A 49,083-nucleotide genomic window follows, 5' to 3' on the forward strand; every position below is an offset into this window, starting at 1 on the left:
AAGCACCCATCCCCGAATAGCTGCCCAGATCATGAACCTGGAATCTATAGTCCGGTATCTAATCATCCCAGTATCGGCCGAGATATATCGATTGTCACTGGGATAGATACTGATTTACGAAATACCTACGAAAAGATTGTTACACAATTACTCTTGTTCACCCTTACTTGCGCCTCCCATCGCCAACAGCGCCGTTCCGTAAGCTGCTTCTGTGTACACTGATGCTACTACAGGAACCTGCAAATTACGCGCCCTAATTGCAGTCCAAGTATCATTCGCCGCGCCACCACCAGCAGTATAAACATGGCTCAATTTGTCTGCACCCATTTGTTGTAATAATTCATACCCTCGCGCTTCTATGCGGGCAATGCTTTCTAATAACCCATGCAAAAATTCCACTGGATTATCTGGACGTGGTTCCAAACGCGGCGGTAGATTGGGATCGTTAATCGGAAAGCGATCGCCTACCTTCAACAACGGGTAATAATCTAACTTACTGGCTTTTGATGCATCAATCTCCCGGCTAAGGCTTTCTAACTCAGCGTTTATGAAAAATTGCTTTAGTACTGCACCTCCAGTATTAGAAGCACCCCCAGTCAGCCACAAATCCCCCAAGCGATGGCTGTAAATCCCATATCTGGCATCTTCTACACGGGTACGACTTAACAACTTTAGTACCAACGTTGAACCAAGGGAAGTTACGGCTTCACCAGGTAATTTTGCGCCACTGGCGAGAAAAGCGGCAATACTATCAGTTGTACCTGCACACACCAGACAATCACAGCAAAAACCGAACTTATCGGCAATTTCAGGACGTAATTGGGCAATCAGAGTCCCAGGAGGTAAAACTTTGGGTAGCTGAATCGATATTTGCAAATTTTCTAGCCATTCTGGGTATTTCAACTCTTCTACGTCATAACCCAGCTTTAAAGCATTATGGTAATCGCTAATACCCAACTGTCCATGCAGTAGAAACGCCAGCCAATCTGCTTGATGCAGGAAATATCTAGCTTCACTAAAAGACGGTAATTGTCTCATCCACAAAAGTTTGGCTAGGCTGGAGGTGGCACTCAACACGGTATGATTGGGTGGTGCGATACTCCTCAAATGCTCTAGCACAGATGATCCCCGCGCATCGTTATACAGTAATGGTGCATCTACAGGGTTGCCAGCAGCATCGACCAGTAAGACGGTGGAAGAAGTCCCATTGATGGCGATCGCTTTAATTTCTCGCCGTAATTGGTCAGGTATTTGTTCCAGCAACGCAAACAAAGCCTCCTGCCAAATTTTTGGCGTAACGGCATTTGGTGAGTCATGGAAGGGATATCGCATTTCTGATTGAATACAAGAGGCTTCCTCGTCAATCACCACACCGCGTCCGCCAGATGTGCCGAAGTCGATACCCAGATATAAATTCATAATTTTTATAAATTTTTTTAATGGAGAATAAATAAGGACTACTGACTAATAACTGCTTTTGTTGCATCTTGTAACAACATATTCCCCAATTCTCGCAAAACAAGGAAAAGTAGTAAACGAACTGTTCAAAATCTATTCAGATTAGGAGGTTTTCAGGCATGCCTATTTTAGATACTCTGTACATCGCTCAGTTGTCTTCCATCTCAGATACTCAAGTCTACATCGCTCTAGTTGTAGCCTTGATCCCAGGAGTTCTAGCTTGGCGATTAGCCACAGAACTTTACAAATAACGCTCCGATGTGACACAGTTAAAAAGCTAATAATCCTGGCATTACGGAGTGCAATTTCCAGACTTTATGACTTTATGTCATAAGTACCTAGAAACCTTGCACTTACGTAAGCCAGGTTATTTTTTAACTAGTGCGACACTTGTAGCTATTTCGAAAAAATGAAGTAATATGACAGCTAAATCAAGCATTCAGGAGTGCTGAGTGCTAATTCAGCTCCGAGTATCGAGTGCTGAGTGCTGAGTTGGAAATTTCACTCAGCACTCATAACTCAGCACTCTTGATAGTGCTTCCCTTCACTAAGCGAGGTTATCTTTTAGCATCATGAACGCGATTCAACCCTCTAGAGCACCGTTACAACCTATACAAAAACGCCGGGTCATTTCTCGACCAAAGCGGCATCTTCGTCAACGTTCTTACCAGGTGATGGCACTGGAAAGCACAGCCAAAATAGCGGTCAATCTTGTGATTACAGCCGTTGCAACATCTGCTTTAACACAACTCTTGCCTTATCATTGGTTACAGCAAGAAAAATTGCGAGAAATGAGTACCGAAGTCAAGCTGATGGAAGGACATGTCAATGGTTTACAGGCGGAATTTAGCCGTAACTTTGATCCGCAAGAAGCTAAAATTATTAGACAACGACAAGGATACCGATTTGATCCCAGCCAGCGTCAGATCGTGTTGATGAATCAAGATCGCCGAGAAGATGAGCAAACAGACTCATTACCTTAAGACAAATGGCGAATTTGGGATTATTGAGGTTTATTGTGATTCAGGCTACGTATAAACCCGGTGTTAATTTATATTATTGCTAATAAATAATGGTTAATAGCTAATTTTTGAATAGCTATGTAGTTATCATCTATTAGTCATTAACGATACAGCGTCGCTTTGCTCCAATTAAAAATTCCAAATTAAAAATTCAAAATGAAGAATTTACTTTTTGAATCTTGAATTTGCAAAAAGGACTAATCTACCAATTAGGACGCTGATTGAGATAGTAGCTCGTCTAGCCGATTTTCGAGTTGTAAACGCAAGCGACAACTAGTAATATCCTTATTGTTGTCAAGAGAGGGTAGTTTAGTAAGGGCACGACGATAATCAGCGATCGCACAATTCCAGTCGCCCCAAAGATGGTAAGTTCTGCCGCGTTCAGCCCAGATATGACCTTCTAGTTGACCGAAAAGCAGTGCTAGCTCAAAATTCTCAATTGCCACCTCGTATTGCCCCAAATCACGCCAGGTAATGCCTCGGTTAATCCACGCCCGAAGATAGTGAGGTTTCAAATCAATCGCTCGATCGTAGTCGGCAAGTGCTACTGCTAACTCTCCACGAGCCGCGTAGTAATTTGCTCGATTGTTATAAGCACTAGCCAAATAGGGATTAAGTTTAAGGGCAGCGTTGTAGTCGTCAAGCGCTTTTTGCCTTTCGCCACTTTGAAAATAAATTAGCCCCCGGTTGTTGTAATCAACGGCATTGTGGGGGTGGCGGCAGATTAGTTGGGTTAAAAGTGCGCTCGCTTCAGTAAAATCTCCTTGTTGAGCTAACTTTAAAGCAAAAGAGCGTAAGTAGCTATCCTCGAAAGTAGATTCGCTGCGATCGTTTTTCCTCTGCTCTTGAAGTTTATTTGTAGTATTTAGAACATACTTGTATTGGTTACTTTGCTGGTCATCGTCAGCTAAAAATGAGTGAATATTCATCTTTCCCTGCTTGAAATCCCTGCTTTTTTAAATAAAAGTCTAGTTTTTTAAGGCTGGTGGTTTTACCACTGTGTCTATTCTCAAGGTAGTTATGGTTACTTTAAAGCCGTCTTCAGACTGAGATTTAAACTACTCACACCAGTAGTAATCTACCCCTTAATAAACAATTGCTCCTCAAACCTAATCATAGATACTTGATCTTGAAGATGAATTCCCGAAATAGCAGACGTTAATCTCAAAAACTAGTCAAGTAGTGAGAGCAGCAAATTGGTAGAATGCCAACAAGCCGTTCGTTAAACAGGGGATGAGCAAGCAGGGGAAGCAAGGGAAGAGTAATTAATACCCCAATGCCCCATACTTCGGCTTACCTCGGCTTCGCTCGGCACAAGTCGCTCAGTACAAGTGCCTCATTCCCTAAATTCAATTTTTAAGTTTTGAGAAATTTTCCGATGACAACTGCAATTTCCTATCCCAATGCCCCTGATTTAGTAACCGATGATTACATTGTGATCGGCTTGGCAACCTGCTTCGTCAAAGAAGATGGAGAGGTTTATCAAATCGAAGTTATAGAACCGATTCCCTCTGCGGCTTTGGAAGCGCTTTTAAAGGGCATTCCTACCTCTTATAAGCTGGCTCATGCCACAACTTTGGGATCTGTGCTGGATGGCGATTCACAACTGCTGCCAGATGGCTTCCCAGAGTCGGCTCAGTTTGGAGAGGAATTTGTACCACGGGCATTTGCAGCAGCGCGTACCTACAAGCGTCGTGAATCTGCAAAATCTCTAATTCCATTAGGTACAAACTACACTGAATTTAAATATTCCATTGAGCGGAAACGGGTGTTAAACGCCGCCAGAGTTGTCACCAAAGAAGACAATATTAAACAGCATTCTCACACTCACAAAGTGCTTTAAGTAATTATGCTAAAACTTTACGGTAGCGCTCGTAGTCGAGCGTCAATTGTCCACTGGTATTTAGAGGAATTAGGAATTCCCTACGAATTTGTCAAGCTTGATATGCAGGTGGGTGAACATCTCCAGCCTGCATATTTGGCAATTAACCCATTTGGTAAAGTCCCAGCAATTGTTGATGGGGATTTTCAGCTTTGGGAATCTGGGGCAATTTTGCTGTATCTTGCCGATAAGTACAGTAAAACTCCACTTTCACCAGAGGAACGTGCTGTATTTTCCCAATGGGTGTTGTTTGCTAATGCTACCCTTGGTCCAGGGATTTTTGGAGAGGAGAATCGAGAACGGGAAATGCCCCGCTTGTTGACTCCATTAAATGAAATTTTCAGTAAGCAATCTTTTTTACATGGTAATAAGTTCACTATTGCTGATGTGGCAGTAGGGTCTATTCTGAATTATATTCCCATGATACTAAAGCTAGACCTCGGCCCCTATCCAGCGGTGTTGAACTATATGAAGCAGTTATCTGAGCGTCCGGCATTTCAAAGAAGTATTGGCGGACGGACTTAAAATAATTCGTAATTCGTAATTCGTAATTGAATTTTTAACTACGAATTACGAATTTGTTAACGATAATTTGTAAATTGCAAAGCAACTGGGTAGTCTTCTTGTTTTAGCCGCTGCATGACAACTTGCAAATCATCTTTAGATTTGGCAGAAACCCTCACAGCATCCCCTTGAATTGAAGCTTGTACTTTTTTGAATTCGTCCCGAATCAATTTGGAAATTTGTTTGGCGATTTCCTGACTGATGCCTTTTTTGAGTTTGATTTCTTGACGCACGCGATTACCACTGGCTGATTCAACCTTGCCAAAATCAAAGATTTTTTGGGAGAGGTTACGCTTGGCGGCTTTTTCTCGCAGAATGGTGTGTACAGAATCTAAGGTAAACTCGCTGTCAGTACTAACGTTAATGCTTTCTTCAATTAACTCGACAGTAGTTTGAGTGTCTTTGAGGTCATAACGACCTTTGATGTCTCGTATAACTTGATCGACAGCGTTAACCAACTCTTGTCGGTCAAAGTCGCTCACAATATCAAAGGAAAAAGTAGAAGCCATAAAACATTTTGGATTTTAGATTTTGGACTTCGACTTCGCTCAGTCGAACGATTTTGGATTGGGTATTGGGAAAACTCTTCCCCAGTTCCCATGCCCCAATTAACTAGTCGCTTGGATGATGCTCAAGAAAAAGAGAGTGGCACAGCCAAGGATGCCAATAGCAAACATGAGCGATCGCAAAAGGGGTATATTCAAAATATAAAAAATTGAGTATAGGAAACGAGCCACAACAAAGGCGATCGCAGCCACTTGGGCTGTAAAAGAATTTACACCAGTTACATAAGCCATCAATGCGGCTGCGGCAAATATCATAAAGGCTTCAAAGGTGTTCTGATGTGCCCAAGTAGCCCGTTGGGCATAAGGTGGCAGTTTATCAAACATGGCGCGAGGAGTAGAAAACATTTCATATCCAATACGCGCACGGGCATAAGCTACTAGCAAAAATGGCACATAAATCAGAACGGCAGCAGCAGCGATCGAGTACAAAAAAATTATCATTACTTATTAGTCGTAGGTTATTAGTCATCAGTCATCAGTCATCAGTCATTAGTCAAATACAAATGACAAAAGACAAATGACAAATGACTAATCAAAGTAGAAAAGCGTCACCACTTTTCTTTGTTCTTCTGCATCCTGACAAGTTTGCAACAGAGTGCGACTGTCGTGAAACGCAAAGCAGATTAGTTGCTGGCAACGGGAGACAATTTCCTTGTTGCACAAGTAACTAGCTTCCGCCAGAGATAAATTATCATTACTGGGATTTTCGACTAGATGCATTACCTGTTCTAGTTGCTGGCGCGATTCTAAAGGCTGGCGTTCCAGGCTTTGGGGTAAAATCACCGTCAACAAATTTGCATCAGCCCGGGTTGCTCCCTTAATAGCAGCTGAATTTGTACCTATAGCACCAGAAGTGATGATTCGATTACCCGATAAAACTAGGGCATAAGTCATCATTTCAATAAGATTCTGATGCGTAATCGGGACGTGACGAGAACCCAGCAAGGCAATTCTTTTAGAACCCGTTTGCTGGATTGTCGCTAGTTCTTGGGCTAATGTATCGAGGTTAATAAGGTCTGTTGATTGGCTCAAAGATGGAGATAATCAGACTAAACGACCCAGATATTTTACCAAACAGCGTGTAGATGCGAGGAAAACTTAAGTTAGACATTACGACTAATTTTCGATTCTTTGGTTCAGTAACTCTATTACTTGGTTACACCAAGCTAGCCAATGTGTTTCATAACTAATGCCATTTAGAAGAGTTAAATACTGAAATTTGCCTGGTTCTGGCAGTTCTTGCGGATTTTGAAAATAACGCTGTTCTAACTCTTTATACGTAGACAATTTTTTTTCATGGGCTTTTTGGTGATGTTCTAGCTCTGCCAAGATAATTTGCTTAGAAACAATATGACCAGCAAAAATTTTAACTAGTAAATCATCTTTAATCGGTGTGGGTTCACAGGGTTGAGCAATCCACTCTTTGAGGTGCTGTCCTCCCAAGTCTGTAACGCTGTAGAGCCTTTTATCTGGCCGTCCGGCTTGAAGAATCGACTCGGAACTGATCCATCCTTGATCTTCTAGCTTCGACAACTCCCGATAAATCTGCTGGTGACTTGCTGACCAGAAAAAGCCTACAGAGCCATCAAACCTTTTTGCTAAATCATATCCACTACAGGATGCCTCAACCAGAGCCGCTAATATTGCGTGCGCTAATGCCATAATTTTTAATTCACTACTTGACTTATGCAACTAATTGCATAAGGATAATTAACATGCAATTAGTTGCATATTAATTTAACCAACAAGGAGTGAGAGATGCCTCAAGTAATACCAGGACGATTTACAGCCGAGATTGATGAACCTTTTGTTGTGTTTCTGATTGGGATGCGAATTAATAAATTATTCGCTTTTTCCAAATGGATTCCCACAGCCAGGGCAATGTCACCTATGCTACAAAGCCTTAATCAGAATCCTGAAAAAGGGTTTTTAGGGGGAGAAACTTTTGTTTACTGGCGAGGAGTGGGACTGATTCAGTATTGGCGATCGTTCGAGGATTTGGAGCGTTTTGCTAGAAATCCAGCCGATGCACATTTAAAAGCTTGGCAAAGGTTTAATCAAGCCATTGGTGCTGATGGCAGTGTCGGCATTTGGCATGAAACCTATTTAATTGAACTGGGAAGATATGAGGCGGTTTACGGAAATATGCCTGTCTTTGGATTAGCTGCTGCAACGAAGCATGTCCCGGCTATGGGGCACAAGGAAACAGCACGCCGTCGCCTGGGAGGTGACGGCGAACCAGCTGTACCATCACCAGCAATACAGCCTCCTAACTGATACCTGAGCATTGATGCTCTTAATAGTTTGAGTTGATAAATCTAAGACAATGCCGCTGTGGGAGTTAAATCTAATTTGGATAACAAGCGGTCAATGTCAAAATGCTGGGACATCAACTGGCGAATATACAGAACCTTAATCGGCTCGTGGACACGGACTTGACCAAAAGTGCGGTCAACAATTTCTACAGTGGTGAGAGTGTCTAAGTCAACAGACAAAATGGGGATTTCTAGTTCTTCAGCGCGACTGAGAATGAACGGTGGGGGTGGTAGTTGCCCAGTGAGAATTAAACATTGGGTAGAAGTTTCCAAAGCCGCTTGCTGAATTTCCACCCGATCACCTCCTGTCACCACTGCCATATTCTGGCGTTTGCGGAAATATTTCACAGCTGAATTGACATTCATCGCTCCAATTGCCAGACTTTCTACTAACAAATCCATGCGATCGTTGCGACAGAGAACATCAGCCTTTAACTGCTTGACTAGTTCGCCAACACTGACGCTGCGGAGCAAATCGCTATTCGGCAGCATTGCTAGCACTGGAATCTCCTGCTGTTCCAAAAATGGGCGCAACAGAGTGTCAACTGCTTCTAGTTGGGTGACAGGAATATCATTGATGACAACTCCAATCAAGCGATCGCCCACACGCTGTTTTGCAGCCAATAGCGCCTCAACCGAAAGCAACGATTTATAGCGGGCTACTAACAGCACACCAGCATCCAATACTTCAGCCATTTGCAGTAAAGACAAGTCAAACAAATTGCCTTCAGACAAATCACCAGGCCCCTCCAATAACACCAAATCTCCTTGAGACTTATGTAAATATTGCTGTATTAGAGACTGCTGATAATCGGTTTTGTCTTCCCCCTGCAAGCGCTTTTGCACATTTGGTTCATCCAAAGCCAGCATTGTAGGTGCAACACGGTTTTCCGGCAAATTGAGGCTAAGAGCGATGAACTGGACATCTTCCTCAATTACAGTTCCACTAGACGAATTGAAAGACGTACCGAGTGGTTTACCGTAGGTAATATCCAGACCTTTTTGCTGTAACTGATGAGACAAACCCAGAACAGTTGCAGATTTACCGCTGTAATTCTCGGTTGATCCAATCAGCAAATATTTAGGGGATTTTGGCACACATGCACTCCTAATTTCAAAAGTCAGAAGAACCCAGCTAGGTGTTTCCTAATTCTAGTTCCTTCTGGCAAAAGCCTCTTGCTCTCACAAATTAAGGTTTCCCAGAATGACCTTCTGATTGAACAAGCAGGGGAGAGATAGAGTGTATTGCATACAAACGAGCGACGCCGATAGCGAATGCGAGTACGTCTCCAAGAGTTGCGTAAAGCCTTCTCTTCGAGAGGCTTCACCAACGGCATGGCTTCGCTTAGAGCGAGTCTTGCCGAAGGCACGCTGCGCGAACGAGTGTCATAGCCCGTTGTAGACATCGCTATATGGAACTTGAGGCTTAAGTTTCAGGCTCATAGCCTAAGTCCGTTCAAACTGATAGATATCTTGCAGCATTCTTGATTAGGACGATCGCCCACCCAGAAATAAATTTCTCTTTCTTGTAGCTCAATTCTACTAAGCATGGAATCAAGCCCTTGTTCGGTCTTTTTTAGAAGACTTGAGCTATTGGCCTCGGAATTCATTCTAAGGCAGTTGTTGGGACTGGTGCAAGAATCAGTTCAAACAGACTCAATTGAGTGAGTTTGAGTCCGTTTTTATTAACTTATCTTACACTGCGATCTATGTTGTCCGTATTTTTAGCGTAAAATTGCGTTTCTAGATATAAATTTTAAGTAAATATAAACTTATCAATATAATATTGAGTAATTTTTTAATTTATGACTAATATTGTTGACTTATATTATTTTATCATGGCATTATAAGCACATAAGTATTCCGACTTAGTATTTTATAAACTTTACAGGTTATAAATAAAATTTAGCGAGTTTAAAGGATTATATTATCCGCGAATTTGAAATCTACTGATGGCACTTCATTACTAAGAGGTGCTGGAATAGAGGAATTTTTAAAATCCTATATTTATGTTTAGATCAATGCCTGAAATATTTTTGCTTGAGATTGTAAGATTGTTTTGATTTATGTGCTTTATAAATATTGAAGTTAAGCAATTTTTTTGTAAATAAATAACAATTTAATAAAAGGTCAAAATGGAAATGAATACTATAGAAATCAATTCTATAAAAAATGAATTTGTAATTAATCTTTTTCAAGAACTCCAAGATAGTTTAGTTCAAGGTTGGCAAAATTTTAATACAAGTGAAAACCTCAATATATTTAGTGGTTTTTTTGAATTTATTTTCAGAGCTGGATTCGATGAAAGCCAGTATAGGAGAGTAATACCTAACCCTGCCTATGACAATGCTGCTAGATTGATTGGCAAGCCTTTTTTGGAAGCTGCCAGGAAATTTGAAATTCATTTCGATGAAATTTTTCCTGGAAGCTTTTCTGAATCACAAGAAGCAGAAAAGGAAGGTTTTGAAGTTCGCATATTTAAGCTAAAAGCTTTTTATCAAAATAAACCTTTATGCCTATTCTTACTCAAGTTTCCTCATTATCATGAAAAATTTGGCTTTCCACTCTCACCAGAATTAGAAATTTTAGAGTTGTATTGATTGCAGGGCAGACCTAGCGTCAAGGAAGATAACAAAGGGATAGGAGGATGATTCGCTTTATCTCCCCCTCCTCTTGTTCTATAATTCTGAATTTGAGCCAACTAAAAGTCTTCATAGCTTTCCTCAAAAACCTAACACCTGCATTGATTTTTCAAGTACTTCTTTGGGGCGAAATGGTTTAGTTAAATATAAGTCTGCACCAACTTCAATTCCTTTTTGTTTATCAAATTCCTGTCCTTTAGCTGTTAATATCACAATATAGATATCAGTCATTTGCAGGTCGTGTTTAACAATGTGGCAGACTTGCAGACCATTCATTTTAGGCATCATCACATCAAGAAAAACTAGATTTGGTTTTTCAGTTTTAATAGTTTCGAGAGCTTCTTCTCCATTTCTAGCAGTTAGAAGTTCAACACCCTCATCTTCTAATGCTTCTAAGGCTTGTTCCATCAAAATCAAGATATTAGGTTCATCGTCAACAATTAGAATTTTCTGGGTCATAGGGATTGGAGATTGGTCATTGGACATTGGGCACTTGTACTGAGCGACTTGTGCCGAGCGAAGCCGAGGTAAGCTGAAGTATTGGGCATTGAAAATTAAAGATTGAGGATTAGAATAATTCCTTCCCAGTCCCCAGTCTCCAATCCCCATTCCCTAGCAATTACTATTCAGACAGCATAATAAAAAATACATTTTCCAACTCCTTCTCAAAGCGTAGGGTTTTCACCAAATCGGCTTCTTGAGAGAAGATAGAATCGATGATGATCATGTCAGGTTTGGCTGACAGGGCTTTATAAATGCATTCTTGGGGATCGGAGGCTTCAATCACGCTGTATCCCTGAGTTTGCAGTACATCTGATAGGGTTTTTAAAGCTGATGCATTTTTATCTACAACCAATACCTTTTTACTAGAAGTGCCTTGGTAAAGGAGTGAGCCAATTTCGTTGAGGAGTTTTTCTGTGTCAATGGGCTTGGTAAGATAGCGATCAATGCCAATATGGTAGCCTCGTTCTTTGTTTTCAATAATTGACAGAATAATAATTGGAATATCTGCGGTTTGAGGATCGTTTTTGAGAACAGCTGCCACATCGAAGCCGTTGATTTGGGGCATCATCACGTCCAAGAGAATCAGATCGGGACGGGCTGTTTTGATTTGATGAATTGCATCCATGCCGTCCTTTGCTTCGCGAACGTTGTAGCCTTCGTTTTCCAGTTGTTGACGGAGCAATTCCCGAATGTTAGCGTCATCATCTACAACCAAAATGGTTTTACGGTTTTGGTTCAGCACAGCATTTTTGGTGATGACGTGTTCTTTGAGTTGTTTGACTAGCGTATCCAAATTCAGATTAGCAGTATTTTTTTGATCGCTGGCGTAGGTGGGAATGATAAACGAGAATATGCTGCCGTTACCTGGTTCACTCTCAACCCAGATTCTACCGCCATGATGATCGACGATTTGTTTACAAATGGGCAGTCCTAACCCTGTGCCTTTGGGTTTGTCGGTGAGGGTGTCGCCAACTTGGCGGAATTTCTCGAATACTTTCGGCTGGTCTTCAGGCGCAATCCCAATGCCTGTATCAATGACGCTGATGCAAACACCGTCGTTTTCTTGTTTGACGCGGCAGGTGACACAACCAGATTCGGTAAACTTAACAGCATTGGAAATCAGGTTGATTAAAACTTGCAGCAAACGATTGCGATCGCCTACTATCTGAGGCAGTCCAGGTTCCATCTCGCTGACCAACTGCAAGCCATTGGTTTCAAATAACCCAGCGGTAGAATTGGTTGCCCAATCCAGTAATTCGCTGGGATCAATCGGCTGCATCTGCCATTCCACTTTACCTGCTTCCATCTTAGCGATATCCAGGACATCGTTAATCAAAGATGTAAGCCGTTCTGCTTCTGACACAATAATGTTGAGATTGTCAGCCACCCGCTTAATCGTTTTCTGAAGTTTGCGGTCTTCGGTAGAAATCATTGGGAACACATCGGTTTCCAGCTTTTCTTGAATGATGGACGCAAAACCAAGGACAGAAGTCAGTGGCGTTCGCAGCTCATGAGAAACTGTTGAGATGAAATCGGTCTTCATCTGGTCGATTTCCTTTTCTGCTGTCACATCCCGAATCAGCAATGCTGAACCGAAGCAGGCAGAGGGTTCTGAATTTGCCGTCTTTTTGAAAATGGCGGTTGCCACTGCTTGACCAATGCGTTCTTTGGTCAATGCAACTTCGGCAGAGAATACCTCACCGGGATGGGACTGAGTTCGTGCAACCAGGTCTGCTAAACCAGATATCGGCAGTTCTCGGTAGTGACCGTTGAGGGCGTTAGCTGTCAATTCATACATAGCTAGAAAGGCAGAATTGAAGTGGGTGATTTGTCCTGTGGTGTCTGCCACTAACAAACCATCAGCTAAGTTATCTAAAATGGCATTTAATCCCTGCGCTTCTGCTAAGGTATTTTGCAAAGCAGCCGTCCGCTCGACAACTCTGGCTTCTAGTTCTTGATTCAGTTGCCGCAGAGCGATTTCTGCTTGTTTGCGGGCAGTGATATCAGTATTAATTTCCAGCACCGCGCAAGGCTGACGGTCGATGTCCCGTTGCAACGTCCATCGGCTCTGGACGGTAATCAGTTTGCCATCATGGGTAAGGTGTTGCACTTCTCCTTCCCAATTACCTTGCTCTAATAACTCTGCTACAATTTCTTCCTTTGGTTTTGGAAAGGTTTTTTTGATAAAAGCCTGAATGCATTGGCCTTTCACTTCTTCACGCGTCCAACCGTAGAGTCTTTCGGCACCCTGATTCCAGTGAGAGATTTTGTCGCTCATGTTGCGGACGATGATGGCATCGCTGGAATGATTCAACATATCCAATAAACGTTGATTTTCAGCTTCTGCCTGCTTGCGATCGTGAATATCAGCACACGTGCCAATCCATTCCCGAATGCTGCCGTCTTCTTCCAAGACCGGGGCACCACAGACAGAGAAGTAGCGGTATTTGCCGTCCTTGCCACGCAGCCGATATTCGGTTTGGTAGATACCTCGGTTTGCCACAGCAGCATTCCAAGCTTCTGTGGAGCTAGCATGGTCATCGGGGTGAATTGGATCAATCCAACCCCAACCCTCAACTTCAGCTTCACTCTGCCCCGTATAGGCCATCCAGGTAAGCATTTCACTGCTTATTCCCAGTCCTTCTGGGGTAGCTCCCCAGATGATCTGTGAAGTAGCAGTTACTAACGAGCGATATCGTTCTTTAAGACGCTGATTTTCGGCTTCTGCCAGCTTGCGATCATGAATATCAGTGCAGGTGCCAATCCACTCTCGGACGCTACCATCATCTTCGATGACGGGGGCACCCCAGACCCAAAAGTAGCGATAATTGCCATCCTTGCCACGAATCCGGTATTCAATTTGATACATACTCAGATTTGTCACGGCAGCACTCCAGACTTCTCCGGTGTAGGCGCGATCGTCAGGATGAACGGCATCAATCCAGCCCCCATTTTCTGCTTCAGCTAGACTTTGACCTGTATAAGCTATCCAGCTTGCCAGTTCAAAGCAAATTCCCTCTGGTGTGCTTACCCAGACAATTTGTGTATTAGCAGTTACCAAAGAGCGGTATCGGGCTTCGCTCTGTTTCAGGATTTGTTCATGATGTTGGCGTTCCTGCTGAACGCGTCGAAGGTCGCTGATCTCCTCCACACTAGACCAGATTAATTGCTCCCCATCCTTCTCAATCATCAGTCCAGATAACCTTACTGGAACCAGATGCCCGCCTTTGTGAATGTACTCCTTCTCATAAGGCCCATAGCGACCAGTTCGTTCCAAGTCTTCTAGGCTAGATTGCTCTGTAGCAGCATATTTTTCTGGGGTAATCTGCCAGTAGGTGAGATTTAGGGTTTCTGGAACAGTACGCCCCAAAATGGCAGCATAGGCGGGGTTGATGTTAATTAGTGTTCCATCTGTTCGGCATAGTGCTAGCCCAACAGGACATAGTTCAAATAGCTGACTATTGTATTCATCAAGTTGGTTAAACATGGTTGAGGTTTCTTTAGTGGCGTATTTGAGTAGGGTTAGAACAACAGAACCAAGACAACAAAGTGGCGTAAAGCTTTAACGAAATAGGGTGGCGTTGGAACATCTGGTAAATTTGAGCGGGTGATGCAACTTCCACATCTGGATTGTGTTGTGAAAGTCGGTGGATCAGTTGAGTGTGGCGGATCAGCAAATCCGTCGGTTTGAGCATTGGAACTGTTGATGGAATGAAGCCGTCTGCATCGTGAGTGGGGGATAATTCGGTTGTGGGAGTTGGTGAGGCAGAGGTGCTATTTTGTTCTTCAGCAGCGGCTGTCAATGCACAATTGACTGGAATCTGAATCCAGAATTCTGTGCCTTCACCTGGTTGAGAACGACACTTGAGCATTCCCCCATGTTTGTCTACAATAATTTGGTAGCTGATTGCCATGCCTAGCCCGGTTCCCTTACCAACATCTTTCGTGGTGAAGAAGGGATCGTAAATGCGGCGAATTACTTCCTCCTTCATGCCAGGGCCGTTGTCGGCAATGCGAATTACAACCCACTGGTGGTCAATGGCTATGGTACGAATAGTGATTTGGGGATTGGGGGTTGGGGATTGAGGATTATTTTTGAGTCTCCAATTTTCCATGCTTTCTTCCAAAGCATCAATGGCATTTGCCAGGATGTTCATAAACACCTGATTCAATTGTCCGGGATAGCATTCAATTAGAGGAAGTTTTGCATAGTCTTTAACAATTTCAATTGCCGGACGATGAACATCTGCTTTCAGACGATGATGAAGAATCATTAGTGTTCCATCAATGCCATCGTGGATGTTCACGGCTTTCATTTCAGCTTCATCATGGCGGGAAAAGTTTTTCAGGGATTGGACAATTTCGACGATGCGACCTGTGCCCAGTTTCATCGAATCTAGCAGTTTGGGGAAATCCTCCATGATAAATTCCAGGTCTATATTGTCTAACTCTGATTCCAGTTCTGGAGGAGCAACAGGTAGAAATTTCTGATACTTTTCCAACAGGTGTAACAAGTCTTGGGCGTATTCAGCAACATACTTTAAATTGCCGCAAATAAAGTTAACCGGGTTATTGATTTCGTGGGCAACTCCGGCAATAAGTTGCCCGAGACTGGACATTTTTTCGCTTTGGATTAACTGAGTTTGGGCTAATTGCAACTCATGGAGAGCTTGCTGAAGCTTCTGTGTTTGGGCTTTTGCCTGGAGGGCTGCTTGAGTGCTTTGCTCGTAAAGCACAGCTTTGTCAATAGCGATCGCTGTTTGAGAGGCAAAGATACTCACCAGTTTCAGGTGTTCAGCCTTGTATGAGTCAGTTTTGGGCGTTCCAATAGCGATCGCTCCTAGTACCCGCTCTTTGGCTCGTAACGGTACACAAATCATTGCACTAACGTTTTTTTGCCCCTCTAATCGCGGATCGGCTTGCACATCATTGACAAGTTCGGCCCGGTTGGATTGCACAATGTTGCCGATAATTCCCTTACCCGGTTCTGGCTGATTGTGGTCAAAAAACACTCCAAATTCGGCAATGATTTCAAACGCAGTTGCATCTGGACTTAAAAGCAGAATCATCCCCGCAGATGATTCAATTAATTGACTCAATTCTTGAAGCACAAGTTGGGCAATCTGTCGCGTATCTAAACTTGTTGTCAGTTGAGTCGAGATATCGTCAAACAAATCAATTTCCTGATATCGCTCTAGCAATTCTTTGGCGAGTACTTTCTTCTCAGCTTCCTGCTTTGCCAGAAATGAGAGCAAATTTGCAAGTATAGTTGCCTGTTCTTCTCCAACAACCCAACCGATGATTTCTCCTGAAACCTCGATTGGATAACGGTTTTCTACAGTTTGCTCCCCAATGCTAATCAGCTTCGTGCCGTCTACCAGTTCAACATCAATCGCGATATTGAACTGGTAGACTAATTTATGAATAAGAGATGGCAACTCTTTTTTGTTGAGCATCTTTCTGAGGCTAACTGCGGGCATGAAACACCTCATCTAGAGCAGGTTGCAAATTTTTAGCAATCAGTGTTGATTCGTTGGCGTAGTGTCTCAAAGAGAAACCTACACTGTATTGCAACCTCGTGCCACCTTCACCGTAGCTATCTGTACCCCTTTGTATAAGCAAGCTACGCCTAGCATCTCCCGAAAAGAGAGGAATTGTCATAAAAATCTAGGGATATAATAATTTACTAATTAAGACTAGTTTTCCCAAAAACCTTAGCTATATAACAGCGAAGTCGAGCAGTAGCAAATACCTTTAAACTCTGTACCAGAGGCATTCTTCCGTCCTTGTAACTCGCTTACTGTTTGATCGCTTAGAATAACTATAAGTAAAATAAAAATAATTAGATAAAACCATAGATTTAAATCTATGGTACATTCATGTCTTTTATTACTACTCATCATAAATTAGGAATTAGCTTTTTGAGTATATAAATGAGCGCATTTCGGAGAGTATAATAATCGCCTTGAGTGTACCAAAAGAAGCTGCGATCGCAGCTTCTTTTGGTAATTTTAAAAAGTATTTAGGTAAGCGCTAGTTTTAGTTAGATCCGAGAGTCACGAAAACGAAGTCTGAGTAATCGCAGCCAGCGCAACCACATTTGTGCAGGTTGTTCAAAGAAGGTGAAAATATCGCCGAAACCTAAATTAGTTTTGTGATGATGTAACCAGTGTCTCTCAGGAGTGGTGATAAATAGAATTTGACATAAGATATTTACAGGCTTTGGAGTTTGCCAACCCAGTACACTTATGTGTCTCCACCATACATGAAACTGACCAAGCAGTAATCCAGAGATAACGCCAATGGGAGAGAAAGACCACAATACTACTGCTACAAGTACATAAGGTAAAGCTCCCAAGATACCATCTAAAAGAACCTGGGGATTAAAAGTCAAAATAGCATAGTGGCGGAAATCCTTTTTCCAGGAGTGGTGCGTTTTTAAATGAAGGCTACCAAAAACATGATCGGGTATGTGGTAAAAGAATGTAGATAAAAAATCGCCAAAAAACAGTAATAACCAAGCAACTGCGATAGCCTCAAGCATTTGTACTCCTCAAGAATAGTTAAGAAAACTCCACAGAAAATATGCAAATGTCATGCTGTGGGCGTAGACACCTAGTTTTCCGCTATTCAAGCAGCATCTGTGCGTCTCATGTGTCTACGCTCTAGCTAATTTGGCTTAGAGTATATCTAATTGGGTCAGTTGCAGTTTCATGAATCTCTGATCCTTAATCGAGTAAATAGCAACTCGTAAGAACCTCCAATTTGACTTTTAGCTCTGGATTAATGGTAGCAATACATCTAAAATCCGATTGGGATACAGTATTTTACTATAGTTACTACACAATCTTCTTACTAAGGCATACAGTGTAAGCAAAGGTTGAGTTAAAGTTAGTACAAATTTAGGTTAAGGCTTTCTGCAATATTGTTAATTATAAATTTATTGCAATTAAGCTTCAATTATGAATTCGATTAGAATGATATAAATAGATATTCTGCCAATATTAATTGAGTTACTGAGGTGAATAAAGCAGGCTTATAGTTTAATTGAAAGGCTGTAAAATTTGGATTATCTAGAATTAACTAGATGCCATAGATATTTTCTATCAATCGAGTAATAATATAGCTCTCAACCTGCACCTTCAATAATGAATGAACATTGAAAAGACAGGGATACTTTGAGAATTGATCTTTATTTTGCAAGTGCGTTTGAATTCGCTTACTCTAGATCATTCGTTCGCTCTTGTTATAAACACTAGCGACTTTATCTGTCACCTTTGTCCTGTGGTTACTGCTGTGCATAGCAAGCTATGCACAGCGAACGTTAAGCATGAGACTACAGCCTAAGCTAAAAAGGCTAAAAAATTAAATGATAGAGTACAAAATATTGATTCTTCCTTTATCATTTATAGACAAGTTAGTAAATCAGTAAAGCGCACCTGCAATATTTATTTACAACGTGTCCTATTGAAAGGGTATCTCAGTACATCCAAAATTTAGGTTACTTTCCAGTTGGAAGGTAAAATCAGAATTTGAAGTTATAATTACACGATTTATCTGTTTCAGTATGAACAAAAAATGGGCGGCCAAGCGAATCACTATAAACCTGGCATCAAATGAAGCCAAAAACCTTGAAAAATATTGTGAACAGACAGGCAGACCAGCAACAGATGTCATTAGAGAACTTATTCGAGCCTTGCCACTGACGAAATAAAAGTAGATTTGTAAACCATTTCACCTTGGTTCATTTTCAATATATAAGCATTAAAATTTGGTTTAATTGGAGGTGTTAAATTAAGAGGTAGTAATTGTTTGTGATGATTGAGAGGGACGTAAAAATTTAGTTTTTGGCGTGCTGCGCTCATTTACGGCGGGCGCAACGCGCCGAAAAGAAGATGACATGATCCCTATTATTGAGTTGCACAATCAAGAGTGAGAGAATATTTTTTTGGTTCGGTGACTATCCTTAGTCTGTCGTCATCTTCGTCAGAAAATAATCTCTAACCCATATTGTTTAAAATTTTCGCAACAAACAACAGCATTGAGGTAGCAAATATACAGCCGTCAGAATCTAATCTATGATTACTGTTTTTGCAATTACTCACGTCAGAATAAAATTTGAAACCTTTGTCCAAATCTGCAATACCTTCTACTTGAGCTATAACTCTTGTAGATTGGCGCTTTTCAGACTTGGCGTCAATGTTCAGCTGCTCAAGGCAAAGCTTGAATGAGTTCTCGAATCACGTCTATTGCTATTCTGCCTGTCTGTTCACAATACTTTTCAAGGTTTTGGGCTTCATCTAATGTCAAGTTTATAGTGATTCGCTTAAGCGCTCTTTTTTTACTGGAGGTTGTGAAACGGGGAAATTTAAGTGCAGCAGTTTTATTCATTGATTGATAAGCTAGATATATACAAACTTTCCTTTTTAAGATTGCCAATTCTGAGCTGTCTTTACCAGTGAAAATCGAGATTTTGAGATTGAACTTAAGCTTTACGCCCCAAAAATATTACGGAGAATACGAGGTATTAAATAACTAATACATACGTAACAAGTCTGCCATCACCAAATGTAAGAAGCTTTCGGCTGAAGAGATGATGTCAGCAATGCCCTACAGTTTAGATTGTCTGTTGAGTAAGCGGTGTTGAATTACTGAGATAAGTGGATGCCAAAGGTGGTTTTTATGAGTGAATATTTTGGTAATATACCTGTTTTAAATCCTCTGCAACATGAGATTATTCGTTTGTTATGGCTATTACCCCATATCTATAGCAACCTAGTAGATAATTCCTTTTAATAAAAAGTAATTAAACGAACAGTGAGTTAATACATGACTTTACAGAATTGGAGACGTAAGCGTGGCGTTGCACTTACTACCAAGGGTTTACAAAAAATTAAAGAAGCAAAGCATCAGTCAGAAGCAAAAGAAAATTTTGGAAATCGGTATACTCTTGAAGAAATGAGTGTACATTCTGGTTTATATTCCGCCACCATCTCGAAAGTATTGAATCGAGAAGGAGGAGTTGACAAACAGACTATTGAGAAGCTTTTTTCAGTTTTTAACTTAAAAATAGATAAAAGTGACTATACAAGCTCAAATAATCGTCTAGATTGGGGAGAGGCTATCTTTAACTCAGCTTTTTATGGGCGTATAGAAGAACTTATTACACTAGAGCAATGGATTCTCAATGAACACTGCCAATTGGTTGCACTATTGGGAATAGGAGGTATTGGAAAAACAGCACTGTCTGTAAAGTTTGCTCAAAAAATTCAGGACAACTTTGAGTATGTGATCTGGCGATCGCTACGAGAAGCACCGCCTGTTAAAATTATTCTAGGTAACTTAATCCAATTTTTATCTGACGAACAGGAAACAGAAAGTAACTTACCAGAAAGCTTTAGCGATCGCGTATCGCGACTACTCTATTATTTACAAAATTATCGCTGTTTAGTGATCCTTGATAATGCAGAATCAATTCTTCGCACTGGTAGCCGCGCCGGACTTTATCGAGAAGGATATGAGGAATATGGTGAGCTTTTAAGACGGGTAGGAGAAGCAACTCACCAAAGCTGCTTGGTGCTGACTAGCCGTGAAAAACCCAGAGAAATAGCATTTTTGGAAGGACAAGTACTACCTGTTCGCTCATTGCCACTGAGTGGATTAAAGGTGGCGGAAGGGCAAGAAATTTTAAAACTCAAGGGACTATCGGCGGCAGAGGATGAATGGAAAGTAATGATTGAACGTTACGCAGGCAATCCATTGGCCTTAAAGATAGTTGCCACGACCATTCAAGATATCTTTGATGGTAATATGACTGACTTTTTGCAACAAGACACGGCTGTTTTTGGAGACATTCGTGATATCTTAGAGCAGCAGTTTGAGCGCTTGTCAGATTTAGAAAAGGAAATAATGTATTGGCTAGCGATTAATCAGGAGTCGATCGCACTATCAGAATTGCGAGATGACATTATATTACCAGTACCACAAGCAAAATTACTTGAAGCTCTGGAATCTTTAGGAAGGCGATCGCTAATCGAGAAGGCTAGGTCTACGCTCATTGAAAAAACTGGATCATTCTTTACGCTCCAGCCTGTAGTTATGGAGTATGTGACTAGTAGCTTGATAGAACTCGTCTGTGAAGAGATTGTCACTCAGAATATTGATTTATTCAGATGTCATGCTCTGATGAAGGCGATGGGTAAAGACTATGTTAAAGATACTCAAGTTCGTCTCATCATTAAACCAGTTATAGATGGGTTGCTTAATATCTTAAGAAGTAAAAGAAAAATTGAAAATCAGTTAATTCAAATTCTCACCAGACTAAAAGAAGAATCTCCTTTAGAACCAGGGTATACATCTGGCAACATTCTGAATCTGCTTTATCATCTAGAAACTGATCTGAGTGGCTATGATTTTTCTCACCTGACTGTTTGGCAAGCAGACCTACGCAACGTAAATTTGCACAATGTAAATTTCACTTACGCCGATCTAGCCAAGTCTGTTTTTGCTGAAACCTTGGGAGGCATTCACTCAGTGGCATTCAGCCCTGATGGAAAATTCTTGGCTACGGGGGATACTAGTGGTGAGATTCGCCTGTATCAGGTTGCGGATGGAAAACAATTACTTACCGTTAATGGGCACACAGGTTTTATCTGGCCAGTGGCTTTTAGTCCAGATGGTCATATTTTTGCTAGTGGCGGTGATGACCAAAAGGTCAAGCTATGGAATACTAATACGGGGCAATGCCTTGCAAATTTGCAAGGTCATAGTGGTGGAATCTGGTCAATTGCTTTCAGTCCAGACGGTCAACTGCTTGCAAGTAGCAGTGAAGACCGTACGGTGAAGTTGTGGGATACTAGTAGCAATCAATGCCTTAAAACTCTGCGGGGACATAGTAATCGTGTTACATCAGTTGCCTTTAGTACTCAAGGTACTACGCTTGCCAGTGGCAGTGATGATCAAACCGTGAAGTTGTGGGATACTAAGACCTGGCAATGCCTCAAAACTATGGAGGTTGAGAATAGTGGGAGTAAATCAGTTGCTTTTAGCCCGGATTGTCAAACTCTGGCCAGTGGCTATCATAACCAAATTGTGAGGCTATTTGATGTTAGTACAGGTAAATGCCTTCAGACTTTGCATGGGCATACTGATTGCGTAAATTCTGTTGCTTTCAGTTATGATGGTCAGACGCTGGCAAGTAGCAGTGATGACCAAACGGTGAAACTCTGGGATATAAGTACTGGTCGCTGCCTTACCACTCTACACGGACATAATAGCAGGGTTTGGTCAGTTGCGTTTAGTCCAGAAGGTAAGACGCTGGTAAGTGGCAGCGATGACCAAACAGTAAGGTTATGGGATGTCAGTATTGGTCAATGCCTTAAAATTTTTCAGGGTTATTGTAATGGTATCTGGTCAGTTACCTTCAGTCCTCAAGGTACTACACTAGCTAGTGGCAATAATGACCAAACGGTAAGGTTATGGGATGCTAATACTGGTCAGTGCTTCAAAACTTTGCGAGGACATAGTAATCGGGTCACATCAGTAGCCTTCAGTCCTCAAGGTACTATACTTGCTAGTGGCAGTGAAGACCAAACAGTAAAGTTGTGGGATACTACCAGCGGTCAATGCCTCAAAATTTTGTTGGGACATAGTAATCGGGTTACATCAGTTGCATTCAGTCCCCAAGGTAGTGTGCTTGCTAGTAGCAGTGAAGACCAAACAGTGAAGTTGTGGGATACTAAGACCTGGCAATGCCTCAAAACCTTACAAGGTCACACTCATTGGGTATGGGCAGTCGCTTTTAGCCAGGACAGTGAGACGCTGGTCAGTGTTAGTAATGACCAAACAGTAAGGCTGTGGGATGTCAGCACTGGTCGTTGTCTTCAAACTATGTACGGTCATACTGACTGGATTTGGTCAGTCGCCTTAAGTCCTGATGGTAATACAGTAGCGAGTGGCAGCTTTGACCAAACAGTGAAACTTTGGGATGTCAGCACAGGTAAATGTATTGGAACTTTGTATGGGCATACTAGTGGCGTATACACAGTTGCCTTTCTGGATAATTGCACGCTGGCAAGTGGCAGTGGCGATCAAATGGTCAAGCTATGGGATCTGAAGACAAGCAGTTGCGTAACAACTTTGTTAGCACATACCAAGTTAGTCTGGTCAGTAGCCTTTAGTCCCGATGGTCAAACCCTAGTTAGTGGTAGTCAAGATGATACGATTAAGCTTTGGAATGTCAAGACAGGTGAGTGCCTGAAAACTTTGAAAAGCTATAGACCTTACGAAGACATGAATATCACTAAAGTGACAGGTTTAACTGAGGCTCAAAAAATTACTTTGAAAGATTTAGGGGCGCTTGAGAAACAGGAGTAGACCACACTTACTGCGCGGTATATCCCCCATCAATTATCATATTATGCCCTGTAACAAAGGAAGCTACGTCCGAACACAACCATAACACAGCTTCTGCAACCTCCTCTGGCTTGCCAATACGTCCTACAGGATGCCCAGCTGCAACTTGAGCGAGTAGGTCTGTGGGCACAGTTTCTAACATATCGGTTTGAATGCTGCCGGGACTTATAATATTAAGTCGGATGCCAGATTTAGCATATTCTATTGCCGCTGCTCGGGTTAAGGCAATAACTCCACCTTTAGTGGCACTATAGGCGGCAGTACCTGCGGCACCTATCACACCACCAACTGAAGCAACGTTTACAATTGCACCGCCCTCTTGTTTGAGCATTGTGCTAATCTCGTATTTGAGGCAGAACCACATTCCTTTGAGATTTACGTCGAACATTTGGTTCCATTCTTCTTCTGGCATTTCAATGAGTGGTTTGAAAATTGCGCGTCCGGCATTATTACAAGCGCAGTCCAAACGGCCATAAGTATCTACTGTCTTGTTAACCAACGCTTCCACTTCAGCTGCCCTTGATACATCGGTTTTAACGAAAATAGCCTCTCCTCCTGCCTCTTGTATGCAGCGCACAGTCTCCTCCCCCTCGGCAATTCGACGGCTAGCAGCTACAACCTTTGCTCCAACACGTGCAAATGCGATCGCTGTCGCCCGACCAATGCCTGATGAAGCCCCAGTAACTAATGCTACTTTTCCATCAAATTGACCTGTCATGGATGTAACTTTCCCTCTAAATTGCTTTGTTCTGCATTAACTGAATAATGGCGTTGCAGTGCCGAAACTGCACCAAAAGCACTAAAAGCCAACACCCCTAACACATTAAAAGGTTCAGGGACAGACACTGGCTTCAGTACTGAAAATGCAGATTCTCCAATAAGCCGATGAGCTGCGGTTGTAGGATGAACTGGGTCCCAAAATAAAAATTCGTCTGGATTACAGGCGACTGGTTGGGTGGGCAAATTTAAGGGCACTACTGATAAGTCTTGTATGCAATAGTTGGTAGCATTTGTCAGACCGAATTCTTTTGGTTCGGCAATTATCCGACTAAATAAGTTATTAACATTGAAAGGAATGATGTTGATATCAGGGTCTAGTTGCTGGTTCAAAAAGTTGATGGTCGCGTTTAAGCCAGAATTATGTGCATTGGTCAATGTGCTGAATAAGCTGGGTATTTGACTATTGAAGTTTGCAACTGGAAACTTTCCCAAATCTGGCTGATTAACTACTATAATATCTTGAGCGCCTATGGCCACAAGCGATGTGACTGCTGCCGATATATTTGCAACTGCCTGGTTGGGGTTCGTAACACCCCCTGCAAAGTAACTGAAGTAATCATTAGCACCAGCCCATACAATATAGAGGGCGTTGGGATTAGCAGACGGATTTTTTGCTGTAAAGCTAGCGATTTGCTGTTGCAATCCGGGGAACTCAGGAACGCTAATGTTATCGACTCCGGTGGTAGCCCCTCCAAAGGCAAAGTTGCTGCGAGGATTGAAGGATAATCCCAAGTCTTGTGCCAGATATTCTACCCAAACTGGACCATTGGAAAAATGTCCATTAAAGTATGCCGGACTTGGGGGAAAGGTTTTATTTGTGGCATTGAATGCATTTCCTGTATCAGAAAAGCTGTCACCAAAGACATAAATATCCTGATAATTCTGTGCAGCTAGAATTTTAAGCGGAAACATAAAAGACAACAAGAAAAATCCTGTTGTCAGAATTGTTTTTTTCATTTAACTTCTGACTACGGGTTAAATCCTGCTGGACATCTTAGCAAGGAATGATACTTCCAGTTTCGGAATTTTTCACTGTCGAATCAGTTTCATTGACCGGAACAGGACCTAGCACCACATCGCCCCAGCGGATCACGCTTGCAGAGGCAGAACTGGCTGCACCAAAGGCATAGATCAAAACCAAGTCATTTTCGTGAATTTTGCCCAATTGAGCAGCGTGGTACAAATTGCCTACGGTTAGTGCTGGCCCAATGTTTGCATAAAGAGGGTAGACATTGATTGTGCGCTCTGGATCAATGCCTAATACACGGGTACAGAAGCTTGCAAACCAAGCAGAGGCTGTATTGAAAATAAAAAAATCAATTTCCTCCAAGGTTATACCCGCAGCAGAAATAGCGCCTTCGCAACAAGTATGCAGAAGACTTGCGGCTGTTTCGCTGATCGCCTTGTTTATACCCTTGGTCACATGCATACGGAGCCGCTGCTTGCCCTGTTCATCTTCCATAAGTTTAAAAAAGAATTGATCGCACAAAATGCTGGTGTTAATAGTCTTTGTGCCTAGAATACCCTGATTCGGCTTGAGCGAACTAACTACAAAAGCTCCGGCACCATCGCTAAAAAACCATGAGAGAGTATCATCTTCATCGAAAAAGCGAGAGTACGTACATGATATTACCACTAGCGCATTGCGGTACCCTCCAGCTTGTACCAAGGCACAGGCAGTTTGAAGGGAAACTGGGGTACTGGCACACGTTGCATCGAGATTCCATGCGCCACACTGTAATCCCAGTTCACGAGCAAGGAAGGCAGCATTGCCAAATCCAATTTGTTCAGGTAAGAACGAGGCGACGAGCAAGATATCTACGTCGTCCGTAGAAAGCTTTGCCGCATCGAGAGCATCCTTTGCTGCACGATACTCCAGCGTCAGCGACGACTCACCTGGACTTAGCACCCGCCTCTCAACAGTGCCACGAAAGGGGTCTGACAGATAGGGCATCATCTCTAATTCAAACTCGTTGCTGGGTATGTCTCCTACGAGCGAGAACATCTTTGCTAAACTTTTTTGTTCAGCCTGAGTGACTAGCTCAGGGTATTTTTCTATGTAATAATCATTTCTACGTATAACCCTTGGAAAGCTCACGGCGAGTGAGCGAATACCTACTGGGGGATGCACCATATCCAATCACCTAGTTAATTATAGTCTTAGCGCCTTGCGAAATTAGACTCTGATTGCGACTCTCGGAGGGTGGTATATGAGTAGGGTCTATGAGTACGTCAACCACGAATGGACTGCTCGCTGCCATCGCTTTTTCCAGTGCAACTTGGATGTCGGACTCCTTTTCAACGCGTATTCCATCAGCTCCCATAGCTTGGGCAATCTCGACAAAATTCGTCGGCGTAATCTTCGCATCCACTCCCTTAAAATTTAGTAGCGTCAATCCTTGGTCACACATGTTATAGCGCGAGTCATTAAGTACAATCCAGACAGCAGAAATCTGGTGTTGCACTGCTGTACTGATCTCGTTATTCATGAGCATAGCACCATCCCCGACAATAGCAACAGCCTTACTATTCCTTGCCAGTGCCGCACCTACAATGCCCGTAACGAAATGCCCCATAGACCCAAAGCCAGTGCTAACCCGAAAACGGCCTGGTTGAGTAAATCGTAGATGGTGAATTGCCCAGGCAAACGAGTTACCCGATTCAGCCATTACTACTGCATCACTTCCTTCAACAATCACCTGTTGAATTACATCCATAAGTACTTTGGGTCGCACTAAACTGTCTGTACATGGCTTGATTAAATCAAGTTCAGGTCGAGGCAGCGTTACCGCTGTTGGGTGACTATTACTTACAGAAAAATGCTTCAACAGCTCCTTCATGAACACTTTTACGTCAGACTGGATAGCAAACGTCTTGGCATCTGGATACGCTGCTCCTGGCACATCTGGGTCGATGTCAATATGCAAAAATCCTCGCTGGGGGATCATGGTAGGGTTCCAGAACGATGTAAACTCACCAAGGCGCGTTCCCAGAACCAAAGTATGCAAAGGATAATACTTCTGCATATATGTCAAAACAGACTTGTGTCCAGCAAAACCTGTAACTCCTACAAATTGTGGATGATCTTCAGGAAAAATCCCTTTGCCACGCGGCGAACACATTACTGCTGCGCCTGTTCTCTCAGCAAGTTGGCGAATATCTTCGGCAGCATCGCGCGCACCGAAGCCAACCCAGATGGCAAATGGCCCTTCAGTCAGTAACCGGGCACATTCTGTAATTGTTTCCTCACTTGCTGTTGCCACAGCATGAGACAGAGTTACTTGTGGCAACGAAGTTGTTAGTGAACTTGTCTGGATATTTGTAGGGATACTTAGATATGCGACGAATCCTCCTGGTTGTACCAGTCCAAGAGCAAGCTTTCGAGAAATCTCTGTAAGTTCATCGCTACGTTCAAGATTAGTCGCGTAATGAAATATTTGCCCTAAATTAAAAATACTTGTGCTGGGCATAGTGTATGCGCTGGTTTCCTGGAAAGCCCAACGTCCCCGCTGCGGTGCTGAGGTCGAAGCTGCTACCAGAATCACCTTAGCGCCCTCGCAACGGGCAGCTAATAATCCTGTTAACGCGTTGGTGATCCCCGGTCCTACAGTCGTAAATATCACAACTGGGCGATCGCTAGCAAAATATGCCTCAATGGCTGCAAAAGCTGCTCCGGCTTCATGGCGAAAGTGCAGCACCTGGATGGAACTTTGGTGTAGCGCAGCCCACACTGGGGCGATTGCACCTCCCGATACACCAAAGGCATACTGCACTCCCATATCTTCCAGGATTTTTACCACTGCCTCTGCTACCGAAAAAGTTTTGGATGTCTTGCTATAAGCTGGCTGTTTACTTGAGTTTAATTGTTTAGTGGTATTGGCTTGTGTATCCTGAAATTTAACATCCATACAAACTATACTTAGGAATAATTTCCTTTCTGGAACAACTATTATCCCATACCCTAAACTTAGTAACAGTGTAATATCAATGTAATATCAATTTATTTGGATAACGCCCATACAACTTCGGTTAGCACTGCTCTCTAAGGCAGGTATAACGGTAAAACTACCTTTGTGGTTCACTGTGTCAATCTTTGAGCAACCTATAGGTTCCGCGTTGCCCTGATATATAAAAAATGTTCAGAGACTTCAAGAACAGTGGATGTGGCGATGCCTGGGGCGGGCTGCGCCAACGCAGATGGGTTCACCCGTCTTTTGATTTGTGAAAACTGAACACTATTAATCAACCTCTGGAGTATAAAAAGGTGATTAACTTAAATCAGTATAAGGCTTTAACTTTCGATTGTTACGGAACCCTAATTGATTGGGAGAATGGCATCTTAGGGGTGCTAAAGCCACTTCTGGTGGCACACAAAACTAATTTGGATGACGAGCAAATTCTTAATATTTTTGCTGAATTTGGAGCAGAACTGGAAAAAGAAGAATATATCAAATATCGAGAGGTTTTGAAAAGAGTAGTCCAGAAATTTGGCGAACGATTTGGCTTTGAGCCAACTGCTGACGAACTAAATTCACTTGCCGATTCGATTCAGCATTGGCTGCCTTTCCCCGATACAATTGAGGCACTTAGAACTTTAAAGCAAAAGTTTAAGCTGGTAATTATCTCAAATGTAGATGACGATCTCTTTGCTTTCTCGGCAAAGCACTTGGAGGTGGAATTTGACCCGATAATCACAGCAGAACAGGCAAAAAGCTACAAACCCTCCTTCAACAACTTCAGATTGGCTATTGAGAGAATTGATTTGCCGCTAGAGCAGATATTACACGTTGCTGCTAGTGTATATCATGATATTGTGACAGCCAAATCTTTGGGATTATCAACAGTCTGGGTAAATCGTCGAGCAGAGCAAGGGGTTAGTGCGAATTTACCAGCAGTCACTCAACCTGATTTAGAAGTGCCTGATTTGAAGACTCTTGCTACTTTAAGTTTACAGTAATTTGCTGATTTGAATTTAACCACGAGAGGAACAAAAAGTAAATCGCATTATTGACCGAAAATAGTAGAAAATTGCAGGGAGATAGAGAGATGCCAAAGAAAGAATTTGTTGTTAAAAAACTAAACAGGGATTGCAACATAGATTGATTCTGTCTTACTCTAGAAAAACTACTACGCCAGTTTAATGTTCTTAAACTTTGGGAACCACAGTACATAACTGGCTTTCCAGGATCAGCGCCCTGCCGATAACCTTGTTCAACAAAACACTTTGATAGCCTAAAACGATGAAAGCATCTGCTAATTTTGACTTTGAAGACGAGAAATTCAATGCACCGCCTTCTCAAGTCCTTCCCTGGTGTCAGATGATTAATCCTCGGTATGGCACAGATGGTATACAATCTCACGGTTTGGCGATTAAGCTAGATAATGCTAATGCTGTTGGCTTTGTGCCAGATGATAATTGGCAGCAAGTAGAGCATGAATTTAGCTCTGGAGTAGAAACAGTCTTTATTAGTGCTACTCCACGCTTGGTTATAGTGCGTCGGGGGCCATTGTCTGTTAAAGACCGGGAAAGTGGTCTAAAACTGGGTACGCTCAAAGATAATTATGATGCTTTTTTAGCCGACAAACTTAAATTTAAAACCTTTACTCGCTATCTAATTTTTATCGTGGGTGAGAATAAAAAGTTTTTACATGAATCACCACTACAACTAACTCTCAATGGTGCAGCCGGAGCGAGTTTCAGCAAAACCTACTGCGAATATCAACAAGGCAAAGTAGTTAGTGGATTCGTTGCTGAACTAGAAAAAGCTTATGCTATTTACCGCAAGCAACCTTTGACACCAAAAGGGCCTTTGTTCCACGCTCACGGGATTTTTTCTCCTATCATTGAATGTGAAGAAAGAGGTATTGAACCAAATACAGTTTTGGTAGCTTCAACTGTGGACTATAAACATCCCACTGTAGGGACTTTAACGGAATATTTAATTGCTTCTGATGCTCTTGAGTCTGCAATGATTTGTAAGACTTTTGAAGAATACAAAGATTTTGGCAAGGAACCTGTAAAATCAGAAACCCCTAAATTGGCAATGGCAGGAGTTTCTAACTCTTATGTTTATGCTGATGAAGATGATTTTGCTTATCCACCGTATTAAAGAGAGTGATGAGTGAGGAGTGAGGAGTGATGAGTTTTGAATTAATAACTCCTAACTCCTAACTTTATTCTTTGAGCAGCAAATAATATAGTGAGCCATTACCGCCTGTGACACCGGCGCGATCGCCTGCTAGTTTACCAGATCCCATGAAATAATCCACCCGGCCCGGGCCTTTAATGGCGCTTCCTGTATCTTGGTCAAGCACAAACCGACTGACAGTACGCCTCTCTAGTTTGCCACCACTGGCAGGATAGGGAAATGAATTGTAAATCAGCGCTAACGCTCCCGGAGGCATGAGAGACTTATCAGTAGCAATGGAACGTTCTGCTGTTACTGGCACATGAATACTACCAGTAGCAGCTCTACCACTTGTTTCTTGGAAGAAAATAAATCGTTGCCAGCGGGGCAGATAATTGCTCAACTCCTGGGGCTTTTGTCGGAAATAACTAATCATACGTGGCATTGTCAATCCTGCCAGTGGAAGTTTGCCATCTTTTGCCAGTTCTTTACCGATACTAGTCCAAGGGTAATCAGTTCCACCTGCATAGCCAACTGACGTTGTTTTGCCATTAGTTAACTTAATTTGGGCAGAACCTTGGATATGTACCATGTATGCGTCAAAGCGATCGCGAAACCAAAGCAATTCTAAACCATGTAATTTACTCTTATTCCCTTTTAAACCATCCTTCCCTTCCAAATCAATTCGTTTTGGATGAGGTTTAGGCCATTGGCTGAAATTAGGTGGTAGCCGATAAAGAGGATACTTATATATTGCAGTTCTGACACGGCTAGCGGTGTAAACAGGTTCGTAGTAAGCAGTGAACTTAACAGTACCCTTGCCATCGTTACCCACAGATTGGTAGAAGACAAACTCACGACTGACAGCAGCTTGTAGTTGCGCTGCTGAGTTAGAACTGACAACTAGTTGGCGGAAACGTAGCAAACTCCGGCGGACGCGATCGAGGGTAATTTCCCGAACTGGATAATTTTGATATGCTGCGATCGCATCACCCTTTGTTAGGTAAAGCAGACTGTTATCAATGGAAGCCAACAGCGCTTTGCGATCGCCTCCGGTGGGCGAAGCGCCAACGCCTGTTTTGCCTCTTTGACTCCAAATTTGCTCATCCCAACCCAAGCAAGTCGGCCGGACTGTACAATCGCTTCCGATAGTGATTGGTTTTAGCGGCGGCGTTAATTCAGGAGTAGTTGGTACTGGCAGAGGTGGAAGATCAGGAGTAGTCGGTAGTGGCAACGGCAGTAAGTTAGGAACCTGAGCAACAGCCGACCAAAGAGGGTTTACGAGGGCAATTCCTAGACTCAAGGAAAGCAAAGCAAGGGTTTTTCTCATCATTTAGTTGAATCTTTCAACACTGGAACTAAAAATGGGTTCTACCCGGATTGCTACAATCCGAGAAGGGCGTACTACCATATATTCCCCTTGAATATTTTTGATTGGCACGCTAATAAAGTCATTAGAAGCAGATTTTGGCACAAGTTCGCCGCTATACCATTTCTGAAACTCTTGAATAGTAGGAAAACGTACTTCTTCTCGGTGGCCGCTTTCCAGTAGTAGGTATACGGCATATTCATTTGCAGTTCTAGCCATAAAGTTGAATCATTTAAAAAAACATTCAACCCATTGTTAACCACGTAACCCCCGAATGAAAAGGGTAAGCATACGGGAGGTTGCCAGCAGGGGAGACGAGGAGACAAGGGGGACAAGGGGAAATTATTGAACAAGTCTCTCCCTTATCTCCCCCTCTTCCTTGTCTACCTTGTCTCTTCTCAATGCCCAATGCCCAATAGACTTTTCACTCTAGACGCCTAATCCTTTAAGCAGTTCCTTAAAAAGTGTAAGTTTACATTAGCTCTTGCATAACTCTCTAATCAATCTCTGATAAGTCATTGGGATTGTTGAAAAATAGTTATTCAGGAAGCGAAAATTATGAAACTTTACTATCGTGGTCTGAGCTACGAATACGACTCAAGCAAAGTTGGCAGTAAAAAAACACAACAGCCGTTTCAACCAGTTCCTCAAGTTGAACCAGCTTATAATTTGATGTACCGTGGCGTTAACTATCGTGTTGATGCAAATTTCAAATCGGCGGAAGCTCCTGTAGCACCAGTAGCCTATAATAAATTGAGCTTTCGGGGAATCACCTATTTTGTAAATAAAACTCAATTAAAAGAAGTTAGCGTAGTCTCTCAACCAACAACTGCTTCAAAACTTGAGGCACTGGCGATTTCTGAGGAATTATTAAAGCTTCAATAATAATATGCCTGCAAGCCGATCTGGAGTCTAGTTAGTCATAAACTTGTAATACAATCTTCAAAAAACCTTGCTTGAAATTTTGGCACTACCTACTTTCTGTCTCAACAAACCTTACCAAAGCTGGTAGTTGTGCCAAGATTAATTTGAGGACTTAAGGCTTGTGACACAATGTTAGGACAATTATTAGACGGACGTTACCAAGTCCTCCAGACATTAGGTGGAGGTGGATTCGGTCAAACTTACATAGCCCAAGATACCCATCGGCCAGGTTTCCCCAAATGCGTTGTCAAACACCTTAAGCCCGTCACTCGTAGCCCTGAATTTCTCGAAACTGCCAGACGGCTATTTACTAGTGAGGCAGAAACACTAGAACAATTGGGCTACCATGACCAGATTCCTCGGCTTTTAGCCTATTTTGAAGACAACCAAGAGTTCTTCTTGGTGCAAGAGTTCATTGAAGGACATACCCTGAAAGCGGAACTATTCCCCAATCAACGTTGGACAGAAGATCAAGTAATTCAACTGCTCCAGCAGGTTCTGGGTATTCTACAATTTATTCACAGCCACAACGTTATTCATCGAGATATCAAACCGGACAATATAATTAGGCGGCAACAAGACGGTAAGTTAGTGCTGATTGACTTTGGCGCTGTTAAACAAGTCCAAACTGAACTGCTCACAATTGCAGGGCGCACGGGGGCTACTATTATCATTGGTACTCCCGGATATATGTCTACAGAACAGGGGCGAGGTAAACCCCGCCCCAACAGTGATATTTATTCCTTGGGCATTATTGGTATACAATCGCTGACAGGTTTACACCCTATAAACTTTGAGGAAGACCCAGATACAGGAGAAATTTATTGGCAGCATCAAGCTAACGTCAGTTCTGAGTTGGCATCTGTGCTATCTAAGATGGTGCTACATCACTTTAAACAGCGCTATCAGTCTGCGGCTGAAGTTTTACGGGCGCTTAAGGATCTCGATACTAGAGTAGAAGCGCAATCACTTCAACTACTATCTTTGACACCCAAGGAGCAAGAATATTATTGTAAAGATTACCAGGTAGAAGCGCAATCACTTCAACTACCGTATTTTACACAACCGCCTCAAGCTTCGCTTTCTCAACAAAACTCAATTGGGTATCCGCCTGCTTCTCTTCTGTCTGGAGAAAATTACAACCGCTTAGAAACAATTCTTTTAGAATTTGTCGGCCCCATCGCCTCAAGATTACTACGACAAGTTGCAGCTTCAGCGTCCAATTTTGAAGAATTAATTAGTCAATTAGTCCTTCATCTTCGAGAGAATCAACAAATTGATTTTAAGAAGAAAACAATGTTTTTACTAGAGAAATCTACGTTACTACAAGAATTTATTGTTAAATCCGATCAATCTGATATTAACTCAAATAATTTATTAAACCAAGAATCTAAAGTCATTAGCGATAACTTTCTGGAAGAGTGTGAACGTGAATTGGCTAATTTAATTGGCCCAATAGCTAAGTTTCTAGTTCAAAAAGCTATTAAATCTTCTGGACAAATTTCTCGTGCAGAATTTGTGAAAATTTTAGCATCACAAATTACCGAACCTCAAAAAGTTTTGGAATTTGAGCAACGCCTACTATCTTGATTTTTTCAAAATTGCGTTTTTATCTCCGTGCATTACGAATTATTAGCTTTGGTTATTCAGCATCTCCAGAGCTATTTTTAAGCTAGCTTTCATCCGATTAAATGCTTCTGCTAACCCGCCAATTTCATCATTAGAGCTTTCTTGAAAATCAGCGCTCATATCACCAATACTAACTTTTTGAGCTATTTTTTCTATTCTTCTGATACGCTGAATTACATATTTTGTGATTAAGAAATTAATTAAGAAAACTACGATCGCAAAGATCGTAATTAAAAGTCCCATTATCAATATCCAAGTCCGTTTGGCATTGGCAAAAATATCTTGAGAAGGAACAGAGATTATTTGAGCAGAAACAATCTGATTGAGTTGCCAGCCAAAACCATTTTCCGAGCCATAATTTAGCAACTGACTTTTAGGAGCCTGATCTGGTGTAGAATGGCATCGCAAACATTTATTTTGTGTAATCTTTAATGGTTGTGCAATGTAAAATACTTCGCCTTCTGACAATTTACGAAAGCCTGTAATTTCTAGAGTATTAGGTTCGTTGCGAAAACGCTCGACAAGTTGAGTTTCAAAATTATCAGCTTTATCCGCTAAATTGGTTGGATTAAGTGTTGCATCTTTATGAAAAAAGTTTTGAAATTCAGGCTTTTTACGAAAATTTTCAAAAACCTCTTTAGAGGAAAAAGTTGGTATTACTTCAGGTATAAAAGTTGGGTTATTATCTAATCTAGGTTCTAATAAAGGATTTATGCGATTTTGTGTATAGTCTCTAACTGCATTCACCATTTGGATGAGAATTTCTGCTTGAGAACTTACTTCATTTTGCGCTCTCCCTTGAAGTACACTGGATAAGGCAACGCCACTTCCCAAAATACTGATGATGAAAACTAATACTAAAAGTAAGTTAAATTTAGCACCTATTTTTAAGTGTTTTAACGTAATGTTGTTTAACATAACCTAAGCAAATAGGGTGACCTGTGAGTTTGTCTAATATTTATTTATACCTGTTAGAAAGCATCTCAACAACATTTAAATAAATATTAATTTTTTATTACAATATAACCTGTTTAGGCAGTAGTCAAATTTATCTAAATTAGTCCTGAAAGCCAAATTATTTCTTTAACCATAATTAGTGATGTTTGTGCGATTTTCCCGTCGTTTATTTCTGTTTCATCTACTAGGTTTTACATTTGCTGCCTGCAAACCACAAGGTGGAGTTGAGGGCACGTTAACTATTGGTGTGATTAACTATGGTGGAGGTGAACAGATAATTAATCAATATGCTAAATTTAATAGTTATTTGGGTGAAAAAACAAACTCATATATTCAGCTAGAGCCTGTTTTTAATGAAAATAGAGCGGTTGAGCGCCTTGATGCTCGTGCTTGGTCATTGGTATTTGCTCCACCGGGTTTAGCGGCTATTGCGATCGCACGTCACCAATATGTTCCCCTATTTCCTTTAATAGGTATTAGTGATTTGCGTTCCATCTTCGTTGTTCGCAAAGATAATCCGATAACTGACTTGAAACAGCTACAAGGCAAAACAGTGGCTTTAGGACAGTTAGGTTCTGCAACAGGATATTATTTCCCTCTTTACAATCTTTATGGTACAACACTAGCTGAGATACTGTTTGCACCCACACCCAAAGCAGCACTGGAATTGGTCGCTCAAGGAAAAGCGATCGCCTGTGCCGTCTCAGAGGCGGAATTAAGTCTCTACAGTTCACAGTTGGCCCCAACCGAATTCCGCATACTATTTAAAGACCCTCACTATGTACCATTAGGTGTGGTCTTGATTGGGCCGAATGTAGAACGTAACCGTCAAGAATTTATCCGCAAAGTGATGAGTGATTCACCTTCTGGTTTAGCTCAAGAAGTGGGATACGTACCCAATGGACAAGTACCAGATTACAAATACATGATTTCTGTGGTCGATCGGTTAAGCTCAATTAGTTCCAAGCTACAAAATAAACCTGTTCGTTTATTCTAATTAAAGCAATAACAATACTTTCAGCCTTTGTTTTCTGTAACATCTCCTACACTCAGTACGAAGGACGAGTGTAGGCTTCCAAGACAATCCGGCTATTTATTGCGTAAGGAGTCTCTTGGGGTATCGAGGTGAGTGTTACCACTTCACCTCGTGTATATACGGGAAGCTTATAAGGTATTGGCATCTGTTCCATGCTTTAATGGCTAAGGTTCTTAAAAACCAAAGCATTTAAAATTTGACTTCGTTTCTTGAAGGGCCGCAAGACAATAACGCGCAAAATGACAGAAGTTCTACACTTTACAGGATTTATCAAGGGAGTAACCTATAAAACTTACTTGGCAGAGAAATTAAAAGAGATTAGTTTAAATGAATTTGATATTAACCAAGCAAATACATTTGGATTAATTAAGTCTCCCACCACAGAAATTGCCTATTCGCAATGGGTATCACCTAAAAGAACTAGAAGTTACCCCTTTGCCAGAATTTACGATACATATAATACTTCTAAAGTAATAACTATTATCCCAGTTATTAAAGAAGAAGGCAAAGATGGAGATAGAGATAGAATTCAGTATTCAACCATCTCGTGGATGAATTTACTTAATATTTATATAGTTCTTGCTTATTATGAAACTGCTCATAAAAGTACCAAAAGCGGACAAAGTAATAAGCATAAAATAACCAACCAGCAATTCAATAATGAATTTGTCAAATCTCAAATTGATGAGATACTAGCATATCACCAAAGTGTTCTCCATTGGAACAAAAACTTATTTGAAGAAAGATTTGTACAAATTTTTGAAAAAGCTCTCGATTGTTATGATTCCATTTCCACAACAACTGGAGTAATGATTCACCCTCGACAAGGCATGAATAGCTATTTACAAAAAATTATAGAGGAATTCGAGGAGTTTAAAAATATTTCTCTTAAAGGTTCCCAGAGCGCTAGTAAGAGAGAAGCTTTAACGTCTCATAAACTAGAATATTTAATTGATGGATTAAAAGCTACCTTTAGTATAGAAAACTACTTAGGAGGAGTCTATTATTTAACTCCAGATGAAATATTCCACGAAAATGATATTTACATAATACAAGAGTCAAAAAACACTTCCAAAGAATCTTTGCCAAAGCTCCCTGATATCCAAGATGGTTTATTCAAGTTAATATTATTTTCTAATCTAGATTCGTTAAATATCAGTGGACAACCAGTATCCTTTATAACAAAGTTAAAGTTGACTGGTAAAAACGTGATAGGCTCTATTGTGTTTCCAGAGGCATCAGCAACGGAGCTAGAATCTTTTTTGGCTACTAATGTGAAAATCTTTAACAATAACCAAAAGGAAATAATTAGACAACTCGCTGTAGAGGCTGAAGATAATCAAAAGCTTAAAATAGAAGTGACAAGTAACTAATACAAATATAATTTAAAGTAGATAATTGTTTGATTATTTAAACTTATAACCGTTATTGGGTACAACAATTATGATAAAAAGTCCATTACGCTACCCAGGTGGCAAGTCAAAAGCCATTAACCAAATAGCTGAATATTTACCAGATAGTTTTTCTGAGTTTCGAGAACCTTTCGTAGGTGGTGGTTCTGTATTTATTTACTTAAAGCAAAAATTTCCTCACCTAAAAATTTGGATTAACGATTTAAACCGCGAACTATTTCTGTTTTGGAAATCTACTCAATCTCATCTACCTCAGCTAGTGGAAGAAATACATCGTGTTAAAGATAAATACACAGATGGAAAGTTGCTATTTGAGGAATTAACTAGTGTAGATCCCAACAATTTATCGGATTTTGATAGAGCAGTACGTTTTTTTATTCTGAATAGAATTACTTTCTCTGGCACTGTAGAATCTGGGGGATTTTCTGAGCAAGCTTTTCATAAACGCTTTACTTACTCGTCGATAGACCGCCTGGAGAAATTAGAAAAAATTTTAACAGCAGATGTAAAGATTACTAATTTAGATTATGGTGAACTATTACAAGCAGATGGTAAAGATTTATTTATATTTTTAGATCCACCTTATTTTGCTGCTACAAAATCCAAGTTGTATGGTAAAAATGGTGATTTACACACATCTTTTGAGCATCAGAAGTTTGGTGAATTAGTGATAGAATGTCGTCACCGTTGGCTAATAACTTACGATGACTCACCTATTATTAGAGAAAATTTTCAAGACTCTAATCTCTTTGAGTGGGAATTGCAGTATGGAATGAATAACTACAAACAAAGTAGTGCTGCCAAAGGTAAAGAGTTATTCATCACCAATTATGAAATTAGAAATAATTTTAATATAGATGAAAACAATAATAAAGATTTTCAAGCTCATCAACAGTTGAGTCTTGAGCTTTCATTATAATCGAATGGCACTAAGATAATTTTGAGCCAGCACAACCAAAAGGTGAGGAATCCATGACAGCTACTATAAGTTTTCGTGCTACTGAAAAGATGAAGGAAGAGGTGAAGGCACAAGAAGATCCACCAGAATTTTGTCGCCAAGCTATCCACTAAAAACTAGATAAGGATAAAAAGAAATAATTCTAAAAAATTCACGAATGTTTTATGATTGCTATAGTTTGATTTTTGGTAAGTAAGTATTATCTTGCTCAAAAAAATAATTTGAATCGTGCTAGCTGGTTTTTAATCGTCTCTGTCAGGATTTTATTCAGTTCTGTAGTGTCTTGGAATTGCAAAATTTGCTGTGTCGGTAAGTCGAAGGGAAATTCACCTTCAAAATCTGGGCGTTGCATTTGCGCTAGTAGAATCTGTTCAGACCGCTTACTTTGAATGGCATAGCCAATCTCAATACAGACATTCGGACTGGGAATTAATTGAGAGGTTTCTTTACCATCAATACTAGCAATAGGTGTGGTGTCAGCTATAAATAACAAACTCTTACGGATTTTCCGCATGATTGTGCGGTTAATTCGGAAAGTAGCACCGCTAGGACGAGAGGATTCTACTAATGTTAGGGGAAGACGCGATCGCAAGTTTAAATTGTCCAAACTTTTTCGCAGTTCTTCTTTGAGAATATTCGTTGCTGCAACATACTCAGTTTGATAGGATAAAAAAATCGTTGGTTCTAACTGAGCCAACACCGCCTGCTTGGTGAAATAAATTTCATGACTAATTAAATCAATGTTAGAGACGCAATAGCCACCACTACCTTCAATATAAAATTCAATATTTTCCCCTTCCAAATAGCGCCCAAACCAAGTTGATGTCTTAACTTCGTCACTGTCTTCCAAAAAGTCTGCTCGCAATGCTGATTTCAGCAGGCTTTTTTTGCTTAAACGAATGTCTGGCGCACGTTTTTCCAGTTCTGGAATCGGCTCATAATCCTGTAGATACCACGCTCTGAGCGCAATTATTGACATAAGGCGCTATTTCAACTGTTTCTCGCTATTCAACTTCGTATAATCTTACACCCAGAGGAGGCCCTATTTTAGATTTCTCTTTAAACACAACAACACCCAAACCTCTACTCGCTGAACTATCTCCTCTCATTGTTTATCCTAGCCAGGGATGTACTAACTTTCATTGCTTTTGTAAACAAGTAATGAAAACCAGCGACAGTGCCCCCTAATCTTCAATCTTTAAGGAAATAGCAGTTTTCGCGTTGGGTGTTGCTGTATTTTGACGAGACAGATGTAAATTAAACAGCGTCTTATACCTCTTACTAACATTTCAAATGCAGCTGTTATATCTGACAAGTAAGCTTATTTTCTAACTTCAACTATTAGATTATCATTTGTGGATAGGAAGAATTTGTTTTGCAACTAAACTTTACTTTTAAATGATTTTTAATCAAATTCAATATATTGCACACTTTAGATAACGGAGAGATATTTTGTTTAGTCTATTGTTAAGAAAATTATCATCGACATTTTGGATGAATTTAAAAATTAATTCAGTAATTTTTAAGTTTTGAAACTAACAATTGAGCATTGGTCAATAGCCAATAATGATTCTTCGCCTGCTGCGCCCTTATCCCCTACTCTCTATTGCTAGTTAACTATTTTGCCTAGAGGCTTGACGGGAATCTCAATCCAGAACTCTGTACCTTTGCCAGGTTCTGAAATGCACTCCATTATTCCCCCATGTTTTTCGACAATAATCTGATAGCTGATTGCTAGTCCCAATCCTGTACCCTTACCTACAGGCTTGGTAGTGTAAAATGGGTCAAAAATTCGCTTTTTCACATCTTCATTCATTCCGGGGCCGTTGTCAGTAATCCGAATTAACAAACGAGAGTTGTCTGCTGAGACTTTAGTAGAAATCTGGATAGTTGGAATTGGGCATAAGTTCTTCTCCTTGTCACCCTGACTTTGCCACTCTCTACTTCCTACTTCCAGAGCGTCTATGGCATTGCTGAAAATATTCATGAATACCTGATTCATTTGACCGGCATAGCATTCCACCAGTGGGATGTTGCCATAATCTTTAATTATCTCAATACGTGGAAATTCAGGATTTCCTTTCAGCCGATGTTGCAAAATTAATAAGGTATTGTCAATGCCTTCATGCAGGTCAACACGCTTGTTTTCAGACTCATCCAAGCGAGAAAAATTGCGTAACGACAACACTATTGAGCGGATGCGCTCGGTTCCTACTTGCATTGAGGTCATGATTTTTGGGAGGTCTTCTACCAAAAATTCAAAATCTATCGCTTCAATTGCGGCCTTAATTTCACTATCGGGATGGGGATAGTGTAGCTGGTAGAGACGTAAAATTTCTAGCAGTTGTTCAGTGTAGTCACTGGCATGGCAGAGATTACCGTAAATAAAGTTGACGGGGTTGTTGATTTCGTGGGCGACACCCGCCACCAACTGTCCTAAGCCGGACATTTTTTCGGTCTGAATCAATCTTGTCTGTGTTTCTTGGAGTTCATGTAGGGTATGCTCTAACTGAGCGGCTTGATTTCTGGCTTCAGTTTCGGCCTCAGAGGTTTGTTCGTAGAGTTGTGCTTGTTGAATAGCGATCGCAGCCTGATCTGCCACCTGCTGCAATAAATCAATTTCTGTATCCTGCCAATTTCTAGGAGCCTCACACTCATGAGCAATTAGTAAGCCCCATAGTTCCATACCCATATTAATCGGAACTATTAAGTTTGCTTGCAGTTGCAGGCTCTGCAAAAACTCTCGATGACAATCACTTAAAGAAGCCGTTGAAACATTGTTAATTGCCCGTATCCTACCCTGACAATATAGATGCGTATACTCATCGGGAAAGCATTCCGGTGGTGCATTCACTCCCAAAACAGACTGCCAATTGCCATTAATCTCTTCTACAATCACCGATTTAGTCTTGAGGTAGAAAATCAGCACTCGGTCTGTATTTAGCAGGGGACGGACTTCCCGAACGATGGATTGCAAGGTTGCTTGCAAGTCCAATGTGCGGCGAATATGCTCTGTAACTTGTTTAATTACTTTGGTAAACATTAATGATTTTTCGAGTTCAGCAGTTTGCTCTTGCACCCGCAGTTCTAGATTGGCATTCAGGGATTGTACCTGTTTATACATTTGCTGCTGCTGAATTGCCATTGAGAAATGATCGTATAAGGCTTGTGCCAAAAAGATGTCTTCCAACTTCCACTCAGGTGCTTGCCCCTTTTTCTGCTCTCGCCAAACCTCAAAGGAAAGCTGGGGTAACAGTTGTCGCCGATTTTGTTCGCATCGTCCCGCCCACAAGATTTCCGTTTCAAATTCCGAGCGGAAAATACTTAATACACCGATAAATTTTTCGCGGTAATGTAGCGGAATCACCATAAGTCCGCGAATTTGAGTAGAACGGAATGCTAAAGCCAAAACTCGCAAACATGGTTCTTTATAAAGGTCAGTAGTTGCCCAAATAATACCTTGTTGAAACTCAGCCATCCAGTTTTGCCAGATAGGATGCTGTTCGATAATACTGTTATCTAACTCGTAGGAGAGTGTCGGTTGGTCGCCCCAGGTGTATAGTTCTTGAGTCTCCGCAATGTAAAGCCTGCCACCGACTCCACAGAAAGCAGTAATAACTTCTTCTAGTGTTGCTTGTAATTGGATTGTCGGCAGTTTATGCAATAGTGTAGTGACTCGATTAATAGTGGCTTCTCGCTTTTGCTTGGCGTGGGCTTCAGTGAGTAGATTACTTTGAGCGATCGCGATCGCTACCTGGTCAGCAACCTGCTGCAATACTTTTAGTTCCCGCTTCAAAATATTTTGCGGTTCACTGTGGTGAGCTACCAACAATCCCCACAATTTAGGCTTTGCCGATTGTTCTTGTGGGTCGCAATCTAAAATTGGTACTACCAACGAAGACTGCACGCCCATTGCTTTTAGGTATTGAATATGGCACTGTTCTACCTGCCGATAGTAGATATTAGTTTTTAGACGTTTGCCAGTTTCTTTTGACTGTAGAGGCGATAGCCCAATCTTCTCATTTGCCACATCGACAATCGAACGTTGCCCCGCTAACAAAAACATCTCTCTGGCGGATTCTGGAATATCATCAGCTGGGAAGCGTTGACCCAATAAGCATGGTAGACGTTGCTCATAAATAGATTCTGCAATGACTTCACCACTACCATCAGCATCAAAGCGATAAATCTTCACCCGATCTGCACCCAAAAATAAACGTACTTCACTAACAGTTGTTGTTAATATTTCTTGCAGGTCGAGCGATCGCCTGATCTGTTTTGTCATCCGGTGCAGTAAACCTTCTTGATTAAAGGTTTCCTGCAACTCGTTTGGTTCATCCCTACGTGTCATTGCTTGTATACACCATGAATTAAGTATAATTTTTTATATCTTTGTCACTGATCAAAATTTTCAACTTACAATGCTTTGATTTTCATCTTATTTCAAGAAATTCTTGCTACTAATGCGTTGCTAAGGGCATACATGTATTACAAATATTTTTGGAAATGGATTAGAGGATGTTTGAAAAGTAACAGATATTTTGCTTGTTCCCTATAGCCCTTGTAAAGTGGATTTAGGGAGAGATAAAACCGCTGTATCATTAAATACTTGTAAAGTTTCATCTCAAGTCTAAAGTTAAGAAATTTTTAATCATTGACATTTACTAATTTTATATTCTCAATCATTAAACTATTCCAGTAATTTTACTTAATTTAGAGCTGGAATAATTTCTGGAAATTAAAAATATTTCTTTAACATTTTTGCCTATTAATACAATTAATTAAAATTTTTTCAAAGCAATAACTAAATTATTAGTAATTTATTAAAATATTTTTGGCTGGGGAATTTGACTATTCCCCGTTTAAGTGCTGAATTTATGTTGAATGTAACTATTTTGATTAAATTATTCGTAAATTCCTGTTAAAGATAGTAAATTACGAATTTCTTCACGCACACTCATGAGAGTTTTACCAAGATGGTTTTGACCGCTTTTATTAGCACCACAACCCCAAAAAGAATCGGTTGGGGAGTTTTCAACCAAAATCTCATCACCTGTCTTTAGGAGAACTTCTCTGATATCGGCATGAGTGAGAAACTTTTTGAGTACAGCTTCTCGCATAATTTGAGTTTTGACCAAATCCCAGTCTCGTCGGAGTTGGCGAGTGCTACATCTTCCCAAAGTGGCAGCTTCTTCTGGAGTGGTGGCAGCATGAATGAGAGGTATAATTGCCGCATCTGTGCTGCCTACAAACTTTTGCGCTTGATAATAATGCTCAACCGTTAGCCAGTAAGCACCCTCGATGTGGATTCCGTGGAGAGAAAAGTTAGAAAAACAGCCATAAGGCTGCCAAGCCTTATAAAAGTAAATGGTCATTTGAAAATTGCTCTTTTATATATCAATTTCACTCTAGCTGAGTAGGTAAAGCCTTAACAAACTCTCTAGACGTAAACTGAAACATAAACTGTAAAACTTTAGATATCTGGTGAAATTAAATATGCGTTATCCAGAACCCTTGTAGAGACGTAGCACTGGTACATCTCTACATTTTTTCTACCAAATGTCTCTTGAGTAGAGTAAGTGAAAGGGGTAAGTTCTTTTAGAATCGGATGAGATGGGTTACTTGTATGTTCGTCGATTAACTAGGGTAGCGCTAGCTTGGTCAACAGGCATTAGCACAACTTCATTAATATTGACATGGGGCGATCGCGTCACACAGAAAAATATCACATCAGCCACATCATCTGCTGTTAGGGGTGTAACTCCTTGGTAGACTTTGTTGGCACGTTCAGTATTTCCGTGAAAGCGAACCTCGCTAAATTCCGTTTCTACCATACCAGGATCAACGGAAGTTACACGTACCTGTGTTCCTAATAGGTCTTGTTTTAAACCTTCAGAAATTGCTCTGACAGCAGCTTTGGAAGCACAGTAGACATTGCCACCGGGATAGGTTTGATGTCCGGCGATGGAACCTAAATTTACCACATGACCGCGATCGCGACTTACCATTCCCGGAACGACATAGCGGGAGACGTAAAGTAAACCCTTAACGTTAGTATCAATCATGTCTTCCCAGTCTTGAAAGCTGCCTTCGTGCAACTTGTCTAAACCACGACTCAAACCAGCATTATTAATGAGAATGTCGATGTCAGACCAGGCGGGGGGTAAAGTAGCAATGGCAGATTCAACAGCATTGCGATCGCGCACATCTAGTTGTAGTAAATGAATTTCAGTACTAAAATCTTTACTAAGAGTATCTGCTAGCTGCTGCAAACGTTCTAACCGTCGTGCTGCTAAAATCAGTTTTGCACCTCCACCAGCGAAGATTCTTGCACAAGCAGTACCAATACCGCTACTTGCACCAGTGATCAAAATGATTTGATTTTGTAGGGAAGTCATTAGGATAGTTAGGAGTGAGGAGTTAACAGTTATGAATTATGAATTAGCACAACTTTCATCGTTCATAATTTATCATCAGTCGGTCTATAACTCCTAACTCCTAACTCCTAACTCTTAATTACTTCTTCACCACTTGCAGGCGCTGAGTTACCATCGTCATCCCATTACCTCGCAGGATGACAGCAGAAACCCATTGGCTACCTGGGGTAGATGGTGCTTGTCCTACTTTAAACAATCCGCCAGATGTCAGTAATTCCAAATCCACGGGTGTAGGGTTAAGAAATTTATCTGGTTGGATAGATTCTTCTAACGCCGTTCCTAGTAAAAAATCATCACCAAGTGGCTGTTGAACGATCGCATCAAAATTATACTTCTGGCCGACTTGTACTTGCTGGGGTAATTTAATATCAATTTGGGGCGGGTTGCTGCCAGAGGTAAGTAAGGTACGTTCAGACAAAATGTCTTGGCGGACTATTTTTCCACCTTCAATGCGTTGACGTGATTTAATCGTGGCATTAAGAGCTAACTTATTACCGTTACCAGAGGGTAAGCCAGTTATCTTTGTTTCTGTTTCAGCAATAATCCCATTGGCTTCAGGTTTTGAAGATAGCAGTTTCGTGCTGTATTGCAATTTTGGATATCGTTGCCAAAGTGAAGTCAAAGACTTTTCCAGGGTTTGGAGGTTTAATCCATCCCCATGAGTGAAATTGGGACTGTAAAATTGCAACACCCCTTTGACATCGCCTCGGCTGGCGGCGGTATCAACTTGTGTCAACAGGTTTTTCAGATTGGCTGGTGCATTTTGGGGTGTTGTGGCTTGGGATAATTGCTGTGGTGTCATTGCCTGAGTACGTTGCCAACCACTTGTTAAACCAATGGTCAACACAAACGAAACTAGCCAGATATTTGCTGGAAATCTGAGTTGACGTCTCACTAAGGCGGTAATAATGTTAGTCATTGGTAAGAGTTTACTGATTTGATTAGAGAAAGTAAGCAAATTGTTTTATCTTAGTTAAGCTAGACGCTAAACGGTAGAGGTTTGATGGCAAACGCACCGATACGATTATTAATAGCTGCCAGTGGGACTGGTGGACATTTGTTTCCAGCGATCGCCCTGGCACAAAAACTTCCAGATTATCAAATAGAATGGCTGGGAGTACCCGATCGGCTAGAAACTCAACTTGTCCCCAAACAGTATCCCTTGAATACTATTGCAGTTGAAGGGTTTCAGCAAGGGTTTGGACTTTCCTCGATTCGCATTTTAGGTAAACTCGCCCTTTCGATTCTAGAAGTCAGACGAATTCTCAAACAGGGAAATTTTCAAGGGGTGTTTACCACAGGGGGTTACATTGCCGGGCCAGCTGTCATTGCGGCGCGTTCTCTCGGTTTACCCGTGATTTTCCACGAATCTAACGCCTTACCAGGTAAAGTAACTCGCTTTTTTGGCCCTTGGTGTAGTGCGGTAGCCTTGGGATTTGAAGTAGCTGCTAAGTATTTACCTCGTGCCAAAAATGTCTATGTTGGTACTCCTGTGCGATCGCAATTTCTCGATAGGGCAATTGATGCACCGCTGGATTTAGCTATTCCTGATAGTGTTCCTTTAATTGTTGTTTTTGGTGGTAGCCAGGGTGCAATTGCAATCAATAAGTTGGTGCGTGAATCTGCAAAAGTTTGGTTTGATGCTGGTATTTATGTAGTACATTTAACTGGCGATCGCGATCCCGAAGCAGATAGTCTCAAACATCCACAGTACATAGCCTTACCTTTTTACAACAATATGGCAGCATTGTTGCAACGAGCAACTCTTGCTATTAGTCGTTCTGGCGCAGGTAGTTTAACAGAATTGGCAGTGTGTGGAACGCCAGCAATTTTGATTCCTTACCCCTTTGCCGCAGAAGATCATCAATCTTACAATGCAGACGTATTTACAAAAGCTGGTGCAGCGTTAACGTTGAAGCAATCTGAGTTGACGACTGAAGTATTGCAAAATAATGTGTTGAATTTATTGCAGTCACCGCAAGAGTTAGCAAAGATGGGGGAAAAAGCAAAAGTGATCGCAGTTCCTGATAGTGCCGAAAAGTTGGCGCAGTTAGTGCGTGAGGTGATAGAAACATAACGTTAATTATTTAGTATTAGAAATGTATTTTTCAAGTTATGAATATGTTATTTAGCAAAAAAATTCACTTTACAGTAGGTTGTGCTGCCTTATTACTTGTCAGTTTAGCAAGTAGTTATCTATATACCCACTCAAAAACTAAACAACTAGCTCAACAAAATCAGTCATTTACTCAACAAGAAAATTCTGCCCTACTTCAATCACAGATTTCTCTGACCTCAAATCAAGCTGCCGATCAACTTACCTCAAGGTTCCAAAATGCTTTTTCATCTCGACAGAATTTGTTAGCAGCATCTGCACCCTATCCAGTTGTTGATGAGTTCAAAAAATATAAATTTAACATTAATGGCAGCCAGATTGCTACTCCAGGAAAACTACCAAATAGTAAGGTTAAGTTCAATCAAAGAGATTTATTAACTGTTCTCGTTAATACTAGAAAATATTTTCAAGATTATGCTTCAGAAGACCCAGATATTATGCGTACAGGAGTGCTTGCTACTCAAGGAGTTACTGTAGCAGATGTCCTCAAAACTTTGGATTTCATGATTGCTGTTTTGAAGGAGGATATTGCTAATAATCGGGCTACTCGTTTACAAGACTCTAAGTTTATCAATACCAATTTTCGAGTCATTAAATGGTCTGCCTACAATCCCAAAACTCAACAGCAAAAACAATTACGAATTACCAAATATGCTGTTTTTACTCACCCTGGTTCCCGCAAGAAAACCTCTACTTTTAATATACCAATTTATAGCTTAAAAGACAACTCTAATAACGATAAGTTCTACACTCGATACACAAAGCAAGATGTTTTGTCTGGTATTTATGAACCAGGTGGTCGAGAATTTGGAAAAGTTACAGATCTTGCTTATCTAACCAGAAATGGCTTAGAAGAAGCAATTATGGAAGGAACAATCCTAATTAATTTTACAGATGGTTATAAGGCATTTTTTAATGTAGATAGAAACAATGGAATAGCTTATATCCGCGGATTAAAGGCAACAGCACAAAAGCGTTATTGGTATTTTAGAGAAGTTGATGCTATTAAAGGCTATGGATACAAAATAGATGCAAAAATTTCTATCAAACCCGGAGTTACTTTTGCTGGAGATGTTTTAAATATCGGTTTAGGTAAAGTGATTGTAATTGAGCATACTCAAGGTGGTCGCAAACATCTGCAAATGGGAGTCATCGCCGATACAGGTGGAGCATTTTTACCCAATCTTTATCAGCTCGATTTTTTGGCAGGTATTTTTAAGAATAAAAAAGAATTTGGGCAGAATATTAGCGAATTACCAGACTATGCCACAGCATATTTTTTAGTCAAGAAGTAATGCATTGATCTGATGTCAAAAATCTATGCACGGGTTAACAATTCTAAGTTGTGGCCATCGGAGTCATAGAAATAGAAGCCACGACCTTCATTCCAGTGGTTAATTTGTCCTTTCTTCTGATGCATGGGGTCGCTACTGTATTCAATACCTGCCTCTTTGACGCGGGCAAAAATTGCATCAAATTCTTCATCACTGACATGGAACGCATAATGATGTGGCTCGAACGCTTCAGCGTCGGCGAAGTCAAGCGTTAATGCATCATTTATATGTACAGCAGCGAAGTGACCAACGGGAAGCTCGACCTCTAAACCGAAAATTTTTGCAAAGAACCTCGCCGATGCTTCTTTGTCATGTACGGGCACTATGGTGTGATTTAGAGTAATTGTCATGTCACACCTTCCCTCCTAATTTTGGTACTAATCCATATCAACTCTCGATTTCAGAGTTGATCGCAACAATGTTCCTTATCTATTTTATCTTTTCAGCGCTAACACCAGAGTAAATATATTGAAATTCTGTGTTCGCTGCATTTGGAACACCCGCAAACACTAGAAAAATCGAGCTTAAATAAGCAAACCTAATAACTCATATCAGATTTACTGAAGTAATAAAACTTGATTAAAAATTGTAAAGCAGTGTAAAGTAGTTTCACAGGCAAAGACTACTGCCTGATTC

General features: G+C 41.0%; 44 protein-coding genes. 17 read left to right on the forward strand and 27 right to left on the reverse strand.

Features of this window, described 5'->3' with window-relative positions; translation table 11 throughout:
- Positions 1–147 precede the first annotated feature (147 nt).
- A complete protein-coding gene (locus tag V7K60_RS31735) occupies positions 148–1,419 on the reverse strand; it encodes an FGGY-family carbohydrate kinase (RefSeq protein ID WP_334931722.1) in 1,272 nt (423 codons plus the stop codon).
- Positions 1,420–1,619: 200 nt separating this feature from the next.
- On the opposite strand from V7K60_RS31735, the gene psaM reads away from it, so the two are divergent.
- A complete protein-coding gene (gene psaM / locus V7K60_RS31740; protein WP_040630342.1) occupies positions 1,620–1,709 on the forward strand; it encodes a photosystem I reaction center subunit XII in 90 nt (29 codons plus the stop codon).
- Positions 1,710–2,030: 321 nt separating this feature from the next.
- Positions 2,031–2,441: a hypothetical protein gene (locus V7K60_RS31745; protein WP_334931724.1), complete on the forward strand. Its 411-nt coding sequence runs from the start codon at positions 2,031–2,033 to the stop codon at positions 2,439–2,441.
- Positions 2,442–2,689: 248 nt separating this feature from the next.
- Here V7K60_RS31745 and V7K60_RS31750 read toward each other — a convergent pair whose 3' ends face one another.
- Positions 2,690–3,409, reverse strand: a complete 720-nt coding sequence (locus V7K60_RS31750) for a tetratricopeptide repeat protein (protein WP_334931726.1) — start codon at positions 3,407–3,409, stop codon at positions 2,690–2,692.
- A gap of 449 nt (positions 3,410–3,858) precedes the next feature.
- On the opposite strand from V7K60_RS31750, the gene V7K60_RS31755 reads away from it, so the two are divergent.
- Together V7K60_RS31755 and V7K60_RS31760 are read left to right on the forward strand one after the other, a co-directional pair.
- The gene (locus V7K60_RS31755; RefSeq protein WP_334931728.1) at positions 3,859–4,323 is read left to right on the forward strand and encodes a hypothetical protein; all 465 of its coding nucleotides are present in this window, start codon (positions 3,859–3,861) and stop codon (positions 4,321–4,323) included.
- A gap of 6 nt (positions 4,324–4,329) precedes the next feature.
- Entirely contained in the window at positions 4,330–4,887 is a 558-nt protein-coding gene (locus tag V7K60_RS31760) for a glutathione S-transferase family protein (protein WP_334931729.1), read from the forward strand.
- A gap of 56 nt (positions 4,888–4,943) precedes the next feature.
- On the opposite strand, the gene V7K60_RS31765 is transcribed toward V7K60_RS31760, so the two are convergent.
- The 4 genes from V7K60_RS31765 to V7K60_RS31780 all read right to left on the reverse strand — a co-directional run bounded on the left by V7K60_RS31765 (position 4,944) and on the right by V7K60_RS31780 (position 7,154).
- Positions 4,944–5,435, reverse strand: coding sequence for a YajQ family cyclic di-GMP-binding protein (locus tag V7K60_RS31765; protein ID WP_334931730.1), 492 nt, complete (start codon positions 5,433–5,435; stop codon positions 4,944–4,946).
- 99 nt (positions 5,436–5,534) lie between these two features.
- On the reverse strand, positions 5,535–5,933 hold the full coding sequence (locus V7K60_RS31770) for an MAPEG family protein (protein WP_334931732.1): 399 nt from the start codon (positions 5,931–5,933) through the stop codon (positions 5,535–5,537).
- 87 nt (positions 5,934–6,020) lie between these two features.
- Positions 6,021–6,524, reverse strand: a complete 504-nt coding sequence (locus V7K60_RS31775; protein ID WP_334931734.1) for a DNA recombination-mediator protein A — start codon at positions 6,522–6,524, stop codon at positions 6,021–6,023.
- 84 nt (positions 6,525–6,608) lie between these two features.
- Positions 6,609–7,154, reverse strand: coding sequence for a PadR family transcriptional regulator (locus V7K60_RS31780; RefSeq protein WP_334931736.1), 546 nt, complete (start codon positions 7,152–7,154; stop codon positions 6,609–6,611).
- A gap of 96 nt (positions 7,155–7,250) precedes the next feature.
- Between V7K60_RS31780 and V7K60_RS31785 the strand changes: the two genes are divergently transcribed.
- On the forward strand, positions 7,251–7,769 hold the full coding sequence (locus V7K60_RS31785; RefSeq protein WP_334931737.1) for a DUF4188 domain-containing protein: 519 nt from the start codon (positions 7,251–7,253) through the stop codon (positions 7,767–7,769).
- Between the two features lie 41 nt (positions 7,770–7,810).
- On the opposite strand, the gene V7K60_RS31790 is transcribed toward V7K60_RS31785, so the two are convergent.
- Positions 7,811–8,905 carry a phosphotransacetylase family protein gene (locus V7K60_RS31790; RefSeq protein WP_334931740.1) on the reverse strand — a complete coding sequence of 365 codons (1,095 nt, stop codon included), beginning with the start codon at positions 8,903–8,905 and terminating at the stop codon, positions 7,811–7,813.
- A 23-nt stretch (positions 8,906–8,928) separates the two neighbouring features.
- Positions 8,929–9,213 (reverse strand): hypothetical protein, encoded by a 285-nt coding sequence (locus V7K60_RS31795; protein ID WP_334931742.1) that lies wholly within the window; start codon positions 9,211–9,213, stop codon positions 8,929–8,931.
- 735 nt (positions 9,214–9,948) lie between these two features.
- Between V7K60_RS31795 and V7K60_RS31800 the strand changes: the two genes are divergently transcribed.
- Positions 9,949–10,407 carry a hypothetical protein gene (locus V7K60_RS31800; protein WP_334931744.1) on the forward strand — a complete coding sequence of 153 codons (459 nt, stop codon included), beginning with the start codon at positions 9,949–9,951 and terminating at the stop codon, positions 10,405–10,407.
- A gap of 123 nt (positions 10,408–10,530) precedes the next feature.
- Here V7K60_RS31800 and V7K60_RS31805 read toward each other — a convergent pair whose 3' ends face one another.
- The 5 genes from V7K60_RS31805 to V7K60_RS31825 form a co-directional block, all read right to left on the reverse strand.
- The gene (locus V7K60_RS31805; RefSeq protein WP_190894307.1) at positions 10,531–10,908 is read right to left on the reverse strand and encodes a response regulator transcription factor; all 378 of its coding nucleotides are present in this window, start codon (positions 10,906–10,908) and stop codon (positions 10,531–10,533) included.
- A gap of 163 nt (positions 10,909–11,071) precedes the next feature.
- Positions 11,072–14,440: a PAS domain S-box protein gene (locus V7K60_RS31810; RefSeq protein WP_334931746.1), complete on the reverse strand. Its 3,369-nt coding sequence runs from the start codon at positions 14,438–14,440 to the stop codon at positions 11,072–11,074.
- 13 nt (positions 14,441–14,453) lie between these two features.
- The gene (locus tag V7K60_RS31815) at positions 14,454–16,433 is read right to left on the reverse strand and encodes a GAF domain-containing sensor histidine kinase (RefSeq protein WP_334931748.1); all 1,980 of its coding nucleotides are present in this window, start codon (positions 16,431–16,433) and stop codon (positions 14,454–14,456) included.
- Positions 16,420–16,614: a hypothetical protein gene (locus V7K60_RS31820; protein WP_334931750.1), complete on the reverse strand. Its 195-nt coding sequence runs from the start codon at positions 16,612–16,614 to the stop codon at positions 16,420–16,422. Before V7K60_RS31820 ends, V7K60_RS31815 begins: the two co-directional genes overlap by 14 nt.
- 382 nt (positions 16,615–16,996) lie before the next feature.
- Positions 16,997–17,497: a fatty acid hydroxylase gene (locus V7K60_RS31825; protein WP_334931751.1), complete on the reverse strand. Its 501-nt coding sequence runs from the start codon at positions 17,495–17,497 to the stop codon at positions 16,997–16,999.
- A 1,023-nt stretch (positions 17,498–18,520) separates the two neighbouring features.
- Here V7K60_RS31825 and V7K60_RS31830 point away from each other — a divergent pair.
- Both V7K60_RS31830 and V7K60_RS31835 read left to right on the forward strand, forming a co-directional pair.
- Complete coding sequence (locus V7K60_RS31830; protein ID WP_334931752.1) at positions 18,521–18,667, forward strand: ribbon-helix-helix protein, CopG family; 147 nt, start codon at positions 18,521–18,523, stop codon at positions 18,665–18,667.
- A 1,115-nt stretch (positions 18,668–19,782) separates the two neighbouring features.
- The gene (locus V7K60_RS31835; RefSeq protein WP_334931753.1) at positions 19,783–23,328 is read left to right on the forward strand and encodes an NB-ARC domain-containing protein; all 3,546 of its coding nucleotides are present in this window, start codon (positions 19,783–19,785) and stop codon (positions 23,326–23,328) included.
- Between the two features lie 7 nt (positions 23,329–23,335).
- Here V7K60_RS31835 and V7K60_RS31840 read toward each other — a convergent pair whose 3' ends face one another.
- Genes V7K60_RS31840 through V7K60_RS31855 form a run of 4 tightly spaced genes read right to left on the reverse strand, consistent with a single transcriptional unit; the run spans position 23,336 to position 28,055 of the window.
- Positions 23,336–24,085, reverse strand: coding sequence for an SDR family oxidoreductase (locus V7K60_RS31840; protein ID WP_334931754.1), 750 nt, complete (start codon positions 24,083–24,085; stop codon positions 23,336–23,338).
- Complete coding sequence (locus V7K60_RS31845; protein WP_334931756.1) at positions 24,082–25,104, reverse strand: SGNH/GDSL hydrolase family protein; 1,023 nt, start codon at positions 25,102–25,104, stop codon at positions 24,082–24,084. Before V7K60_RS31845 ends, V7K60_RS31840 begins: the two co-directional genes overlap by 4 nt.
- 37 nt (positions 25,105–25,141) lie before the next feature.
- A complete protein-coding gene (locus V7K60_RS31850; RefSeq protein ID WP_334931758.1) occupies positions 25,142–26,281 on the reverse strand; it encodes a 3-oxoacyl-ACP synthase III family protein in 1,140 nt (379 codons plus the stop codon).
- Between the two features lie 10 nt (positions 26,282–26,291).
- Complete coding sequence (locus tag V7K60_RS31855) at positions 26,292–28,055, reverse strand: ScyA-related TPP-binding enzyme (protein ID WP_334931760.1); 1,764 nt, start codon at positions 28,053–28,055, stop codon at positions 26,292–26,294.
- 356 nt (positions 28,056–28,411) lie between these two features.
- Between V7K60_RS31855 and V7K60_RS31860 the strand changes: the two genes are divergently transcribed.
- Both V7K60_RS31860 and V7K60_RS31865 read left to right on the forward strand, forming a co-directional pair.
- A complete protein-coding gene (locus V7K60_RS31860) occupies positions 28,412–29,104 on the forward strand; it encodes a haloacid dehalogenase type II (protein ID WP_334931762.1) in 693 nt (230 codons plus the stop codon).
- Between the two features lie 283 nt (positions 29,105–29,387).
- Positions 29,388–30,257, forward strand: coding sequence for a DUF5895 domain-containing protein (locus V7K60_RS31865; protein ID WP_334931764.1), 870 nt, complete (start codon positions 29,388–29,390; stop codon positions 30,255–30,257).
- 64 nt (positions 30,258–30,321) lie between these two features.
- On the opposite strand, the gene mltA is transcribed toward V7K60_RS31865, so the two are convergent.
- Both mltA and V7K60_RS31875 read right to left on the reverse strand, forming a co-directional pair.
- The gene (gene mltA / locus V7K60_RS31870) at positions 30,322–31,605 is read right to left on the reverse strand and encodes a murein transglycosylase A (protein ID WP_334931803.1); all 1,284 of its coding nucleotides are present in this window, start codon (positions 31,603–31,605) and stop codon (positions 30,322–30,324) included.
- 3 nt (positions 31,606–31,608) lie between these two features.
- Positions 31,609–31,863: a hypothetical protein gene (locus V7K60_RS31875; protein WP_190728057.1), complete on the reverse strand. Its 255-nt coding sequence runs from the start codon at positions 31,861–31,863 to the stop codon at positions 31,609–31,611.
- Positions 31,864–32,202: 339 nt separating this feature from the next.
- Between V7K60_RS31875 and V7K60_RS31880 the strand changes: the two genes are divergently transcribed.
- Complete coding sequence (locus V7K60_RS31880) at positions 32,203–32,529, forward strand: DUF4278 domain-containing protein (RefSeq protein WP_334931766.1); 327 nt, start codon at positions 32,203–32,205, stop codon at positions 32,527–32,529.
- A 168-nt stretch (positions 32,530–32,697) separates the two neighbouring features.
- Positions 32,698–34,158, forward strand: coding sequence for a serine/threonine-protein kinase (locus V7K60_RS31885; RefSeq protein ID WP_334931768.1), 1,461 nt, complete (start codon positions 32,698–32,700; stop codon positions 34,156–34,158).
- A gap of 42 nt (positions 34,159–34,200) precedes the next feature.
- Here V7K60_RS31885 and V7K60_RS31890 read toward each other — a convergent pair whose 3' ends face one another.
- Positions 34,201–35,115, reverse strand: a complete 915-nt coding sequence (locus V7K60_RS31890; protein WP_334931770.1) for a c-type heme family protein — start codon at positions 35,113–35,115, stop codon at positions 34,201–34,203.
- Between the two features lie 181 nt (positions 35,116–35,296).
- On the opposite strand from V7K60_RS31890, the gene V7K60_RS31895 reads away from it, so the two are divergent.
- A complete protein-coding gene (locus V7K60_RS31895) occupies positions 35,297–36,151 on the forward strand; it encodes a phosphate/phosphite/phosphonate ABC transporter substrate-binding protein (protein WP_334931773.1) in 855 nt (284 codons plus the stop codon).
- A 52-nt stretch (positions 36,152–36,203) separates the two neighbouring features.
- Here the strand turns inward: V7K60_RS31895 and V7K60_RS31900 are convergent, their stop codons facing one another.
- Positions 36,204–36,335: a hypothetical protein gene (locus V7K60_RS31900; protein WP_334931779.1), complete on the reverse strand. Its 132-nt coding sequence runs from the start codon at positions 36,333–36,335 to the stop codon at positions 36,204–36,206.
- A gap of 94 nt (positions 36,336–36,429) precedes the next feature.
- Between V7K60_RS31900 and V7K60_RS31905 the strand changes: the two genes are divergently transcribed.
- The gene (locus V7K60_RS31905; RefSeq protein WP_334931781.1) at positions 36,430–37,563 is read left to right on the forward strand and encodes a hypothetical protein; all 1,134 of its coding nucleotides are present in this window, start codon (positions 36,430–36,432) and stop codon (positions 37,561–37,563) included.
- Positions 37,564–37,633: 70 nt separating this feature from the next.
- The gene (locus V7K60_RS31910) at positions 37,634–38,521 is read left to right on the forward strand and encodes a DNA adenine methylase (RefSeq protein ID WP_334931805.1); all 888 of its coding nucleotides are present in this window, start codon (positions 37,634–37,636) and stop codon (positions 38,519–38,521) included.
- A gap of 247 nt (positions 38,522–38,768) precedes the next feature.
- Here V7K60_RS31910 and V7K60_RS31915 read toward each other — a convergent pair whose 3' ends face one another.
- The 5 genes from V7K60_RS31915 to V7K60_RS31935 all read right to left on the reverse strand — a co-directional run bounded on the left by V7K60_RS31915 (position 38,769) and on the right by V7K60_RS31935 (position 45,916).
- The gene (locus V7K60_RS31915) at positions 38,769–39,539 is read right to left on the reverse strand and encodes a hypothetical protein (RefSeq protein ID WP_334931783.1); all 771 of its coding nucleotides are present in this window, start codon (positions 39,537–39,539) and stop codon (positions 38,769–38,771) included.
- A 630-nt stretch (positions 39,540–40,169) separates the two neighbouring features.
- Entirely contained in the window at positions 40,170–42,911 is a 2,742-nt protein-coding gene (locus V7K60_RS31920; RefSeq protein ID WP_334931785.1) for a GAF domain-containing sensor histidine kinase, read from the reverse strand.
- A gap of 553 nt (positions 42,912–43,464) precedes the next feature.
- Positions 43,465–43,935, reverse strand: coding sequence for an N-glycosidase (locus V7K60_RS31925; RefSeq protein WP_334931787.1), 471 nt, complete (start codon positions 43,933–43,935; stop codon positions 43,465–43,467).
- Between the two features lie 243 nt (positions 43,936–44,178).
- Entirely contained in the window at positions 44,179–44,958 is a 780-nt protein-coding gene (locus tag V7K60_RS31930) for an SDR family oxidoreductase (protein ID WP_334931789.1), read from the reverse strand.
- Between the two features lie 118 nt (positions 44,959–45,076).
- Positions 45,077–45,916, reverse strand: a complete 840-nt coding sequence (locus V7K60_RS31935) for a nuclear transport factor 2 family protein (RefSeq protein WP_334931791.1) — start codon at positions 45,914–45,916, stop codon at positions 45,077–45,079.
- 84 nt (positions 45,917–46,000) lie between these two features.
- On the opposite strand from V7K60_RS31935, the gene murG reads away from it, so the two are divergent.
- Both murG and V7K60_RS31945 read left to right on the forward strand, forming a co-directional pair.
- Positions 46,001–47,074, forward strand: coding sequence for an undecaprenyldiphospho-muramoylpentapeptide beta-N-acetylglucosaminyltransferase (gene murG / locus V7K60_RS31940; RefSeq protein WP_334931793.1), 1,074 nt, complete (start codon positions 46,001–46,003; stop codon positions 47,072–47,074).
- Between the two features lie 38 nt (positions 47,075–47,112).
- Positions 47,113–48,408: a hypothetical protein gene (locus tag V7K60_RS31945; protein WP_334931795.1), complete on the forward strand. Its 1,296-nt coding sequence runs from the start codon at positions 47,113–47,115 to the stop codon at positions 48,406–48,408.
- A gap of 23 nt (positions 48,409–48,431) precedes the next feature.
- Here V7K60_RS31945 and V7K60_RS31950 read toward each other — a convergent pair whose 3' ends face one another.
- Positions 48,432–48,797, reverse strand: a complete 366-nt coding sequence (locus V7K60_RS31950; RefSeq protein WP_334931797.1) for a VOC family protein — start codon at positions 48,795–48,797, stop codon at positions 48,432–48,434.
- Between the last annotated feature and the right edge of the window lie 286 nt (positions 48,798–49,083).

This window comes from Nostoc sp. (assembly GCF_036917555.1).
Lineage (GTDB): Bacteria > Cyanobacteriota > Cyanobacteriia > Cyanobacteriales > Nostocaceae > Nostoc.

What these genes read in the sequence shown, in the direction of transcription:
- V7K60_RS31905 (WP_334931781.1), top strand. Translation starts at nt 36,430, where the DNA reads ATGACAGAAGTTCTACACTTTACAGGATTTATCAAGGGAGTAACCTAT.
- mltA (WP_334931803.1), bottom strand. Translation starts at nt 31,605, where the DNA reads ATGAGAAAAACCCTTGCTTTGCTTTCCTTGAGTCTAGGAATTGCCCTC.
- V7K60_RS31880 (WP_334931766.1), top strand. Translation starts at nt 32,203, where the DNA reads ATGAAACTTTACTATCGTGGTCTGAGCTACGAATACGACTCAAGCAAA.
- V7K60_RS31885 (WP_334931768.1), top strand. Translation starts at nt 32,698, where the DNA reads ATGTTAGGACAATTATTAGACGGACGTTACCAAGTCCTCCAGACATTA.
- V7K60_RS31815 (WP_334931748.1), bottom strand. Translation starts at nt 16,433, where the DNA reads ATGCCCGCAGTTAGCCTCAGAAAGATGCTCAACAAAAAAGAGTTGCCA.
- V7K60_RS31755 (WP_334931728.1), top strand. Translation starts at nt 3,859, where the DNA reads ATGACAACTGCAATTTCCTATCCCAATGCCCCTGATTTAGTAACCGAT.
- V7K60_RS31915 (WP_334931783.1), bottom strand. Translation starts at nt 39,539, where the DNA reads ATGTCAATAATTGCGCTCAGAGCGTGGTATCTACAGGATTATGAGCCG.
- V7K60_RS31930 (WP_334931789.1), bottom strand. Translation starts at nt 44,958, where the DNA reads ATGACTTCCCTACAAAATCAAATCATTTTGATCACTGGTGCAAGTAGC.
- V7K60_RS31825 (WP_334931751.1), bottom strand. Translation starts at nt 17,497, where the DNA reads ATGCTTGAGGCTATCGCAGTTGCTTGGTTATTACTGTTTTTTGGCGAT.
- V7K60_RS31895 (WP_334931773.1), top strand. Translation starts at nt 35,297, where the DNA reads ATGTTTGTGCGATTTTCCCGTCGTTTATTTCTGTTTCATCTACTAGGT.
- V7K60_RS31945 (WP_334931795.1), top strand. Translation starts at nt 47,113, where the DNA reads ATGAATATGTTATTTAGCAAAAAAATTCACTTTACAGTAGGTTGTGCT.
- V7K60_RS31805 (WP_190894307.1), bottom strand. Translation starts at nt 10,908, where the DNA reads ATGACCCAGAAAATTCTAATTGTTGACGATGAACCTAATATCTTGATT.
- V7K60_RS31750 (WP_334931726.1), bottom strand. Translation starts at nt 3,409, where the DNA reads ATGAATATTCACTCATTTTTAGCTGACGATGACCAGCAAAGTAACCAA.
- V7K60_RS31770 (WP_334931732.1), bottom strand. Translation starts at nt 5,933, where the DNA reads ATGATAATTTTTTTGTACTCGATCGCTGCTGCTGCCGTTCTGATTTAT.
- V7K60_RS31800 (WP_334931744.1), top strand. Translation starts at nt 9,949, where the DNA reads ATGAATACTATAGAAATCAATTCTATAAAAAATGAATTTGTAATTAAT.
- V7K60_RS31760 (WP_334931729.1), top strand. Translation starts at nt 4,330, where the DNA reads ATGCTAAAACTTTACGGTAGCGCTCGTAGTCGAGCGTCAATTGTCCAC.
- V7K60_RS31935 (WP_334931791.1), bottom strand. Translation starts at nt 45,916, where the DNA reads ATGACTAACATTATTACCGCCTTAGTGAGACGTCAACTCAGATTTCCA.
- V7K60_RS31850 (WP_334931758.1), bottom strand. Translation starts at nt 26,281, where the DNA reads ATGGTGCATCCCCCAGTAGGTATTCGCTCACTCGCCGTGAGCTTTCCA.
- V7K60_RS31900 (WP_334931779.1), bottom strand. Translation starts at nt 36,335, where the DNA reads ATGCCAATACCTTATAAGCTTCCCGTATATACACGAGGTGAAGTGGTA.
- V7K60_RS31925 (WP_334931787.1), bottom strand. Translation starts at nt 43,935, where the DNA reads ATGACCATTTACTTTTATAAGGCTTGGCAGCCTTATGGCTGTTTTTCT.
- murG (WP_334931793.1), top strand. Translation starts at nt 46,001, where the DNA reads ATGGCAAACGCACCGATACGATTATTAATAGCTGCCAGTGGGACTGGT.
- V7K60_RS31835 (WP_334931753.1), top strand. Translation starts at nt 19,783, where the DNA reads ATGACTTTACAGAATTGGAGACGTAAGCGTGGCGTTGCACTTACTACC.
- V7K60_RS31845 (WP_334931756.1), bottom strand. Translation starts at nt 25,104, where the DNA reads ATGAAAAAAACAATTCTGACAACAGGATTTTTCTTGTTGTCTTTTATG.
- V7K60_RS31920 (WP_334931785.1), bottom strand. Translation starts at nt 42,911, where the DNA reads ATGACACGTAGGGATGAACCAAACGAGTTGCAGGAAACCTTTAATCAA.
- V7K60_RS31830 (WP_334931752.1), top strand. Translation starts at nt 18,521, where the DNA reads ATGAACAAAAAATGGGCGGCCAAGCGAATCACTATAAACCTGGCATCA.
- V7K60_RS31765 (WP_334931730.1), bottom strand. Translation starts at nt 5,435, where the DNA reads ATGGCTTCTACTTTTTCCTTTGATATTGTGAGCGACTTTGACCGACAA.
- V7K60_RS31890 (WP_334931770.1), bottom strand. Translation starts at nt 35,115, where the DNA reads ATGTTAAACAACATTACGTTAAAACACTTAAAAATAGGTGCTAAATTT.
- V7K60_RS31950 (WP_334931797.1), bottom strand. Translation starts at nt 48,797, where the DNA reads ATGACAATTACTCTAAATCACACCATAGTGCCCGTACATGACAAAGAA.
- V7K60_RS31840 (WP_334931754.1), bottom strand. Translation starts at nt 24,085, where the DNA reads ATGACAGGTCAATTTGATGGAAAAGTAGCATTAGTTACTGGGGCTTCA.
- V7K60_RS31820 (WP_334931750.1), bottom strand. Translation starts at nt 16,614, where the DNA reads ATGACAATTCCTCTCTTTTCGGGAGATGCTAGGCGTAGCTTGCTTATA.
- V7K60_RS31795 (WP_334931742.1), bottom strand. Translation starts at nt 9,213, where the DNA reads ATGTCTACAACGGGCTATGACACTCGTTCGCGCAGCGTGCCTTCGGCA.
- V7K60_RS31855 (WP_334931760.1), bottom strand. Translation starts at nt 28,055, where the DNA reads ATGGATGTTAAATTTCAGGATACACAAGCCAATACCACTAAACAATTA.
- V7K60_RS31910 (WP_334931805.1), top strand. Translation starts at nt 37,634, where the DNA reads ATGATAAAAAGTCCATTACGCTACCCAGGTGGCAAGTCAAAAGCCATT.
- V7K60_RS31785 (WP_334931737.1), top strand. Translation starts at nt 7,251, where the DNA reads ATGCCTCAAGTAATACCAGGACGATTTACAGCCGAGATTGATGAACCT.
- V7K60_RS31780 (WP_334931736.1), bottom strand. Translation starts at nt 7,154, where the DNA reads ATGGCATTAGCGCACGCAATATTAGCGGCTCTGGTTGAGGCATCCTGT.
- V7K60_RS31875 (WP_190728057.1), bottom strand. Translation starts at nt 31,863, where the DNA reads ATGGCTAGAACTGCAAATGAATATGCCGTATACCTACTACTGGAAAGC.
- V7K60_RS31745 (WP_334931724.1), top strand. Translation starts at nt 2,031, where the DNA reads ATGAACGCGATTCAACCCTCTAGAGCACCGTTACAACCTATACAAAAA.
- V7K60_RS31735 (WP_334931722.1), bottom strand. Translation starts at nt 1,419, where the DNA reads ATGAATTTATATCTGGGTATCGACTTCGGCACATCTGGCGGACGCGGT.
- V7K60_RS31810 (WP_334931746.1), bottom strand. Translation starts at nt 14,440, where the DNA reads ATGTTTAACCAACTTGATGAATACAATAGTCAGCTATTTGAACTATGT.
- V7K60_RS31865 (WP_334931764.1), top strand. Translation starts at nt 29,388, where the DNA reads ATGAAAGCATCTGCTAATTTTGACTTTGAAGACGAGAAATTCAATGCA.